The organism is Roseobacter fucihabitans (assembly GCF_014337925.2).
In the GTDB taxonomy this organism is placed as follows: Bacteria; Pseudomonadota; Alphaproteobacteria; order Rhodobacterales; family Rhodobacteraceae; genus Roseobacter; species Roseobacter fucihabitans.
In genome coordinates, this window is sequence record NZ_CP143423.1 from 3,355,727 (window position 1) to 3,411,240 (window position 55,514).

Consider the following 55,514-nt stretch of genomic DNA (forward strand, 5'->3'; position numbering starts at 1 on the left):
TGCTTGTCCATCACAGTCAGCGAGAACCGGGTCGAGGCCGCGCGCATCGCTTTTGGCGGCATGGCGGGCACGCCGAAACGCGCGAGCCAAACCGAGGCGGCATTGATCGGGTCCGAGTGGCGCGAAGCCACCATCCGCGCCGCAATGCAGATGATGCGGGCGGATTTTCAACCGCTTTCAGATATGCGTGCCAGCGCGGATTACCGCATGCAGACCGCGCAAAACATGCTGCTGCGCTATTGGCACGAGGATCAGGGGGCATCCGCGAATGTGCTTGAGGTACGCCCATGAGCGTTGCCAAACCCCTGCCTCATGACGCAGCACATCTGCACGTCACGGGTGCCGCGCGCTATGTCGATGACACCCCAGTGCCACAAAATGCGCTGCACCTCGCCTTTGGCACCTCTCCGGTTGCGGCAGGGCGTTTGAACGGGATGGATTTGGATGCCGTGCGGCATGCGCCCGGTGTGATTGCGGTGCTGACGGCTGATGACCTGCCGTTTGACAACGATGTATCGCCCTCAAACCACGATGAACCGCTGCTCGCCACGGACCGCGTGCATTATGTCGGACAGCCACTCTTTGTGGTCGCGGCGACATCGCATCTGGCGGCGCGCAAGGCGGCGCGTTTGGGCGATATCGACATCACCCCAACCGAAGCCATTCTGAGCATCGGCGCGGCTTTGGCCCAGAACAGCCGTTTCGAAGATGGACCCCGCATTTACGGGCGCGGTGACGTCAAGGCTGCGCTATCGGGCGCGCCAAACTCATTGAGCGGGCAGTTACACATCGGCGGGCAAGAACATTTCTACCTCGAAGGGCAAGCCGCCCTCGCATTGCCCCAGGAAGACGGCGATATGGTGGTGATGAGCTCCACCCAGCACCCCACCGAAATTCAGCATAAGGTCGCCGAGGCCATCGGCAAACCCATGCACGCCGTACGTGTGGAGACCCGCCGCATGGGGGGCGGATTTGGCGGCAAGGAGAGCCAGGGCAATGCGCTGGCTGTCTCCTGCGCCGTGCTGGCGCGCCACACCGGGCGGCCCTGTTGCATGCGATATGACCGGGATGATGACATGATCATCACCGGCAAGCGGCATGATTTCCGGATTGATTACAACGTTGGTTTTGACGCAAAGGGCGTGATCCGGGGTATTGACTTTACGCATTACGCGCGCTGTGGCTGGGCGCAGGACCTTTCCCTGCCCGTGGCGGATCGGGCCATGCTGCATGCCGATAACGCCTATTTTCTGCCCGCCGTGTGCATCACCAGTCACCGGCTGAAAACCAACACGCAAAGCGCGACCGCCTTTCGGGGTTTTGGCGGACCACAAGGGATGTTGGGCATCGAACGGGTGATGGATCATATCGCCGCCCATCTCGGCCTTGATCCCCTGGCTGTGCGCCGCGCCAATTATTACACAACAAACGGGGCGGTACAGAGCACGCCTTACGGTCAGGCCGTCGAGGATTTCATTCTCACCGACATGACCGATGCCTTGATCAAAAGCAGCGATTATCATGCCCGCCGCAAAGCCGTCGCGGCGTGGAACGCGGACAATCCGTTGTTGAAAAAGGGTATCGCTCTCACGGCGGTCAAGTTCGGCATTTCCTTTACGCTCACCCATCTCAATCAGGCAGGTGCCTTGGTGCATGTCTATCAGGATGGTTCCATCCACCTGAACCACGGCGGCACCGAGATGGGCCAAGGCCTGTTTCAGAAGGTGGCGCAGGTCGCAGCCGCGCGGTTTGGCGTCGATGTCGCGCAGATCAAGATCACCGCAACCGATACCGGCAAGGTGCCCAATACGTCGGCAACGGCGGCCTCTTCGGGCAGTGATCTCAATGGGATGGCGGTGCAGGCCGCCTGTAATACCATCCGGGAGCGTATGGTGGAACTGCTTGCTCAGCACCATCAGTGTGACAGCGCAGGGGTTACGTTTTCGAACGGACAGGTGACGGTCGCGGGCGAAACCTACACATTCGCCGAGGTCGCCCAGATGGCCTATCTCGCGCGCATCAGCCTGTCGGCCACCGGTTTCTACAAGACCCCGAAACTCGACTGGGACCGCATCAAGGGGCAGGGTCGCCCGTTCTTCTATTTCGCTTACGGTGCGGCGGTCACGGAGGTGGTGATCGACACGCTCACCGGGGAAAACCGAATTCTGCGCGCCGATATTCTGCATGACGCCGGTGCATCCTTGAACCCAGCCTTGGATATCGGCCAGATTGAAGGCGGTTACGTGCAGGGCGCAGGCTGGCTGACCACCGAGGAACTTATGTGGGACGATGATGGCAATCTGCGCACACATGCGCCCTCAACCTATAAAATCCCGGCTTGCCCGGATCGACCGGACATTTTCAATGTCGCGCTTTGGCAGAATGAAAACCGCGAGGACACCGTGTATCGCTCCAAGGCCGTCGGTGAACCGCCCCTTATGCTGGGCATCTCGGCCTATGCAGCACTTTGTGATGCGGTGCAGGCCTGTGGTTCGAGTTATGGCGATTTGCAGACGCCCGCCACGGCGGAGGCCGTTCTGGCCGCGGTAACCCGCGCGCGGGGAGAGGGCTGATGTCCTTTGATCGCGACGCCCTGATCGACGCGTGTCGCCGCCATGGCAAATTGGCGCGCATCGTCGTCGCCAGCGTCAAGGGCTCGGCACCCCGCGAGGTCGGCGCGTCGATGCTGGTCTGGTCGAACGGCCAATCCGGGACGATCGGCGGCGGTGCGCTGGAACATGCGCTGACGATGACCGCCCGCAACATGCTTGAGAAGGGCGCGGATCAGACCACACGCCACGCGCTGGGACCCGATATGGGGCAATGCTGCGGCGGTGCGGTCGAGATATTGACGGAAATCTATGATCTGGAACGCGCGCTGGCGCTGGCCTCGGATCTCATCGCGCGCGGTGCGGGACCCGAACCGCTGGCTGTGGCACGGCTGCGCACACAGTGGCGCAACAGCGGCCAGCGCCCAGCGGCGCAGCATCTCGAAGGCTGGATGATCGAGCCTGTCAGCCACCCGACCCAAATGGTCTGGATCTGGGGCGCGGGTCATGTGGGGCGTGCCCTTGTAGATGTGTTGCATCCGCTCCCGGATGTGCGGATCACATGGGTCGACACAGGCCCCGAGCGGTTCCCGGAGCGCATTCCAGAGCAGGTAACCCAGCTTTGCGCGACGCACCCCGCCGATGTCATGCGCTATGCGCCAACGGATGCCCAGCATCTGATCGTGACCTATTCCCATGCGCTGGATCTGGAACTGTGCCACCGGGTGCTGGATCATGGTTTCACAACTGCGGGGCTGATTGGATCGGCCACAAAATGGACGCGTTTTCGCAAGCGGCTCGCGGCTTTGGGTCACCGCCCGGATCACATTGCGCAGATCACCTGCCCCATTGGCCGTCCGGACCTGGGCAAGCACCCGCATGTGATTGCCCTCAGCGTCGCAACAGAGCTTGTTGCCAATTGTCAACGACCCTCCGTTGCCCGAAAGTCCCACGCATGACCCCCTTATTGTCCCTCGATAATCTGACCAAGGCCTACCCGGGCGTGGTGGCCAACGACAGTGTGTCGCTCAAAATCGCCCCCGGCGAAGTGCACGCTTTGCTAGGTGAAAACGGCGCGGGGAAATCAACGCTGGTCAAAATGATCTATGGTCTGGTGAAGCCCGATCACGGGGTCATGCAGATGCACGGTGCCCCCTATGCGCCCGCCGAACCCCGCGCTGCGCGTGCAGCGGGCGTCGGCATGGTGTTTCAGCATTTTTCTCTCTTTGATGCGCTGAGCGTGGCGGAAAACATCGCGCTGGGCATGGAAAACGCCCCGAAACTTGGCGCATTATCCGAGCAGATCAGGCAAGTGTCCGATACATACGGTTTGCCGCTTGGCCCGGATCGCATTGTCGGGGATCTCTCTGCCGGGGAACGCCAGCGGGTGGAAATCATCCGCTGCCTGCTGCAAGATCCCAAGCTGTTGATCATGGATGAACCCACCTCCGTCCTGACCCCCCAGGAGGTCGATATCCTGTTTGAAACGCTGCGCAAACTGAGCGCAGATGGCACCGCAATTCTCTATATTTCTCATAAGCTTGAAGAAATCCGCGCGCTCTGTGATGCGGCAACCGTTTTGCGGTTGGGCAAGGTTGTCGGCACCTGTATACCGCGCGACACCTCGGCGCGTGACATGGCCGAAATGATGGTCGGCAAGGTGCTTGGCACGCCCACGCGGGCAGGTGTGACCCTGGGGGATACAGTTCTGGAATTGAAGGGGTTGTCGCTGCCCTCTCCCTCCGCCTTTGGGATGCCATTGCGCAACATCACCTTCTCCCTGCGAGAAGGCGAGGTTCTGGGCATTGGCGGTGTTGCAGGTAACGGTCAGGACGAGCTTTTGACGGCCCTGTCGGGCGAAGTCCTGGCTCCGCGCGGCATGGTACATTTCAAAGGCATCGACATCGGCCCATCCGGACCCAATGCGCGACGCCTCAAAGGGCTGCTCACCGCCCCCGAAGAACGTCTGGGCCATGCCGCAGCCCCCGATATGTCGCTGACCGAAAACGCGATGTTGACGGGTGCCGCGCGCGAAGGGCTGGAGACGCGCGGTTTCCTGAATTGGCCTGCGGCACGCGGGTTTGCTGAAAAGATCATTGAGGTTTTTGACGTGCGCACGCCCGGACCAGACAATGCGGCGCGCTCGCTGTCGGGGGGTAATCTGCAAAAATTCGTGATCGGCCGCGAGGTCCTTCAACGCCCCGAGGTTTTGGTGGTGAATCAGCCGACATGGGGTGTGGATGCCTCTGCTGCGGCGGCAATTCGCCAGGCCTTACTGGATCTCGCCGAAGGCGGGGCGGCGGTTATTGTGATCAGCCAGGACCTTGATGAGCTGATGGAAATCTCGGACCGCTTTGCCGCCCTTAACGAGGGGTGCCTGTCCGAACCCTGCAGCACCAAAGGCCTCACGGTCGAGCAGATCGGATTAATGATGGGGGGTGCTCATGGCATGGAAGTTGCACATGTTTGACCCCGTTTACCACGCGCGCCGGGCCGGTTTAACGCCCCTTTTCTCAAGCTCCTACAAAGTCAGGCCCATCCCATGATCCGACTGGAAAAGCGCCCCGAGCCCAACCATCTTTTTGCCTATCTGACGCCGCTTCTGGCCGTGCTGGCGACGTTCTTCTTTGGCGGTCTGTTGTTCACCGTGTTGGGCAAGGACCCGGTGACATCCATACTGACCATTTTCTGGGAACCGCTGTTCGGGGAATTTGCCTTCTTTTATCGCCCACAACTTCTGATCAAGGGCGCACCGCTGGTACTCATCGCCATCGGCCTCAGCCTGGGGTTCAAGGCCGGCATCTGGAACATCGGGGCCGAAGGGCAATATATTATGGGCGCGCTGTTCGGGGCGGCGGTGGGATTGGCTTGCTACCCTGCGGAAAATATGCTGATCTTTCCTGCGATGGTGCTGGCGGGGGCCTTTGGCGGCTGGCTCTGGTCCATGATCCCCGCGCTCCTCAAGGTTAAATTCGGGACCAATGAAATTCTGGTTTCGCTCATGCTCGTCTATGTCGCCGAACAATTCCTTGCCTCCATGTCATTGGGACTGCTTAAAAATCCCGAAGGCTTCGGCTTTCCCGGCAGCCGCAACCTGCAACAATACGCTTCGGCCCATAACGGCGAAATCATCGCCGGATCGGGCATGCACTGGGGGGTTGTCGCGGCCATGATCGCCGTGATTTTTGCTTATGTGCTGCTTGCCCGCCACCGGCTGGGCTTTGCTGTGCGCGTCACCGGTGCGGCGCCGCGTGCCGCGCGCTTTGCCGGTGTCAATCCAAGCCGGCTGATCCTGTTCTGCCTTGGCACATCGGGGCTGCTGGCCGGTCTTGCGGGTCTGTTTGAGGTCGCAGGGCCCGCCGGTCAGGTCAGCATTGATTTCAACGTAGGCTATGGGTTCACGGCCATTATCGTGGCGTTTTTGGGCCGCCTGCACCCCATCGGTATCGTGCTGGCCGGTTTGTTGATGGCGCTGACCTATATCGGCGGGGACATCGCGCAAAGCCAATTGGGCCTGCCCGCCGCCGCCATCCAGGTATTTCAGGGGATGTTGCTATTCTTCCTCCTGGCACTTGATCTTTTGACCAATTACCGGCTGCGCATTGGCCGGACGGAGGCCGCGTAATGGACCTTTCAGCCATCAATCCCGTCCTGCTCATCGCCGCCTTGATGAGCGCGGCAACACCCGTCTTGCTGGCCGCAACGGGCGAATTGGTTGCCGAGCGCGCCGGTGTTTTGAACCTCGGGGTCGAAGGCATGATGATCATAGGGGCAATCTGCGGGTTTGCCATCGCTGTGGAAACCGGCTCGCCGCTGGTCGGTTTTATCGCCGCCGCCGCAGGGGGAGCCGCGCTCAGCCTGCTGTTTGCCTTCCTGACACAAATCACGCTGGCCAATCAGGTCGCCTCGGGTCTCGCACTCACGCTCTTTGGCCTCGGCCTGTCCGCGCTGCTGGGCCAGGGTTACGTTGGCATCAAGCCGCCCCGGATGCCGGATATCAATTTCGGGCCTCTGGCGGAGCTCCCGATTATCGGCCAAATCCTGTTCTCTCACGATCCGATCCTCTATTTCGGTATCCTCCTGGTGGCGGGCGTCTGGGCCGTACTGAAATTCACCCGCGTCGGTCTGATCCTGCGGGCGGTCGGCGAAAATCACGACGCCGCCCATGCGCTTGGGTATAAGGTCGTGCGCATCCGCACCTTTGCCATCATGTTCGGCGGGGCCTGCGCGGGGATGGGCGGGGCCTACATCAGCCTGATCCGCGTGCCGCAGTGGACAGAAGGCATGACCGCCGGGGTCGGCTGGATTGCTCTCGCACTGGTAGTATTTGCCAGTTGGAAGCCCTGGCGCGTCCTGCTGGGTGCCTATCTTTTTGGCGGAATAACTCAATTGCAACTGAATTTGCAGGGCGCCGGCGTTGCCATTCCGGTCGAATATCTGGCAATGTCGCCTTACGTGATCACCATCGTGGTGCTGGTCGTTCTTTCTGCGGACAAAAGCGCTGCACCCGGCTCTTTGGGCCGCATATTCCACGCCTCTCACTAGGGGCACATCAACGCCTCATACAAGGGGCGATTCAACATGGGGAAGACCTGAACATGAAATTCAAAACACTCCTGGCCAGTGCTGCAATAGCGCTTGGACTGGCCTCCGGCGCATTCGCGGACGGGCACGAAAAGACCAAAGTCGGCTTTGTCTATGTCGGCCCGGTTGGTGACGGTGGCTGGACCTTTACACATGATCAAGCCCGTCTGGCCGTTGAAGCCGAGTTCGGCGATGCTGTGGAAACCGTTTTTGTTGAAAGCGTCGCTGAGGGCCCGGATGCCGAGCGCGTTCTGACGCAGATGGCGCTGGATGGGGCCGACCTGATCTTTACAACGTCATTCGGCTATATGGATCCCACAAACAACATCGCCGCCAAATTCCCGGATGTGAAATTCGAGCACGCCACCGGCTACAAGCGCCTGCATCCAAATGTGTCCACCTACTCGGCGCGTTTCTATGAGGGGCGCGCTGTGCAGGGCCACATCGCGGGCAGCATGACCGAAAGCAACATCATCGGCTACATCGCATCCTACCCGATCCCCGAAGTAATCCGCGGTATCAACTCTGCCTATATCCATGCCAGGAAGGTGAACCCGGACGTCGAGTTCAAGATCATCTGGGCGTACACGTGGTTTGATCCGGCCAAAGAAGCAGACGCCGCCAAGGTGTTGATTGAACAGGGCGCGGATGTGATCCTGCAACATACCGATTCCACAGCCCCGCATGCGGCGGCACAGGAAGCGGGCAATGTGGTGACTTTCGGCCAGGCATCAGACATGTCAGCCTATGCGCCCTTCCCGCGCGTCAGTGCGCTCCTGGACGAATGGGGTGATTATTACATCGCGCGCACCAAGGCCGTCATGGACGGAACCTGGGAAAGCGTCGACACGTGGCATGGCATCGGAGACGGCATGGTCGGCATTGGTGAGATCACCGACGCGGTCCCTGCAAACGTCAAGGAAGAGGCGCTGGCCCTGAAGGCTGCGATTTCGGAGGGCTCATACCACCCGTTCACCGGCCCCATCAAGAAGCAAGACGGTAGCGATTGGCTTGCGGCCGGCGAAGTGGCTGATGACGGCACGCTTGCGGGCATGAACTTCTATGTCGAAGGCCTGACAGCAGAAATACCGCAATAAGCCAGGAAAAAAGGACGGATAAGCGCCACAAACCGCCATTAGATCGGTTGCAGCATCATTGTTGTCTAAAGGGCGCACCACGCACCTAGTAAGAACAGCCCCAACGCGTGGCAGACTGTTCGACAACGGTGACTGGCTCCGTTTTGCCTGGCAAGTCTTTGAGCACCATAGACTTGCCAGGCTTCACCTTGCTCACTTCGTAAAGTCTGAAGGGCGTATCGCGAAGTGCTGCAAAATATTCTCTATTGGCTGCTGCTTCATTCCAGCCCCGTGGTTTGAGATAGAGGTCAACGATGTTTTCGCCGCCGTACCACCGACCACGAAAGTCCTCGACCACCAGCAACATATGACGGCGGATTGGGACCAGATGAGGCACATGGCTTCAGGGCGGGAAGCCCGGAGGCCGCAGCAGCGCTATATCTGAATGCTTTGGTCAACCGTCCTAATTACGGGCACATTGCCAATGCAACGGTTGATAATCAAAAACGTGATATGCAACAACGCATAAGGTACTTCGGTGAGCACCTTGATGGAGTATCGGTCAAATCATAGCTAATTCTGGACGTAGAAGGGCGGTTTCAATGGGTCGCCGCAACACTTTAATCTTTAGGAAGAGATGGAGTGTTTACGATGAAGAACCGGACGCGAACGTTTTATACGGCCAAACAGAAGTCAGAGATGTGGGACCGCTGGCAGCGCGGCGAGTCCATGAGCTCGATCGGGCGACACTTCAATCGTGCCTCGTCTTCGATCTTCCCACATTTGGCGCAGTTTGGTGGGATATGACCAGCTGATCGCAGGCGGTCCCGATTTGCTTTGAGCTTCATTGAGCGGGAGGAGATTTCCCGTGGGCTCGTTGCGAAACGGCCCCTTCGGTCAATCGCTCAAAGCTTGAACAGGTCGCTATGACGACCTCAGACAGGCAGGAGGCAAGCGCTATTCCACCGTCGAACTGGTCAATGCATTGGAACAGGAAAAGGCCCTCGGAAAGGCCGGGAAACCTCTCGGGACATCGCGTCGCGATACCCTGCCGGTCAGTGAATGGCTGAGATGCTCACAAAAATCGACTTGGTCATCCTCCCCTCTCATGCATGTAAACATGCATTGCCGGGCAATGGACGAGCTTGGCTACCTGCCGTTCAGCCCGTCAGGCGGCGCACTGCTGTTCCACCTTATGAGCAAGCTCTATGAGCGCACCAGTGTCATCATCACAACCAACCTCAGCTTCAGTGAATGGGCCCAGGTCTTTGGCCCCTCTCATCGTTTTGCTGCACAAAACGACTGCCGGGCAATGGATGCAAAGATGACAACAGCGTTGCTCGACCGGCTTACCCACCGCTGCAACATCCTCGAAACAGGCAACGACAGCTACCGCTTCAAGACCAGCTCAGAGGCCGCAAAGAAAACCACAAAGGAGGCCACCACATTGACCAAAGCATAGCTACCGATACATAACTAACAGCGGGTCAAATCTCGGTGAAAATACCGGCTCAGTTCTCAATGACATTCAACAACGGGGCTTAAGACTTCAGATAGCGATTGTCGCGCTTTGGAAAGGATTAGGTCTGCCGAAACGCACATTGCAAGAGACCACAAGAAGCCAGCGCTTGAATAAAGAACTGTATGACTTGTGGTAAGGACGGGATAAAATTCCGACAGTCCAAGGCGATCTCGTCCGGTTAGAAGAAAAAAACGAGGCTTCGTCAAAGCGATGTTTCGCATTCTAACATGTGCACTAATCACATTTTACGGGCACTGAAGCATCTGATTCCAAACGGCTGATATTGAGTTAGGTAAACCTTTATTCAATCCGCACGTATTTCGCTCTGTGTTGTTAACCCAAGGGTCACGCATGCCCGCATAGGGTGATTTTGGCAGTGCTTTTGGCACGGATCGTAAAGGATGTATCATGGCAGGGGTCTTCGCGCAAAACGTGGCAAGTATTCGGGGCAAGGTCGCAAGTTTCCTGACCCGCCCCGCAGCATTTGCGCTCTTGCCCGCCGTCTCCCTTGGTATCTATTGGACCGGGGGCGATGCTGCCCTCGTGAGCGCTGCAGTTGTGACGCCGCTAATCTACTTTCTCGTCTGCGGATATCGGTCCTTCGATGTCATATTTGGGGGCACCCGCAAAGATAGTGGACTAGTTGATCGCAGTGACTTTGAGATGCTCACAAAAGCGGCCTTCGACAAAGCAAAAGAAACCGCCTTCACCAGTGCAGTTTTCAGAGTGGAAATAGATGATTTTGAGGATTTAACGGATCGCTACGGCCAAGCAGTCATTGAGGGCGTGGTAAAACGAGTAAGCGAGCGTTTGGTTGCAATCTTGCGAGAGGGCGATGCCATCACGCAATCTGGTGACAGCAAATTCTCAATCTGCCTGCAGCCGATCAGGCAGTTGGATCTGGAGCTCTGCATTCAGCTTGCTGGGCGCATGCAAGGGGCGTTGGAGGAGCCGATTTCCATCGACGGGACTGCCATTTATATCACTTCATCCGTCGGATTTTGTCAGCACAGCGGCATGCGCAACGGCTCTTCCGAGAAGTGGATTGTCGCTGCGAGCGCCGCACTGCGAGAAGCACAGAACCACGGGCCAAGTGCAATCCGAGCATACTCGGAGGAAATGCGGCAACGATCGGAGACCAAAGCAGAATTGCGCGAAGAAGTTGCTCACGCATTGGAAAGCGGTCAGATTGTGCCCTGGTTTCAACCTCAAATTTCAACCGACACCGGACGCGTGACGGGCTTTGAGGCCTTGGCAAGGTGGCATCACCCAGAGCGCGGCATGATTTCTCCTGCCGATTTTCTGCCCGCAATTGAACAAGCAGACATGTTGGAGCGTCTGGCGGAAGTGATGATGTACCGCGCTTTCAATGCGCTGAAGGAATGGGACAACGCCGGTGTGATCGTCCCGAAAGTCGGCGTTAACTTCGCCGGCCCCGAACTAAAAAACCCACGTCTAGTCGATAAGGTGAAATGGGAACTGGACCGCTTCGATCTCACGCCGGACAGGCTGACCGTCGAAGTTCTGGAAACCGTGGTAGCAGGCGCACCAGAGGACATCATAACGCGTAACATCAACGGTTTGGGCAAAATGGGTTGCAGTGTCGATCTGGATGATTTTGGGACAGGACATGCCTCCATAGCGTCGATTCGAAAGTTCTCCGTGAGCCGGATCAAAATTGATCGATCTTTTGTCATGAAAGCGGATCGCGACCCCGAGCAACAGCGTATGATCAGCGCAATACTAACGATGGCCGAAAGACTGAATGTCGAGACGCTTGCCGAAGGCGTGGAGACGGTCGGCGAGCATGCGCTTCTGGCCCAATTGGGATGCGACCACGTTCAGGGTTTCGGTATTGGGAAGCCCATGCCATTTGAGGAGACACTCAAATGGATCACTGCGCATAACTCAAAATTACAAGATGTTCCACGCATTATCGGAAACCGAACTGGGTAGCCCGGCCATTCCTTTTTTGCCTTTGCGATCAGCTCTGGCCTTTAGCATCACCAATCACATGCGGGATTGCGAACAAAAAGCCCCGATTCCGCTTGACCTTTGTCCCTGCACTCTGTTGAACCCACGCTGATATCAAACAGATCAGGTGGCTGTCCCTATGGACGATCAGAACAAGAACCTCATTCTTGCAACAGCGCTCAGTTTCATCGTGATTCTGGTATGGTTCGTTCTATTTCCTCCTCCGGAACCAGACGTGCCATTGGACGGCGCGCTGACAGAGCAGGTCACCGGTGCCACTGGCACGACAATTCCGGCAGCGCCCGACGCATCCGCGCCCGCGCCGCTCAATCCACAGACCCAAGCCAGTGATACAACACTACAAGATGCGCCGCGTGTCGCGATTGAAACAACGCGTCTGACCGGTTCGATCTCGCTTGTGGGTGGCCGCATTGATGATCTGAAACTCAAAGATTACCAGACCACGCTGGAAAGCGACGCGACCATCGTTACGATGCTGTCTCCACAGGGCACTAACGATGCCTATTACGCACTCCAAGGCTGGGCTGCCGGTGCCGGTATTGACCCAAGCGCGGTGCCTGGTCCGGAAACCGAATGGTCGCTGAGCGCAGGCGATACGCTCCGCGTCGGCAGCCCGATCACACTTACGTGGGACAATGGCGCGGGTCAGGTCTTCTCCCGTTCCATCGCGGTTGATGACAACTATATGTTTTCGTTGACGCAATCGGTGTCCAATGACGGCAATGGTGCAATCAGCGTCGCCCCCTATGGCATGATTGTGCAGCATACCCTACCCGACGATCTGGAAAACTTCTTTATCCTGCATGAAGGTGCCGTCGCCATGGCGGACGAAGAATTGGCGGAAACGGATTGGGATGAAATCGCCGAAGCGGAACTGGATCCGAAATGGGGACGTCAAGCGATCGTGAAAGAGGGCGTCAACTCGGGGTGGATCGGCTTCACCGATCACTTCTGGCAGGCGATCCTGATACCCCTTGCCGGTCAGACCTTCGACCAGGCGCTGACGTATGACGCGCGTACAGATATTTACCGCGCCGTCACGCGGATGCCCACGCAAACCATCGAGGCTGGTGCGAGCTATGAGCTTACGACCCAACTCTTCGCGGGTGCAAAGGAATGGGCGATGCTGCGCGAATACGAATCGACCGGCGTGCCGAAATTCATCGACAGTATCGACTGGGGTTGGTTTTTCTTTCTGACCAAACCGATCTTCTGGTTGCTGCATGAATTGAACAAACTGATCGGAAATATGGGTTGGGCGATCATTGGCCTCACGTTGATCATCAAGGCGATCCTCTTCCCGCTGGCCTATAAATCCTATGTCTCCATGGCGAAGATGAAAGAACTTCAGCCACAGATGGAAAAACTCAAGGAGGAAGCTGGCGACGACCGTCAAAAGATGCAGCAGGGCATGATGGAGCTCTACAAACGCGAGAAGGTGAACCCGGCCGCGGGTTGTTTGCCAATCCTGCTCCAGATTCCGATCTTTTTCTCGCTCTACAAGGTGATCTTTGTCACCATCGAATTGCGGCACGCGAATTTCTTTGGCCCATTCCAAGACCTCAGCGCACCCGACCCGACGTCTTTGATGAACTTCTTCGGATTGCTGCCTTTCGAGGGCCCGGAACCCGGTTCGATCATGGCGCTTGTCTTCATCGGCATCTTGCCGCTTCTGCTCGGCATCTCCATGTGGTTGCAACAAAAACTGAACCCGGCCCCCACCGATCCGACGCAACAAATGATCTTTGCCTGGATGCCTTGGGTCTTCATGTTCATGTTGGGCGGTTTTGCCAGCGGGTTGGTCGTATACTGGATCGCCAACAACACGATCACCTTCACGCAACAGTACCTGATTATGCGTAGCCAAGGCTACAAACCGGACGTCTTTGGCAACATTAAAGGCGGCTTCTCCAAGAAATCCAAACCGGACGCCGACGGATGAAGATCGCCCATATCCTGCGCCATCCGCTCAAAAGCCATGGTCGGGAAGCGCTTGAACAGGTGATGTTGAACGCTGGGCAATCCATGCCCTATGACCGGCTCTGGGCTGTCGCGCATGACGCCTCAAATGTCGACGGCAGCGGATGGGTGCCTTGCGCCAATTTCAGCCGCGGCTCCAAGGCCCCAAACCTGCTCGCGATATCCTCGCGCCTCGACGAGGCCACCGAAATCCTGCATCTCTCTCACCCCAATCGACCGGATCTCTCCTTTCACCCTGATACCGAAGGCCAAAAGCTGATCGATTGGGTCATGCCGCTCGTGCCGCAGGACCGCGCCCTGCCCGACCGGGTAATCCGCCTTGACGGGCGCGGTTTTACGGACAGCGACTTTCCCTCCGTCACCCTGTGCAATCTGGCCTCACACAAAGCCATGGAACAACAGGTTGGCCAGGACCTTTCGATCCATCGCTGGCGCGGAAATATCTGGTTTGACGGAGCCGATCCGTGGGTCGAATTTGATTGGATGGGCCGCGACATCCGTATCGGGGGCTGCGTGTTGCGTCCGCGCGAACGCACCGATCGCTGCCTTGCAACCACGGCTAATCCGGAGACTGGCGAACGCGATGCGGACACGCTGGGTGCCCTGAAGCACTGGGGTCATCAGGATTTCAGCGTCCGTGCCGAGGTCATCACCGGCGGTATGATCAAACGCGGCGACGTGCTGGAGGCCCTGTGACACAGCTACCCTTTCCCATCGCCGAAGAGCCTGATGCCTACACAGATGAAAAAGGCCGCCTGCTTTTTGCCGGGGAAACGGATTTTGTCAAAGGTGTCGTGGCTATGTCCGGCCTGCCGGATCCTGACCGGATGGAGGTTTGTTTCGCCGGGCGTTCGAACGTCGGTAAATCCTCTTTGATCAACGCCTTGACCGGGCGCAAGGGGCTGGCGCGGGCTTCCAACACGCCGGGCCGCACACAGGAAATCAACTTTTTCACCGCTGGAGAGGCGCATTATCTCGTGGATCTCCCCGGCTATGGCTATGCCAATGCACCGCTCGCCGTGGTAGAAAAATGGCAGCGTCTGCTGAAACAATATCTGTCGGGGCGCCAAACCCTGCGGCGTGCCTTTGTGCTGATTGATGCGCGTCATGGCGTCAAAAAGGTGGATAATGAAATCCTCAGCCTGCTTGATAGTGCCGCCGTCACCTTTCAAGTCGTGCTGACCAAGGCCGATAAAGTCAAGGAGGCCGAGCGCGCCAAAATACTCGATCAGGTGCGCAGCGCCCTGTCAAAACACCCCGCCGCCTTCCCCGAGATCATCATCACATCGAGCGAAAAGGGCTGGGGCATCCCAACCCTGCGCGCCATCATCGCCACGCTGGAATAGAGGCGGCTTGCACGCGTGCGCGTCTGCCCTCATAACCGCACCCACCAAGGCCCAAGAGATGAAGACCCAGGATATGAACCGCGATTGGATCGCCACCGCCAGCACCCTCAACAAGGCCCTGCCCTATCTGCAACGCTATGCGGATGCGACGGTCGTTATCAAACTTGGCGGGCACGCCATGGGCAGCGACGCGGCGATGGAGGAGTTTGCCCGCGATGTGGTGCTGATGCGCCAGGTCGGCGTGAACCCGGTGGTCGTTCATGGCGGCGGGCCGATGATCAACGCGATGCTGGCCAAGCTGGAGATTAAATCCGAGTTCGTGAACGGCAAGCGCGTCACCGATGGTACCACCATGGAGGTGGTCGAAATGGTGCTGAGCGGCCTTGTGAACAAGCGCATCGTGCAGGCGATCAACCGTCAGGGCGGGCGCGCCGTAGGTCTGTCGGGCAAGGACGGTGGCCTCATCACCTGCACGCAGACCGACCCCGATCTTGGCTTTGTCGGCACACCCGATGTGGTCAACCCGACGTTGCTGCGCGATCTGGCGGAAAAGGAATATATCCCCGTCATCGCGCCCTTGGGCATGGGTCGGGATGGTGAGACCTTCAACATCAACGGCGACACGGCCGCGGGGGCGATTGCGGCGGCGCTCAAGGCGGACCGGCTTTTGCTGCTGACGGATGTCGCGGGCGTCAAAAACGCCGCCGGAGAGGTCGTGACCGAGATTACCGCCACACAGATTCGCGATATGACGGCGGATGGCACAATCGCGGGTGGCATGATCCCCAAGACGGAAACCGCGCTTGATGCCATCATGGGGGGTGTGCGCGCGGCGGTGATCCTGGACGGGCGTGCGCCTAACGCCTGCCTGTTGGAGCTGTTCACCGAACACGGTGCGGGCTCGATCATCCGCGCGGGTTGACGCAGATGTGTCACACTGCCGCTTGGAGCGGGCGGCACTCTGCACTAGGTGTAGCGCATGGAAAACGAAACCGTCATTCGCCTGAGTATTTTTCTGGGTCTCTTCGCCTTGCTGGCGACACTTGAAACGCTTGCGCCGCGCCGGGTGCGCAGCCAGCCGCGTAGCAGCCGTTGGATGACGAACTGGGGCATCACCCTTGCCAACACCGTCACGCTGCGCCTGATCGCCTTTGCGCTGCCGCTGTTGGCCGTTGGGGCCGCACTGGATGCGCAGGCACAGGGCTGGGGGTTGTTCAACCTGCTCAATGGGCCGGTCTGGCTGGAATTCGCGCTTGCCGTCTTGATCCTCGATTTTGCCATCTGGTTACAGCATCTGATCACGCATAAAGTGCCGCTCCTGTGGCGGCTTCACCAAGTGCATCACGCCGATGTCGATATGGATGTGACCACAGCGATCCGGTTCCACCCCATCGAAATCGCGCTGTCGATGCTGTTGAAGGTGGGGCTGGTCTATCTGCTCGGCCCTGCGGCGCTGGCCGTGATCGTTTTCGAGATCCTGCTCAATGGCACCGCCATGTTCAACCATGCCAATATCCGCCTGCCGCTTGGGCTGGACCGCATCGTGCGGCGCGTGCTGGTGACGCCCGATATGCATAGGGTCCACCACTCCGCGCACCGCGCCGAGCATGACAGTAATTACGGCTTTGCCCTCTCCATCTGGGACCGGATGTTTGGCACCTATATCGCGCAGCCCGAGGCCGGTCATGACGCGATGCAGGTCGGTCTGGAATGGCAGGACGCGCGCCCCAGCCGGTTGGGCTGGTCCCTCACGCTCCCCTTCACGCGCAAATGACGCTGGAAAAAATCACGGCCCTTGCCGCCCCCTCGGGCCTGTTCGTCATGGGCGCGTTTCATGATGATGCGGGCACGCTTGTCTTGCTGGGCGCAGACCGGGGATGTTGGCCGATTTTCACGCAGGCGGCAGAATTTAGCGACGGGCAACCGGACCCGCTTGATCGCTGGTCCAAGCGGATCATCGGGGGCATTGCCGCCGATCTGGGAGCCCGTGATACATACCCCTCGGACGGCCCGCCCTATGCGCCTTTCATCGGTTGGGCGCTGCAAACGGGGCGGTTTTTTCAAAGCCCGACGGGTATGATGGTGCATGACACCGCCGGGCTGATGATCTCCATAAGGGGCGCATTGCATGTCCCGACTGTCCTGGCGCTCGAGGGGCGGGCAGCGTCGAACCCTTGTGAGAGCTGCGCCGACAAGCCTTGCGTTGCGGCCTGTCCCGTCGGAGCCTTGGCCGAAGATCATGCTTATGACGTTCCGGCCTGCAAAGCCTATCTAGACACGGAACCGGGGCGGGATTGCATGTCCAACGGGTGCAAGGTGCGGCGCGCCTGCCCTGTATCGGTCAAATTCGAACGCTCTGCTGAGCAATCCGCCTTTCACATGATCTCATTCAAAGGATGACCCCATGCGCCACCTGATCCTGATGCGCCACGCAAAATCTGACTGGAGTGCAGGTCTCGAAGATCACGAACGCCCGCTCAATAATCGGGGTGAAGCCGCCGCCTATGCCTTGGGTGAATGGCTGCGGGAGCGGGACTATCAGCCCGATCAAGTATTGTGTTCTTCGGCCAAGCGCACGGGCAAGACTTTATTGGGGCTGGGTTTTTCTCAGGCGACCCCCGTGGCCTTCACAAAACGTCTCTATCTCGCGGACTCCGAGGAGATGCTGTCAGTGCTGCGCTTTTCGGAGGCGGCGTGCATTTTGATGCTCGGGCATAACCCTGGCATCGGCGAGATGGCCGCCCGTCTGGTAGATGATCCGCCCAATCATCCGCAGTTCTACAACTATCCGACGGGTGCGACCTTCGTGATAGATTTCGATGTCGACAGCTGGAACGATATTGGCTGGCACACAGGCCAGCCAATTGATTTCACCGTGCCACGCGATTTTACGGGCAAGGTGGCCTGAAAGCCCACCCTACGGCACCATGGGATGACCCTCGAGGCGCGTTAGTGACCGAGGATCTGGCTCAGGAACAGCTGTGTGCGCGGGGATTGCGGGTTGCTGAAGAAGGCCTCTGGTTCGTTCTGTTCAACGATCTGGCCCGCATCCATGAAGATCACACGGTTCGCCACTTTGCGTGCAAAGCCCATCTCGTGGGTCACGCAAAGCATGGTCATGCCCTCTTCGGCAAGCTGGATCATCGTGTCCAGCACCTCTGCGATCATTTCGGGATCGAGCGCCGAGGTCGGCTCGTCAAAGAGCATGATCCGGGGGCGCATGCACAGTGAGCGCGCGATGGCGACACGCTGTTGCTGCCCCCCCGAAAGCTGGCCGGGGTATTTGTCGGCCTGTTCGGGGATTTTGACCTTTTCGAGGAAATGCATCGCCGTTTCCTCGGCCTCCTTCTTGGGCGTCTTGCGCACCCAGATCGGGGCCAGCGTGCAGTTTTCCAGGATGGTCAGATGTGGAAACAGGTTGAAGTGCTGAAAGCACATGCCGACCTCGGAGCGGATCTTGTCGATGTTCTTGAGATCAGAGGAGAGCAGCGTCCCATCCACTTCAATGGAACCCTGCTGGTGCTCTTCCAACGCGTTGATGCAGCGGATGAGCGTGGATTTGCCTGAGCCCGAAGGCCCACAGATCACGATCCGTTCGCCGCGATTGACCGTCAGATCGATGTCGCGCAGCACATGAAAGGTGCCGTACCATTTGTTCATGTTGGAGATGGTAATCGCGATCTCATCCGAGACCTGCATTTGTGTTGCTTGTTCAGCCATGCTTCTGGCCTTTCTCATTTTTAAACCCTATCGCTTTCGCTACTTGAGGGTGTGTGGTTTTAAACCCTGCCGCTTTGCTGCTTGAGGGCCTGAAAATTACGCCCCGCCGCCCTATGCGGCAGAAGGATGGGTCAGCGGTGATCGGTCGCGAGGCGGCGTTCCAGCCATTGTGAATATTGCGAGATGCCATAGCAGACGACAAAGAACAGCAGCGCCGCAAAGCCCAGCAGTTCCCAATAGACGCCATTCCATTCGGTCGATGCCAGAATAGGCCCCCGGATCATCCCCAGAATATCGAACATCGAAATAACCGACACCAGCGTCGTATCCTTGAACAGACCCACGGCGATGTTGACGATGCCCGGGATCGAAATCTTGAGCGCCTGGGGCAGGATGATCAGCCGCGTTGCTTGGGCGTAGTTCAGGCCCAGGCTGTCGGCCCCCTCATATTGCCCCTTGGGAAGGGCTGCGAGGCCACCCCGGATCACCTCGGCGATATAAGCCGCCGAGAACATTGTGATCATGATCACCACGCGCAGGAACAGATCCACCGTGGATTCAGGCGGAAAGAAATAGGCCAGCATCACCGAGGCGACAAAGAGCAGCGTGATCAGCGGTACACCGCGGATAAACTCGATGAAGACCACACAGATGATCTTTATCAGCGGCATCGACGACTGCCGCCCCAGTGCCAGCGCGATGCCGATGGGGATGGAGAGCGACACACAGGTCACGCCCAGCATCATGTTGAGCATGAAGCCCCCGAGATCGCGCGACGGCACGGCCTCCATCATGGCGTTGTCGGATGCGCCTTCGGGGATCAGGAAGCCGCCCAGCCACCAGATCACGAAGGCGGCGGCGATCCCCCCAAAGAAACCAGCGGCAAAGCTGCGTGCGACGTAGCGTTGGTAGATCAGAACGCCACCCGCAGCACCAACCAGAGCCAGGATTGGCACAAAGATCGTGCCGCCCCAGATCAGGTAGTAGGCGATGAACGGATACAGCGCCGTAAACGCCAACAACTTGCGCGGCAGGTCGAAAAACAGCACCGGCGCGATGGCCACAAAGAGCAGCAAGAAGGCCAGTCCGGGGCGCCAGTAGAGTTCGGAGGGGTATTTAAAGCCAAAGATCAGCTGCGGCCAGCGTTCCGCCAGCACCGCAAAACAGGCCCCGCGCGCGCCGTCAAGGATCTCGCGACACTCAGACAGGCTATTGGCATTCCAGACCCCGTTCAGGATCCACGGCACGGTTGGTGCCAGGGCGAGATAGATAACATAGGCCGCGACAATGGTCAGCAGCGCATTGGCCGGTGTCGCAAATAGGTTTTCACGCATCCATTTGACCGGACCCGTGGCCGCATAGGGCGGGGCCTGTTGCGGGATTTCCTCGGAGCGCACGAAGGCGACGGAATTTGCATGTATATCTGACATGGTTCAGCGCTCCTTCAGCTTAACGGAATTATTGTAGACGTTCATGATCGCGGAGATCGACAGCGAGATCGTGAGATAAAACAGCATCAGCAATAGCACGCATTCAATCGCGCGCCCCGTCTGGTTGAGCGTGATGCCCCCCAGCGTCGCAGTTATATCCGCATAGCCCACGGCAATCGCCAGCGAGGAGTTCTTGGTGATATTGAGATATTGCGAGATCAACGGCGGAATGATGACCCGCAGCGCCTGTGGCAGCACGACGAGGTTCATCACACGACCCGGACGCAGACCCAGAGCGGAGGCGGCCTCGGTCTGGCCTTTGCTCACGGCCTGAATGCCGGCCCGCACGTTTTCGGCGATGAAGGCCCCGGTGTAGATCGACAAGGCAAACCAGAGCGCAATCAGCGGCGCACCAATCTGGATGCCGCCGCTGAAGTTGAAGCCGCCCAGAACCGGGTAATCCAGCCCGATGGGACGTCCCATGACAACGAAAACCAACAGCGAGGGGACAAAAAGGATGGCAAGGCTCGGCCACCCTGTCGGCAGCAATTTACCCGTCGCATAGAGCAGGTTCGTCGCATAGCGGCGATAGGCAAAGACACCGATGATGGAGGCAAAAAACGTCGCAACGACCACCATGGAGCCCGGCCCCCAGATCGGCGCAGGCAGGTAAACACCTCGGTTGGTGAAAGCGATCGACCCCAGCAACATGGTCGCTTCGGGTTCGTCCCCGCGAAAGGCGCGCGGGGCGGGCATCACCGCCGTCATGATGGTGAAAATAATGATGATCCAGATCAGAACCGGAATATTGCGGAAAATCTCGACGTAAAAAGCCATCAGTTTGGAAACGAGCCAGTTGTTCGACAGCCTCAAAACCCCGGCCGTGACGCCAAAGACCGTCGCCGTGATACAGGCCAGAAAGGCGACCAGCAGCGTGTTCAGGATCCCCACAACAGCAGCGCGCGCGTTGCTGGATTGGCTGTCGTATTCGATCAACGTCTGGTTAATGTCATATCCCGCCGGCGAGCCCAGGAAATCATAGGCAATATTAAGGCCTGCAGCCGCGAGGTTGGTCAAAAGATTATTCGCCAGATAGGCAAAAGCGACAATCAGCACCAGCAGCGCAATTCCCTGAAATGTCAGCGAACGATACCGCGTATCGTTGATCAACATGGACAGGCGGAACGACTCCCGTGGCGGGTCGGTCAGTATCGTCATTAAAATTTTCCCCGTGGTTCCGACCTTGATTTTAACGGGCACTTTGCGCGCCTCGGTGGTCGGGTTGTCGTTTTATTGGTCTCTAAAAGCGAAGGGCGCAGGAGTTCCTGCGCCCTTGGCCGTGTCGTTTTTAGCGGAAGGGCGGCGAGTAGACCAGGCCACCGTTCGTCCACTGTGCGTTCAGCCCGCGTGCAAGACCGATGGGGGTTTCTTCACCGATGTTCTTGGCAAAGACCTCACCGTAATTACCCTCGGCCGCAATCGCGCGCTTGGACCATTCAGCGTCCAGACCGAGCATTTCGCCCAATGTGCCTTCGGTACCGAGCAAACGTGCAACTTCAGGGTTGGTGGTATTGGCCGCCATTTCGTTGACGTTGGCCGATGTCACGCCCAGCTCTTCTGCTGTGATCAACGCGTTCAGCGTCCAGCGCACGACATCTGCCCATTCGTCATCGCCGTGACGTACAAGCGGACCGAGCGGTTCCTTGGAAATGATTTCGGGCAGCAACACGTGATCAGTTGGATTCTCGAATGTGGCCCGAGTGGAGGCCAGACCGGACGCGTCCGTCGTGTAGGTGTCGCAGGCACCGGCAAGGTACTGCTGCTGGCCTTCGGCATTGGTTTCGATCGGCACCGGCTCATAGCTGATGTTGTTGGCGCGGAAGAAATCCGCAAGGTTCAGCTCAGTAGTTGTACCGGTCTGGATGCAAACTGTCGCGCCATCAAGTTCTTTGGCCGAGGATACACCCAGCGCCTTTGGCACCATGAAGCCCTGACCGTCATAGTAGTTCACGCCCACGAAGGTGAACTTCAGGTCCACGTCGCGGCTAAAGGTCCATGTTGTGTTGCGCGCCAGCATGTCGATTTCGCCGGAGGCCAGAGCCGTGAAGCGCGTCTTGCCCGTTGTCGGGACAAATTCGACCGCGGTCGGATCCCCCAGAACGGCCGCGGCAACAGCGCGGCATACCGCCACGTCAAAGCCCTTCCATTCGCCGTTTGCATCTGGTGCCGCGAAGCCCACAAGACCCGTGGTCACGCCACAGTTGAGTGTGCCACGTGCTTTGACGTCGTCCAACGTACCAGCGGCAGCCGCACCCGCAGCAAAGCCAGCAATGGTCAGCGCACCAAGTAATGTAGATTTGTTCATTTTTACCTCTTCCTGATTTTCCGCCGTTTCTGACGGGTCTCCCGGCGTATTTTTAACCGAAACTTGTATTGTTTTAAAGGGTCCAAGTGGGCGGCATATTGCTCGGATTCACGCAATAACGTCAAGGGTTACGCTGCTAAAATCGCAGCCTCCCCTACGTTAGATCCCATATTTCGGGCCAAAACAGTCAAGAATCAGCTGTGCAGAGGTCAAAAACCACTTTTGCGTGTTCAAAAGCCCGTTGTTTCAGAGCCGCGGCGGCCTCGGCCTCTTCATCGCGGCCCCATTGCTCGGCCTGCCACACTTCATCCAGCCGCGAGACCCTCCAGATGTCTGCTGCCGGTTGAACGTTCTGCGTGGCCGCAAAGCCCAGCACCAGAGAGCCCGTCAGGCTGACGAGATCGTGAAAGGCGGCCAGTTCAAACGCGTTGAGCGCATGAACATGGTGCGATAATTGCGCCAGGGCATCCGGGTCCTGGGCAATATGCATGACACCGGAACGCGCCTGCAACCGCGCACCCAATGCCCCCTCAACCCAGGTGAGAAACGGATCCCACTGCGCTGCCTGCCGGGCCACCAGTTCAACGGGTTGCTCCGCGCGATAACACAGCAGATCGCTGTCCCCATAGGCGGCGAGCATATCCGCGACCTCGCCGTGTTGCACCGCGACCTTGTCAATCGCTGCATTGGCGGTCTGCGTAAAGGGCATCTTTGACGGGTTTATCTTGTCTTCCTGCGCGTCCCATTCTGCGGCAATGGCCTCGGCAAACCCGCGACTGGGCACCAAAAGCGCCTGTTTCGCGGGCGTTTTCACAGCCCGCCCGTCCAATGCGATCCCGTATCCGTCCTCGACCGACACCACTGATGCCGTTTCCCAGAATCGCTTGGCCTTCCATTCGCTCATGCCGTTGCCTTCCACGCCTCATCCAGCGCCGTCTCCAGCTGCCCGAAATCGCTTAGAATCGCGCGCGCCGCACCCAATGCGGCAACCGGGTGGTATCCCCAATCCACGCCGAGCCCGTAAACGCCCGCCGCCGCAGCCATATCCATATCAAAACTGGTATCGCCAATCATGACCGTCCGGTCGGGCGAAACCCCCGCCTCTGACATGGCTTGATGGATCATCGAGGGGTGGGGTTTGGAGGGGTGGAAATCGGCGACTTGCTGGGTCATGAACACACCCTCCAGCCCATGCCCTTCGATCAACTTATCCAGCCCACGCTTGGATTTACCGGTCGCGACGCCCAAAATCACATCCTCGCGCGCACTCAGACGCTCCAACGCGGCGCGCGCGCCCGGATAAAGCGGGGAGGATTGCGCCGCACCGCTCTGCGCGCGCAGGTCCATATAAGCATCCTTATAGGCCTGCACCATGCGGGCATGATCCGCATCCGGGGCCAGCCGCGCCATCGCCACGTCCAGCGAGAGGCCAACGATGCCTAAAATTCGGGCGCGTTCAGGTGCAGCCAGGCGCACAGCCTCGAAGGCACGCCCCATCGCCGCGAGGATATCCGCCTGGCTATCCACCAGCGTGCCGTCCACGTCAAAGATCACCAGCCTCATTCGAGCGCCTCGAACGGGTCCTCGGCCGCCAGATCTTCGCTCCAGCCAAAGGTGTCCCAGCTTTGCGCCATGTGATCCGGCATCGGGGCCGTGACTGTGATCATTTTGCGCGTTTCGGGGTGCTCGAACCGCATCATCCGTGCGTGCAGGTGCAGTTTCTTGGAAATGATCCCGCCTAGTTGGGCGCCCCAGCCATCACCCATGTTCTCCTGACCCGACCCGCCATATTTACCATCCCCGATGATCGGATGCCCGATTTCGGCCATATGCGCGCGCAATTGATGGGTGCGCCCGGTCACAGGTTCCATCGCGATCCACGCCGCGCGCGAGGCCACCCTGTAGAGCGTGGCGTAAAGCGTATGCGCACGTTTGGCCCCATAGGTGCTCTCGATCTCGCGCGGATGCACGGCGATCATTTTCTCGCCCTCGCCACCACCGCCACGTCCGGGGGCCTTGACCAGCCCGTATTTGATCTCGCCCAGATACGGCGTCGGCACACCCGCCACCAATGCCCAGTAAATCTTGCGAGTTTCGCGGTGCCGCATCGCCGCCGTCAGCGCCTTGGCCGCCATCCGCGTGCGCGCCAGCAGCAAAACCCCCGATGTGTCCTTGTCCAACCGGTGCACAAGACGCGGTTTTTCCTCGAACCCGAATTTCAACGCCTCGCCCATACCATCCACATGGCGCAGCTGTTTGGAGCCGCCCTGCGTCGGAAGTCCGGGGGGTTTATTGAGCGCAATCACATGATCGTCCCGGTAAATAACGCAGGACTGGATGAGTTTCACATCCGCATCGGACACTTTGGAACGCGGTTCAGGCGCGGGGGCGGCCTCGCTAGGCAGGGGCGGGATACGCACCTGCTGGCCGACCTCCACGCGGGTCGAGCCCTTAACGCGGCCCCCATCCACGCGGATTTCGCCTTTGCGACACATCTTGTCGATGCGGCCCTGGCTGATCTGCGGGAACTGCTTGCGAAACCATCGGTCCAGCCGCTGATCTCCGTCGTCCTCCTGAATGGTCAGGGTCTGTACCCGGCTCATAATAATATCCCTCGCATCACCCAAAGGCCCAAAAAGAGGCCTGCAATCGACAACCCCACCGATAGCGCCACATAGGCACCCGCCATCCCGAAATGCCCCCGTTCCAGCAGCGTCACGGTTTCCAGCGAAAACGCCGAAAACGTCGTGAATCCACCCAAAAGCCCGGTCATCACCAAGGGGCTCAGATGGGTCAACCCGCGCTGCGCAGCCAACACGACGAAGGCCCCCATCAGGAACGATCCCAACACATTTGCTGCCATGATCGCCACAGGAAATTCCGTCGGCCCCGTTATACGCAGCGCGCCCACACCCCATAAAAAGCGCAAAGACGCGCCAATCGCGCCGCCAAAGGCCACCATGATCAGAGTTTTCATCATCCGCGGTCTGTCACGCACCCTCACGCCATTGTCAAGTTTCACAAGCGGTTGAGGCAGCGATGGATCATGCCCCTATGCCAAGTATGCCCCAAAGGAGTGCATCTGTTCTATTAAGTGTAGTGGGTCAGATGTGATCCGGCAAAACCCTGTGGGAGGATTTTGTGAAGACGCGCGCAGTTGCCATTTGTCTGAAGTGACTTCGCCTTGATTTTGGTGTGATCGATATCGTTGATTGCCGGGAAGTGCTGGAAGTCGTGCTTGTCAGCACGGGCGCAATAATCCGTGCCACAATCGTCAAAATACGGATTGCTGGCTGGTCATGTTCCTCGTGGAATAGCAGCCCGTGATCGTTCAGCCAGCCCGCTGCCATGATCGGCAGCTTGGGAATGTAGAGTGTGGCATGCGCGACCTTGGAACAGACCCAAACATGCCGTCATTTTCATCACATCAAAGACCTCTGCTGCCAAAACCAAACAATGCCCAATTTCCAATCCTGCAATACTGGAATAGAACATCCGCCATGAGTGATCTTTTCGACGATCTCGCGAATACCTCCGAACCGGCCGCAGCAGAGGCCGGTGACAGGCCGTTGGCGGATCGCATGCGCCCTGCAAGGCTTGACGATGTCATCGGACAGGATCACCTGCTGGCTGCTGACGCACCCCTTGGTGCGATGCTCGCGGCCAACACCCTGTCCTCACTAATTTTCTGGGGGCCGCCCGGCGTTGGAAAAACCACCATCGCGCGGCTTTTAGCGGATGCTTCTGAGCGCGCCTTCGTGCAGATCAGCGCGATTTTTTCGGGCGTCTCCGAGTTGCGCAAGGTGTTTGATGCAGCCAAGACCCGGCGGCGCATTGGTCAAGGCACGTTGCTCTTCGTGGACGAAATCCATCGTTTCAACAAGGCGCAACAAGATGGGTTCCTGCCCCATATGGAGGACGGCACCATCGTGCTGGTGGGCGCGACGACGGAAAATCCGTCCTTTGAATTGAATTCAGCGCTCTTGTCGCGGGCGCAGGTTTTGGTGTTACGCCGGCTCGAAACACCGGCGCTTGAAAAGCTCATGAGTCGCGCAGAGCAGATGCTGGGCAAGCAGCTACCGTTGACGCCGGACGCCCGCACGGCCCTGGTGAACATGGCGGATGGTGACGGGCGCGCAGTGTTGAACCTGATCGAACAAACCGCGACCATCACCAATGACGCCCCGCTGGGGCCAGCGGAACTGGCCAAGCGGCTTCAACGGCGCGCCGCGCAATATGACAAATCGGGTGACGGTCATTACAACCTCATCTCTGCGCTGCATAAATCAGTGCGCGGGTCGGACCCGGATGCCGCGCTTTATTGGCTGGCACGGATGCTGACCGCAGGCGAGGACCCACGTTTTCTGGCCAGGCGCATCACCCGTATGGCCGTCGAGGACATTGGTCTGGCCGATCCGCAGGCCAACCGGCTTTGTCTGGACGCTTGGGCCACATATGAGCGGCTCGGCTCCCCCGAGGGGGAATTAGCGCTGGCGCAAGCGGTGATTTACCTGGCCCTCGCGCCGAAATCCAACGCCGCCTATGTGGCTTACAAACAGGCGATGAAATTGGCCAAACAGACTGGCTCCGAACCACCGCCGAAACATATCCTGAACGCGCCCACGGGCCTGATGAAGGAGGAAGGCTATGGTCAGGGGTACGCCTATGATCACGATGCCGAAGATGGATTTTCGGGCCAGCACTACTTCCCGGACGATATGGAGCGCGTCGCGCTCTATGCCCCGCCCGAACGCGGTTATGAGCGGGAGATGAAAAAGCGCGTGGCCTATTTCGAAAAGCTGCGCCAAAAGCGACAGAATAAATAGACAACCGCGAGACATGTAAGGACCGGCGAGTTCATACCTGTACAGGCGCGTCAAATGAGGTACGCCCCCCTCGTCGAGAGGCCTTGCCGCGACAGCCTGATCCGCTTTGCAGGCTCAACTGTTTGACAACTCATTTATCCCACGAAAAAGCCCCTGTGTCACCGGGACTCAGGGGCTTTGATCATTTTCTTCGCAGCCGAGGTTTACGCTTCGCTGACGTCATCCTCAGCAGCAATTCGGGCCTTGTCAGCAGCACCCTTGGCGTCGCGATCCCGGTCCACGAACTCGATGATCGCCATCGGTGCCATGTCACCATAACGGAAACCAGCTTTGAGAACACGGACGTATCCACCTTGGCGATCCTTGTAGCGCGGGCCCAGGATGTCGAAGAGTTTCGTAACATACTGGTCCTGCTTGAGCTTGCTGGCAGCTTGACGACGCGCATGCAAGTCGCCGCGTTTCGCCAGTGTAATCATCTTTTCGATGATCGGGCGCAGTTCCTTTGCCTTAGGTAAAGTTGTTTTGATCTGCTCATGTTCGATGAGCGAGCCTGCCATATTAGCCCAGAGCGCCTTGCGGTGCTCATGTGTACGGTTAAGGCGGCGATATCCACGTGCGTGACGCATATTTTTTCTCCTAGATGTGCCCTCTACGGGCTATTTTACTTTGTCTGGCCAGCGATGCGTGTCACCGGCTCTCCTTGGGGCAAAACGCCCGGGTCGTAATGGTGGCCCAAAGGCCCACCCTACGGCATGTCACCGTAAGGTGGGCCTTTGGGCCACCGCCTGCTTAAAATGAATCCTCGAATTTCTTGGCGAGGTCCTCGATGTTGTCTGGCGGCCAGTCCTCGACGTCCATGCCCAGGTGAAGCCCCATGCCCGACAGCACTTCCTTGATCTCGTTCAGGGACTTACGGCCGAAGTTAGGCGTGCGTAGCATTTCCGCTTCGGTCTTCTGGATCAGATCGCCAATATACACAATATTGTCGTTCTTGAGGCAGTTCGCAGAGCGCACCGACAGTTCCAACTCGTCCACTTTCTTCAGCAGCAGCGGGTTGAACTCAAGACCATCATCTTCATCCGCGCGGGATGCGGACTCTGGCTCGTCGAAGTTGACGAAGATGCCCAGTTGGTCCTGAAGAATACGCGCGGCAAACGCTACCGCATCATCCGGCGTCAGCGACCCGTCGGTTTCCACCTTCATGGTCAGTTTATCATAATCGAGCACCTGACCTTCACGGGTCGGCTGCACATCGTAGCTGACCTTCTTGACCGGCGAATAGATCGCATCAATCGGGATCAGACCAATCGGCGCGTCCTCAGGCTTGTTCTTCTCTGCGGAGACATAGCCCTTGCCCTGATTGACCGTCAGCTCCATGTAGACGTCCGCCCCATCATCAAGGTGGCAAATCACATGCTCGCGGTTTAACACTTCAATGCCCGCGGACTCCGAAATGTCACCCGCTGTTACGACGCCCGGCCCCTTGGCGGAAATCGACAGGCGCTTGGGCCCTTCGACTTCCATACGGATACTGACGCCTTTGAGGTTCAAAATGATATCGGTGACGTCTTCACGTACACCTGCCACGGATGAAAACTCGTGCAAGACGTTGTCGATCTGCACCGATGTGATCGCGGCACCTTGCAGCGACGACATCAACACACGGCGCAGCGCGTTGCCCATCGTCAAACCGAAACCACGCTCCAGCGGCTCGGCAGTGACAACCGCTTGGCGCGCCGGATCGTTACCCGGTTTGACGTCCAGTTGTTGCGGCTTAATCAATTCAGCCCAATTCTTGTGGATCATGCGTCCCTCCATTCTTGTCTACGCCCCATGTCCCTAAGGCGACGACTCTCGAGGTTTCAAAAAAGCGAAATGGGGCCGTGCGAAATCACACGGTCCCACATGGTAAATTTATCCTTAAACGCGGCGACGCTTGGGGGGGCGGCAGCCGTTGTGTGCCATCGGCGTCACGTCACGGATCGACGTGATGTTGAACCCGGCCGCTGCAAGCGCGCGCAATGCGCTCTCACGACCCGACCCCGGTCCCTGCACTTCGACTTCCAACGTTTTCACGCCGTGCTCCTGTGCTTTGCGTCCGGCATCCTCAGCGGCCATCTGAGCCGCATAGGGTGTCGATTTACGCGAGCCCTTGAAGCCCATCGTGCCCGCAGAGGACCATGCAATCGCATTGCCTTGCACATCAGAAATCAGGATTTTTGTGTTGTTAAAGGAGCTATTCACATGCGCCACACCAGCGGCGATGTTCTTGCTGGCCTTCTTCTTAACGCGGGTTTTTTCACGTGCCATGGATCAGACCCTCCCTTATTTCTTCTTACCAGCAATGGCCTTTGCGGGGCCTTTGCGGGTGCGAGCGTTGGTGTGGGTGCGCTGACCGCGAACCGGCAGGTTACGACGATGACGCAGGCCGCGATAGCACCCAAGGTCCATCAGGCGCTTGATGTTCATCTGTGTGTCACGACGCAGATCACCCTCAACGGAGTAATTCGCATCAATGTGCTCACGCACGGACAGAACTTCGGCATCCGACAACTCGTTGATGCGGCGCGACGGGTCGATACCGACAGCTTCGCAAATTGCTTTTGCGGAGGTGTTTCCGATACCGGTGATATAGGTGAGGGCGATTGGAACCCGCTTTGCAGTCGGGATGTTTACGCCGGCAATACGTGCCACGTGTTATCTTCCTTTTCGTTGCGGGTCCGTGATACCAGACCCTTTTTTCACAAACGAAACCCGGAGCGTCGAAAGCACCGGGTATCAGCTGATCAGGTGATCCCGCAGAGGCAAAAACGACACGCCTTACGGATTGATTCTCATTAGAGATAGCGCGTGGTAGGGGCTTTTTAAGATGGCGTCAACCCGTGGGGACGATAACCACTGATCAGGGTCAAACGGCAAGCGGACACACAGACACTGGATCGAAAAATCAACTCATAGTAGCATAGCCATATTCATCCGAAACGGAAAGCCGCAGCTGTGAGAGACCGCAAAAATCATCGCCCGTCCCAGGGCAATCGCCCGCCTGTTCAGAGCCGGAATGCCGCCGGGCGCGTGGCGCGCAATGACATGCTCACCGCGGTCCAGCAACAGGCCGACCAATGCCCCACAACCGGCGCGCTCAATGCGCTTCAACGTCAGGCAACCGGCGTGATTCAGCGCGACGTGGTAAAGTCGGATGCGCCAGACTGGGCGAAAGAGGATTTCATCGACGGCGTCGGACGCGACACCGCCAAAAGCAACCCCGTGGACCGAAGCCCCCTCACCCACAACGGCAGCTATGATGCGCGGGGCAATTTAGCAGGTGATGGCAGCGCAGGTCCCGCCGCCTGGGCAAGCGAGCATTACGAGCGTATGAATGAGGGACCCGCAGGCGTCGATGACAGGGCGATTACCCACAATGCAGGCTATGACGCAAAAGGCGATCTGGCCATAGATCGCAGCAATGCGCTGGCACGAGAGGCCTATCTCAACGAGCCGATGACCTTGATGTGCAGCATGGTCGATGGCAAAATCGGCAGCATCTATTTTGAAGGCGGGCGCGTGCGCACGACCCATACCGGCGGTCCCACAAAATCGGAACACAACAAAAATCGGCTGTTTCAGTTTAATATCGACCGCAACGCCGCACATGATCACTACACGCGCACCGGCGACAAGAAGCGCTGGGAAAAACACTTTCGCGACGCCCACCCAACAAGTATTTTCAACGAGTGGCTCGCGCAAGCGCTCAAGGGCGAGGGTGTCACGGCCACACCCGCTTGGGCCACACCGGTTCTGAGCGCGGATGATGCCTTGCCCGATGACGGCAATCAGGACGCCGCCGGGTTGAAGCTTTTTGAGGTCATGGTCAAACGGAACGGCAGGCTGGGCAAACACCCCTCCCGCGGGGCGTTGGTCAAGATGACCGCCACCCTGACGCGCGCAGAACTAACGATGCTCAAAAAGGTTGGCGAGACGATTAGCGATCGGGACAATCCCCACATCGGCAACGTGATGTTTTACAATTTCGTCAAAACATCATTGCCGCAACTGCTGCCCTATATCCGCACGCCGGAAGAGATCAAGGCAGAAGATGCCGAATGGGAGCGCACACATCGGCCGAAGCGGAAAAAGAAAAGGAGGTTGTCGTTCTAGAAATGTGGGCCGCAACACGCTCACTTTGCCCAAAGCGCCCTGCCCCGTGGCCATCGATGACCGCAAAGCGGACAGGCTCAGGCGTCAAGCGCCGCCTTGATCTCACCCTGCACCGCGTCAATCGCGCCCAAACCATCCACGCGCGACAGCATGCCCTTGGCGTAATAATACCCGATCAGCGGCGAGGTCTGTTTGTAATATTCCATCAGGCGCGTCTTGAGGCTCTCCTCATTGTCATCCGCGCGGCGCTTGAATTCCTTGGCCTGCCCGCAATTTGTGCAAACGCCATCCGCCGGGATCGGTTTGGAGGCGTCGTTATAGACCTCACCACAGCCTGCACAGGTCGAACGCGCCGTGATCCGCGCCACAAGGGCGGCATCATCCACACGCATTTCGATCACCGCATCCAGCGTCTCGTTTTCTGCGGCCAGCAGCTCGCCCAAAGCATCCGCCTGCGCCAAGGTGCGCGGGAAGCCATCGAAAATGAACCCATTCGCCTTAACCGTTTCAAGCTTTTCGCGGATCAGCCCGATGACGATCTCGTCGGTGACAAGGGCACCGCGCGCCATCACATCAGCCACGATCTTGCCCATCTCCGTACCGGAGTCCTTGGCCTCGCGCAGCATATCACCCGTGCTCAATTGCACCATGCCGCGTGTCTCAACAAGGTGACGCGCTTGCGTCCCCTTACCGGCCCCGGGAGGCCCCAGCAGTATTATATTCATCGCCGAACTGGGCTCCGTTTCTTACGTGGTTTACCGCCCGTCTTGCCGCGCAGCTGCGACTTTTCAAGCAAGCCTTCATATTGATGGGCCAGAAGGTGGCTTTGTACCTGTTGGATCGTGTCCATCGTAACCGACACGACGATCAGAACGGAAGTACCACCAAAGTAGAAGGGGATCGCAAACTGTCCGCGCAGGATTTCAGGCAGAAGGCACACGGCCGCAAGATATCCAGAGCCCAAGACCAACACGCGGTTGACCACATATTCCAGGTATTCGGAGGTTTTCTTGCCCGGACGGATGCCCGGCACAAAGCCGTTCTGGTTTTTCAAGTTGTCGGCGACGTCATCCGGTTTGAAGCTTACGTTGAACGTATAGAAATAGGCAAAGAACACGATCATCACGACAAAGAACGTCAAATAAAGCGGCTGACCAGGTCCGAAATTCGCCAAGAGCCAGGACATCACCGGATTGGTGGAATTTCCCGAAAAAGTGCTGATCGTGACGGGCAGCAACAACAGCGAGGAGGCAAAGATCGCCGGGATGACGCCCGCTGGGTTGACCTTGACCGGAAGGTGGCTGGAGCCCCCGTCATACACCTTCATGCCCACCTGACGGCGCGGATATTGTATGTGGATCTTGCGCAGCGCCCTCTCCATGAACACCACGAACATGATCGTGGCGACCACCATGACGAGCACGCCGACGATCACTGCCGGGCTAATTGCGCCGGAGCGGCCAGAAGCAAAGAACTGCGCCATGGCGGCGGGAACCTCGGCGATGATGCCGACGAAAATGATCAGCGAAATACCATTACCGATGCCGCGTGCGGTGATCTGCTCCCCCAGCCACATCAGGAACATCGTGCCCCCGACCAGCGTAATCACGCAAGAAGCGCGGAAGAACATGCCCGGATCGGTAACGATATCGCCGGCTTCCAGGCTGACCGCGAGGCCGTATGCCTGGAGCGTGGCCAAAAATACCGTACCAAATCGCGTATATTGGTTGATTTTCTTGCGGCCCTGCTCGCCCTCTTTCTTCAACTGTTCCAGCTTGGGCACCATCGAGGTCAAAAGCTGCACAATGATCGAGGCCGAAATATAGGGCATGATCCCAAGGGCAAAAATGCCCATCCGCCCCAGCGCACCACCGGTGAACATGGACACCATGCCGCCGATGCCCTGCCCCGCCTGCTCCATAAATTCGCGTAACGCGACACCATCGATACCCGGCACGGGGATGAACGTCCCCAGGCGGTAAACGATCAGCAGACCAAGCGTGAATAGGATACGGTTGCGAAGGTCGGTTGCTTTACCCAAGCTCGACCAGCTGGTGTTTGCAGCCATGCTTTCAACGGCAGATACCATTTAGGGCTCTCTTTCGATACGGATACGCCGCCCGGGCCGTTTTCCGGCGGGGCGGCGTAAAGGAAAACTAGAATGTATATGTAAGCGGCACGGACGCCGCCCACAAGCCTAATCCTCGTGCTTAAGCGTCCGCCTTCTCCGCGACGGGGGCCGTTGTGGTCAGCGACCCGCCTGCTTTGGCCACTGCGTCGATGGCGGATTTGGAGGCACCCGTGACTTCGATCGTCAATTTGCCGGTCACATCGCCCTTCGCCAACACGCGGATTCCATCGAGTTTGCGGCGGATAAGGCCGGATTCGATCAATACATCCTCGGTGATCGTTGCGGAGGCGTCGATCTTTTTGGCGTCAATGAATTTCTGGATCAGACCGAGGTTCACAACTGCGTATGATTTGCGGTTTGGCTTGGTGAAGCCACGCTTTGGCAGGCGTTGGTAGAGCGGCATCTGCCCGCCTTCATACCCGTTGATCGACACACCCGAGCGGGATTTTTGACCCTTGATACCACGGCCACCCATCTTACCGGTGCCGGAACCGGGACCACGACCAACGCGCTTGCGTTTCTTGGTGGCACCTGGATTGTCGGAAAGTTCGTTTAATTTCATTGTCGCTTCTCCTTTTGCCGGATGTACCCCCCAGCGACGGGAGCGGGCAAACGCGGCGTTTCGATTCTATGATCACGTTTAGGGGTGATCTTGGGCGTATAGACGGGGTTGCAGGGTGGATCAAGAGCCAGTTTAAATCCAGCGGAGTGGCAAAGGTCATTGTCACCGAACCAATGGCTAAAAATGATCTTCAATGCGGACACCATAAGCTTTCACTGAAATCGTATCAAGATCGGCTTGGTTGAATTGGTTCAACAAATGGCTATTTTGGCAAACTTGACCGAACACGGCGAGCGACTGGCTTGCGAACGTATTGACCATAACAATTTGGTGTGTTGGCTATGAACTTGTAGGGATTTTTTGATCTGGAGTAATACGCATGCCGTTTTCTAAAATGATTTTGGTTACTTCTATGCTGGCCATAGCCGGATGTGCGCCGAATATGGACTTTGGCGCTAATCCGACGACTTTTGACTACACAGAGGCGAGTGCTTCGGGGTTGTCTGCGGTGCGACCCTATCCAAATCCTGATGACGTTTGCCAAGTGATCCGAGAAAACGAGGCAATTCGTGAACCAGTGACTGATGGTACATTTCTTATTGCATGCCCAAAGCACGAACGAGGCGCGATAAATGATCGGATCAATGAAGGTGCTGAGGTTGTTGGTCACGCCAGAAACTGGACAGTCATGGCTGCTACACCAATCGCTCCATAACGCAGGACTGGCAACATAGCTGGTGTCAAATTTCAGTCGACTTTGCTGGCATTGCCTATCTCAGCGGAAGTTGTGAAACCCTCGTTTTTGGACTTTCAGCAAATCCCCAGCTTTCGACCACCACATACCCCATTCAGTACCATAGAAGATTTTGAAGGTTTCTGCGTCGATCGGGGCAGCCGCTCTCTTTTGATCAAGCAACGTCAGTAGGTCTGGTCTCGCAACCGACATTCATCCACACAAAAAACGCCTCGCAGTTTCCTGCGAGGCGTTTTCATCACTTAAAGGCAAAACCCGGGGCTCCGCCCGTGAATTCCTCAAAGGCTCCACCGGAGCCTTTGCCAGCCCCAAGGCGCCGGACCGGAATTCACCCCTTTTCTTCGATGATCTCAACCATGTGAGAGATCGAGTTCACCATACCACGCACGGAAGGTGTGTCTTCCAACTCGCGGGTGCGATTCATTTTGTTCAGGCCCAGGCCGATCAGCGTCGCACGCTGTTTGGCGGGGCGGCGGATCGGGGAACCGACCTGTTTTACAACGATAGTCTTGGCCATGTTTATGCCTCCTCAGCCACTTGTGCGGAAGAATCCACAGAATCTTCGCGCTTGGGCAGAATATCAGCCACTTTCTTGCCACGACGCTGCGCAACAGACCGCGGGCTCGACTCTTTGCGCAATCCGTCCATGGTGGCGCGGATCATGTTGTAAGGGTTTTGCGACCCGATGGATTTAGACACAACGTCTTTCACACCCAGCATCTCAAAAACGGCACGCATTGGACCACCAGCGATGATCCCGGTCCCCTCAGGGGCGGTGCGCATCACGACCTTACCGGCACCGTGGCGGCCGTGCATGTCATGGTGTAGCGTACGACCTTCGCGCAATTGTACGCGAATCATTTGGCGCTTGGCCTGCTCAGTAGCTTTGCGAATGGCCTCGGGGACCTCTTTCGCCTTACCTTTACCAAAACCGACGCGGCCTTTTTGATCGCCCACAACCACGAGGGCTGCAAAACCAAAGCGCTTACCACCTTTTACGGTTTTGGACACGCGGTTTATCGCGACCAGACGGTCGGCGAATTCCGGTGTTTCGTCACGGTCACGGCGGGGGCCGCGACGGTTTTCACGTTCTGCCATTGAGAACATCCCTTATTTCTGGGCAAGCGCCCGTTTAATTCAATCCCAGTGGTACAAAAGCCCCCGGATCATCGAGGCGGCCAACCCTAGCCGCCTGCGCGTTCTATCCAACGAAGGTGGCCTGAAAGCCCACCTTACGGTGCACGTCGTAAGGTGGGCTTTCAGGCCACCTTCCTTTTAGATCTTCAAACCACCTTCACGGGCGGCATCGGCAACTGCCTTGACCTTGCCGTGAAATAGGAAACCACCGCGATCAAAATACGCCTCCGATACGCCGGCTTTCTTCGCGCGCTCGGCAATTGCCGCACCCACTTTGGTTGCCGCATCGACGTTGTTCTTGCCCACAACACCCAGATCTTTTTCGAGCGTCGAAGCGGAGGCGATCGTTGTGCCAGCCACATCGTCGATCAATTGAACCGAGATATTCTTGTTGGAGCGGTGAACCGACAGGCGCACGCGCCCTGCGTTGACCTTGCGGAGTTTGTTCCGAACGCGCAGGCGGCGTTTCAGGAACAGTTGTCTTTTGCTGTTTGCCATCTGTGTGTTCCTTACTTCTTCTTGCCTTCTTTGCGGAAGACGAACTCGCCCTTGTAACGGATGCCCTTGCCCTTATAGGGCTCGGGTTTACGCCACTGGCGGATGTTCGCGGCGACCTGACCAACAAGCTGTTCGTCAATGCCTTCCACAATCACTTCGGTTTGCTTGGGTGCGGTTACGGTGACGCCAGCAGGCGGCACGTAATCCACATCGTGGGACAGGCCCAGGTTCAAGCGCAGCGTGTTGCCGTTCATCGTTGCACGGTACCCAACACCCTGGATTTCAAGCTCTTTCTTGAACCCATCAGTGACGCCAGTGACAAGGTTTTCGACCATCGTGCGGGACATGCCCCACTGTTGACGCGCGCGCTTGGATTTGCCGCGTGGCGTGATGGTCACAACATTGTCCTCGACCGTTAGGGTCACATCATCCGTTGCATTGAACGTCCGTGTGCCCTTGGGGCCTTTGACTTCGATGGTCTGACCGCTGACTGATGCGCTGACACCGACAGGCAGATCGACCGGCTTTTTACCAATACGAGACATCTTGCTCTCCTTAGAAGACGGTGCAGAGCACTTCGCCGCCGACGTTGGCGCTGCGTGCTGCTTGATCCGACATCACACCCTTGGGGGTGGAGACAATCGACACGCCCAGGCCCTGACGGACAACGGGGATGTCATTGACGCCCATGTAAACGCGACGACCGGGCTTGGAGACCCGCTTCAACTCGCGAATGACAGGTTCGCCCTCATAATACTTCAGGCTGATCTCGATGGCCGGGTGACCGTCTTCGCCGGTCATTTTTTCATAGCCCCGGATGTAACCCTCATCCGCCAGCACATCCAACACCCAGGCGCGCAGCTTGGAGCCGGGCGTCATGACGGTGGATTTGCCGCGCAATTGCGAGTTACGGATGCGTGTCAGCATATCTGCGATAGGATCGTTCATGTGATGCGCTCCTTACCAGCTCGACTTGACCATGCCGGGGATTTGGCCTGCTGAGCCAAGATCCCGCAACGCGATCCGCGAAATTTTCAGTTTTCGATAGTAAGCGTGAGGACGGCCCGTCAGCTGGCAACGGTTGTGCAAACGCACGGCCGAAGAGTTGCGGGGCAGTTTCGCCAGCTTCAGTGAAGCGCGAAAACGCTCTTCCATCGGCTTGCTTTCATCATTCACGATTGCTTTCAGTTCCGCACGTTTGGCAGCATATTTTGCGACCAGACGTTCGCGCTTCTTCTCGCGCTCGATCATTGCTTTTTTAGCCATATCTAAATCCCTCCCGCGCTTATGAATTGAAAGGCATGTTGAACGCTTTCAACAGGCTTTTCGCTTCTGCGTCGGTATGCGCCGTTGTGGCGATCACGATGTCCATTCCCCAGTTTTCATCAATTGTGTCGAAATTGATCTCGGGGAAAACCAGATGCTCTTTGAGGCCCATGGCATAGTTGCCACGCCCATCAAAAGACTTGCCCGATACGCCGCGGAAATCGCGGATACGAGGCATTGCAATCGTGGTCAAACGGTCGAGGAATTCATACATTCGATCCCCGCGCAGGGTCACTTTCGCACCCATCGGCATATCTTCACGCACCCGGAAACCCGCGATGGATTTCTTGGCCGTTGTGGTCAAAGCCTTCTGGCCCGCTATCAACGTCAGATCAGCTTGCGCAGATTTGGCTTTCTTGCTGTCGCGTACGGCGGCGGCACCACATCCGATGTTCAGGACAATCTTGTCCAGACGCGGGATCTGCATGTCGTTTTTGTAACCGAACTCTTCCTTCATCGCAGCACGGATCGTGCTGTGATACAGCGCTTCCAGGCGGGGTGTATATGTTGCAGTATCAAGCATCGATCACATCCCCTGTTGTCTTGGCGAAACGCACTTTCTTGTCGCCGTCCATCTTGAACCCGACGCGTGTGGCTTTGCCCTTGGCATCCACAATGGCCAGATTGGACAAATCAATCGGCATCGCCTTGGGGATGCGGCCCCCTTGGCTTTCCTGGGACTGGCGTGTGGCGCGGATCGAAATGTTGATCCCATCCACAATCGCCTTGCCGGATTTCGGATCAACAGAGGTAATCGACCCCGTCTTGCCCTTATCCTTGCCGGTCAACACGATGACCTTGTCACCCTTGCGAAGTTTAGCAGCCATTACAGCACCTCCGGCGCAAGCGAGATGATTTTCATGAAGTTCTTGCCACGCAGCTCACGCACAACCGGGCCAAAGATACGTGTACCTACGGGCTCATTGTTGTTGTTGAGGATAACAGCAGCATTGCGATCAAAACGGATCGCCGTGCCATCGTCGCGGCGGACTTCCTTGGCGGTGCGAACAACGACGGCCTTGCGGACGTCGCCTTTTTTCACACGACCGCGGGGGATGGCTTCCTTGACCGACACGACAATGATGTCGCCGACGGATGCGTATTTACGCTTGGAACCACCCAGGACCTTGATGCACTGTACACGGCGCGCGCCGCTATTGTCAGCAACATCCAGGTTGGTCTGCATCTGGATCATTTGGTTTCTCCCGACCTTTGGGGGGCCGACGCGTGGCCTTCTCCCCCAGGGTTTCGATTAAGCAGGAGTGCTTCAGGCCTCAGCGGCTTCAAGCACTTCCCAACGTTTGGTTTTGGATCGTGGTGCACATTCGACAATGCGGACTGAATCGCCGACCTTGAATGTGTTCTTTTCATCGTGCGCCCGATATTTTTTGGACTTACGGATTGTTTTCTTCAGAACCGGATGCGTGAAACGACGTTCCACGGATACGGTGACTGTTTGCTCGTTCGCGTCGGAGGTCACGACGCCGGACAGAATACGCTTTGGCATGGGGGCTCTCCTTATTCAGACGCTGCGGCAGACGCCGCTTTTTGGTTCAGCACAGTCTTTACACGCGCCGCATCCCGGCGGGCCTTGCGGATTTGTGCGGCGTTCTCCAACTGGCCTGTCGCTTGCTGGAAGCGCAGGTTGAAGGAGGCTTTTTTCAGATTGGCCAGCTCTTCACGCAGCTGGTCTGGCGTTTTGTCGTGCAATTCCTTGGCGTCCATCGCCCTATTCCTTTCAACATCACGCGCAGGCCGCATCAAATGCGTCACCCTGATTCCCGTGGAGTCCCTGATGAAGGGGCCGTATAGGCCTATGTCGCGCGCATCGCAACCCCTTTCGACGCTGGACTCCAAAGGCGGCAATAGCTCAGGAAGACTGGCGGCGCGGCGCGCCCATCACGTCCAAATCCGCTTCCTTATAACAGGCGGGCATGTCGATGTATTCGACCAGCTGTACTTCCGGCACCCCCATGATGCTATCACGGCAAATATAGCGGGCGTTGGTTGCGCTCAATAACTCTCCGCCCGCATCGAAATGCTGCCACACCACCCAGACCGAATAGTTATTGGTGCGCGACAGGCTCTGGGCCACCACGCGGTTCTGCACCCTGCGCACGCCCATCTGGTAATTTCTGGCGCAATGGTTCTCCATGAAGGCCACAAAAGCCGCCGCACTCTCCAGGACGATCACCTCATCTTCAAGGTAAATAGCACCGGGATAAACGCGCGTGCGCGCTACGGATCTGTGATCCCCATCCTGAAAACACTGCGCCATCGCAGTAAAAAAGGACTCGATAGTCACTATTGTCACACGTCACTCCCGCGTTCTGCGAAGCAAGCCCTGGCAGCGGGCAGCGTTTGAAAGTTGATTAACATTAGGCGAACTATGTACCATAAGGCACAGAGTTTGTAGCCCCCACCTACGCCTCCAGCGCAGAATAGATGGCCCATTTGCGGCACTTCATTGCCTGGAACAGTCGCTTCCTGCGGATGACGCAACGGCACCTTTCCGCAATCCACCTCGCGCGATCTGTTTTCGCTTTTAGGTTGAAAGCCTGTGAGGCAATGGCTCTGATAGCCTCCGCATGCGGCGGCATTGCCAAGCTCGGCCACAGGCCAAGGCCGCAAAACTGCTGGCCGGTGGAAGGCAATGGCTGGATCTGCTCTTCACGGCACAGATTGGCCATAAAGAACCAGGATCATACGTCTAGCCGCGCAATCGGGTTCTGGGCACTTATTGGCGCCACCCTGGTCAAGAAAACAGGCATTCGCCTTCCTGCAAGCGCCCGCTGTGGCCCGACCAGGGTCGGGCCACCTTCGGATCAAAAACCTCAGCAGTTGCCGTCCAGCAGCATCCGATCAAGTTCATTGATCCGTCCCTTGGCAACAGCGACTACGGCTTCTTTATCGTTGCCCGACATGCTCGATAACGGCAACCCGAGCAGAAACACGCCCCAGGCATCACCGTTTGCCGCTCTTTTTTGAGCCGCAGAAGTTGCCGCAAGGTCCTGCGTTACTTTCAAATGCTCGGCATCCAGCTGTTTGCACGAAAAGCCCCGATAGGGCATGCCAGCCACATCGATTGCGGCAATACGTTCAGGCTGCTGTGCACATCCAGCGACCAAAACGGCCAGTCCAAAATGCAAAATCACTTTCATCATGTAAGTCTCACTAAATTTTTTTCTTAGAAGCTCTTTCAATCGAATCTTCCGCGCTCCAGCGACACGTTACGCATTCAAAAACCGCGCCTCATAATCTCGCCAGAAATACAGTAAATTCTGATCGCGAGAGACGTGCATTAAGAAAGAGTTAACGGCAATAATAAATTCTAAAATCGGTTAAATTATTATCAGAATGCACTTTTTGCGGTATATTTTCACCTTAAGCGGAAGTCCGAAGCCCTAAAGCAATTTTTGGTTGCGCCGTGACATCTCACTTCCATTATTGTTTGGCTTGGGAGGAACAATCGCCCCGCAGATTTATGGAATCCGCATGGCGGTCATTGCCTAAGGCGCGGGCTGAAGGTATCAAGGTCAGTATGAAAATAGTCCCCAAAGAAACCACCGATGATGCCCTTATTCAGGAATACCTCAATAAGGGCGGCAAGGTCAGCGTTGGTAAAACCAAACCTCTTCCCGCTGATCTGGGTCTGAGTAAAAACACCTGGAACCAGAAGCTGACCCGCGAAGAGAAAGCCGCGCGCGATAAAAAGTGACCGCCCAAAGGGTCACGAGGCATTTCTGAGCGAAACACGCGCTATGAATTCAGGTAACCACCCAGAATTGCGATCAACGCGCCGACATGCACCACCATGATCGCGCGATCTTTCCACAACACCCCGACCAGAAACCACAGAATGATCCCGATAACAAAGGCCAGGACGTTCCACGGCACGATGTTGAGCCCGGTAAGCGCATAGCCCACCAGCTGAACAACCGTCGCAACCCATTTGATAATATCGACCCGTTTCATCATCCGAACTCCCACAGAGGTTGTCGCAAGATTTCGGACCAGTCGTTAAGGTGGATTAATTTGTGAAAGAAGTGATCCCAAATGACGAAACGAAAGAATTATTCGCCCGATTTCAAAGCTAAGGTTGCGCTTGAAGCAATTCGCGAGGAGATGACGTTGGCGGAGCTGTCCAAGAAATATGGCATTCACCCGACGCAGATTGGGACATGGAAATGCGCGGCGATAGAGAACCTGGCGACGGCCTTTACGCGCCGAGGGTCCGTCGCTGAGCAGGTGCAGCCCCAGAACAGGTGAGCATTGCGGACGTCGACAAGTTGCATTCTGTCAACCGGCAGGTGATTGCCTGCAATCACTGAGAGGGGAAGATCGGCCAGCTGGTGGTGGAGCGGGATTTTTTGGCCCCCTCCCGGCAGCATGCTGCGCATGCGCCTGTCGGGCAGTGGATGCCTCGCATCAGTTGCTCGGGACGCGAGGCAAAAATGGTGAGTAAGGAGCACAAGCTGAGTGTACGCCGTCAATGCAAGCTGCTGACGCTGACCCGATCCCACTTGTACTATGAACCGAAGGGGGAGAGCGCTGAGAACCTACGGTTCATGGAAATCATTCACTGCCCGGCAGGGTTATGCGAAGCATGATCCCGAGAGGGGATAAGCAATTCCTCGAAACGCCATGGTAGGGGTCACGTCAAATGGCGCGGTGCATGCAACGCAACAACCACAAATGCGGTCGCCATTGCGTGCGCCCTCTCATGCGGCTCATGCGTTTGGTCCCGATCTATCAGGAACCCAACACGAGCAAGAAACATCCCCAGCATAAGATCTGGCCGTATTTGCTTAGGAAAGCCGTGATCGACCGCCCGAACCAGGTATGGTGTGCTGACATTACCTACATCCCGATGCGGCGTGGCTTTCTGTATCTGGTGGCAATCATGGATTGGTACAGTCGCAAAGCCCTTGCTTGGCGGTTGTCCAACAGCATGGACGCGGACTTCTGCGTTGAAGCCTTGAAAGAGGCACTGGCAAAGCACGGCAGGCCAGAGATATTTAATACGGACCAAGGCAGCCAATTTACCAGTGGTGCTTGGATCGACGTGCTCACGGATGCAAAGATCAAGATCAGCATGCCTCTCGTGACATTGCTACGCAATGCACTGACGGTAATAGATGGCAAAGCTGCCTGGCGGGACAATCGCATGATTGAAAGGCTTTGGCGATCACTGAAATACGAATGCGTCTACCTGAACGCCTTTGAGGCGGGTTCAGAAATGCGGGCGGGGATCAGCAAATGGCTGACCTATTACAACTCTGAGCGCCCACATTCGACCCGCGGCATATTGACCCCCAATGAGGCCTATGTCAGCAAAACAGAACCAATGAGATTGGCAGCCTAAATGAAACCCTGATCCATCTTAACAAGGCTGCAAACTGGTCGGAAAAGTAAGACCAACTCTTAACGATGCCACTTGGAACAGCGCTCGCTGGTAGCGCGCAGGTTTCTTTAAAAACCCGCTGTAGCGCCCTGTTTCAATCCTGCATTCTGCGATATTGGACGCGCATGAGCCAAATATCATCCCTCTTCGTGACCCGCCTTTATCAAGCCGCCCTCTCTGAGCACGGCAAACCCATTGATGCCGCCGAGTTGGAGGCCTCCTGCTGGTCCATCGCCCAGGACGATGAAGCCGGACAAGAGTGGTGTGACGAAAACGGCTTTCCGGGCTATACCAGTTACGCCTCTTTGACCGACTTGCCTTATCGCTTTCCGATCTTCAAAGATCTGGTCAAGGTGTTGAACAAGCACGTCAAAGCCTTCGCCCAGGACCTCAACTTCAATCTTGATGGGCGCAAGCTGAAGCTTGAGGACATCTGGATCAACATCCTCCCCCCCGGTGGCATCCATACCGGCCACATCCACCCCCATTCCGTGATCAGCGGCACCACCTATCTGGCCGTGCCCAAAGGTGCCAGCGCGATCAAATTCGAAGATCCACGCTTGGCGATGATGATGGCCGCCCCCGCGCGCACCAAGGACGCGCGCGCAGAAATGCGCACCTTCCACTATGTCACGCCCGAACCCGGCGAGGTTTTGCTCTGGGAAAGCTGGCTGCGTCATGAGGTTCCGCTGAACATGGCGGAAGCGGAAAGAATATCCGTTTCATTTAATTACAACTGGGGCTGAAGGGTCTCAGTTCATTGATTTTAAATCAAAGACTTTTATACGCCTAGTTCATTGACCCGCGCGCAGCTGATCGCTCGACTTGGCCAAGTCAGCAGAAAACCGAGGGTGCGGGCTGAAAAGCACAATGTACCCCTCGCACACAAACAACCCGGCGAAGCGCGGCAGAACGTCTATATCGAGGGCGGCAACCGTCTGGCTCACGGCGAACGGATGGGGCACACGCCCTTTGAAACCATCCGCCAGGCACAGGAGCAGAAACCCGAATGGCTCTGGACTAACAACAAACGGCCACCCAATGGGTATCGCCAGCATAGTCGCTCAGTTTTCAGAACGAACGACCCTGAGCGAAGGATTGAATATCAGCCCGCAGATATGCACGTTAAAAAGAAATTTTTAATACAAATAGTTACTCAAAATAAACCTTGGCTTCCTAGTGTGATCCTACTGTTGAAAACAGTGCTCACCAAGGTGCAGAATGCCAATGAATGTAAATTTGAGCCGAAGATCATCCGTTTCCTGGGCGTTCTTAATTTGTGCTTTTGCCGTTTGCGGTTCCACAACCAGTGCGCTGACTAGGAACGTTTGCGATCGGGCCGCGATCTTAGCGTCCAATGAAACAAGCGTACCAATCTCTGTACTGCTTGCCGTGACGCGGACCGAAACCGGACGAACAAGCGCCGGCACTTTGGAACCATGGCCTTGGGCCGTCAATGTTGCCGGAGAGGGGTCGTGGTTGCCAAACCGCTCTGACGCCGAAGACCTTGCAAATCAGATCATCGGCACTGGAAAACGAAACATTGATATCGGTTGTTTCCAGTTGAACTATCGGTGGCATGGGCATGCTTTTTCTTCGGTTTCGGAAATGTTCGATCCGGTTTCCAATGCCAGATACGCGGCAGAATTCTTATCCCGCCTTTTCGCCGAAAAGGGCGATTGGACCAATGCTGTGGGTGCGTTTCATTCAAGGACGCATGAGTTTTCCGAACGATATAAGAAGAAATATAAGGCAATCTATGCCGATCTCAAAACCCAAGGCTCTGGCCTGCGCCACACGCCACCGGTTTCATCCGAACAGAATCAATTTCCTCTCTTGAAACCCTCCACCGTACGGCCGCTGCGCGGATCACTGGTGCCGCTTGGAAATAGCGGAAATAGACGAAGCCTGGTTTTTCACGGAGGGGAGATATAGTCATGCAAAACCTGAGCATAAAGGCTTTGTTCAACCCGACGATCATGCTCGCTGTCGCCTTGATGGCGGTGATCGTGATGATGATTCTGCCCATGCCGTCCTGGGTGCTGGACATCGGATTGGCCGCATCATTCGCCTTGGCTATCCTGATCTTCACGATCACTTTGTTTATCGAACGCCCTCTGGATTTTTCGGCGTTTCCCACCATCTTGCTGGCATCCCTGATGTTGAGGCTGTCTCTTAACGTTTCTTCGACGAAGCTCATCATTGGCGAGGGGCACACCGGTACGGACGCCGCAGGCGGCGTCATCGAAGGCTTTGCGCAATTCGTCATGGGGGGCAGCGTTTTCCTGGGTCTGGTTGTATTCTGTGTCCTGTTGATCGTGAATTTCATGGTCATTACCAAGGGTGCGACGCGTATGGCCGAAGTCGGGGCGCGATTTGCCCTGGATGGCATGCCCGGCAAGCAACTTGCGATTGACAGCGATATGTCTGCGGGTGCCATCACGCATGCGGAGGCCAAGGAACGTCGCGAAAGAGAGCAACAGGAAACCACATTCTTCGGCTCGCTTGACGGTGCCTCCAAATTCGTAAAAGGCGACGCGGTTGCTGGATTGTTAATCACCCTGCTGAATTTGGTCGCGGGCCTCATCATGGGTATCGTGGTTCATGACATGCCCCTCGGGCAAGCTTTTGAAACCTATGCAATGCTGACGGTCGGCGATGGTTTGGTTTCACAAATCCCTGCCGTCGTGATTTCCATAGCATCCGCGTTGCTTCTGGCGCGGGGCGGTGCACAGGGTGCAACCGATCTGGCGGTTTTCAGTCAGTTAGGAAAACACCCCTCTGCGCTTGCAACAGTCGCAGGACTCATGGTGCTGTTTGCGCTGTTTCCAGGGCTTCCCTTTGGCCCTTTCATTTTTGGCGGAGCAGTCCTCGGTTTCGTCGCGTACGTGATGTATCGCAAGGCGAAAACGGCCGGTGACAAAACAGATCAGGAAGAAGCGGTTGCGATTTTACCAAAAGAAAAATCACTTGGCGACATCCTGGAGTTGGATGACATTCACGTCGAGTTCGCGCCCGACCTCGTGAATATGGTTCTGGACCCTGGAACCGGCCTTGATGCACGCATTTCCAACATGCGCACACATGTCGCTTCGGTATTCGGGCTTATCCTTCCTGAAATCAGATTGACCGACAATGCGATCCTGCCCGTCGGAACATATGTGTTGCGTATTCAGGGGGTTGAGCAGGCACGCGCCAAGCTCAATCCCGATCAAATCCTGGCTCTCGTGCCCGAAGAAGCGTCCTCGCTCCCAAGCGGTACGGACACAACCGAACCGGTTTACGGGGCCCCAGCGAGGTGGATCAACCATCGCCACCAGGAACAGGCTGCCTTGGACGGGCTGACCCTAGTCACCCCCGCCGAGGTTCTGGCCACACATCTTCTTGAAACGGTCAAGCGGAACTTCAGCCGCTTGCTGTCTCTCAAGTCGCTCCGGCGCCTGCTGGCAGAAATGGTCAATGTTTCCGAGCCCACGCGCGCTGAAGCGAACCGCAAATTGCTTGATGAAATGATCCCCGATAAGGTCCCGATTGATGTTTTGCATGCAGTGTTGCGCCTGCTTTTGGACGAACAGGTTTCGATCAGAAATCTGCCTCTGATTTTGGAGGCTACGGCCGAAGCACGCACCCACAACACACAACCAGAAGCAATATGCGAACACGTGAGACAGCGCCTTGGGTTCCAGTTGATCGCCGAAATGAAACGAGACGACGGTACATTGCCGCTCATCCAACTGGCACCGGAATGGGAGGATACATTCAACACCTACCAGGTTGAAGCAGACCGAGGGTTGGATATCGCATTGCCCCCCGATCTCTTCAATATGCTGGCCGAAAACATGTCGGAAAAACTGCAATCGGCCAGCCAGAACGGGATCAATGCTGCCATCGTGACGAACACCCGTCGCCGTCGCTTTCTGCGCACCGTCATGCGTGCAAAGGGTATGTCAAATCCGGTTCTCTCTTTTGAGGAGATCGGGCTTGATGCACGTCCTTCACTTGTAGGGGTCGTTGCTGCGTGACAGCTTTGGCGGATCTCGCACCCATGATGAACAGCGCCCTGTGGCATGGTTTCATGGTGTTTTTACGGGTTGCCGCGATGGCCGCCATGTTACCCGCCTTCGGAGAGGAATCCGTACCTGCCCGCATCAAGCTGGTCATCGCCTTTGCCTTCACGATCATTGTCAGCCCTGCGGTTACCAGTATCGCGATCCCGCAGGGCACAGGAGACTTGCTCATTTTGATCCTAACGGAAACGCTTTCCGGTTTGGTGCTGGGGATTGGCATAAGGCTCTTTGTTCTGGCGCTCCAGACAGCCGGCACAATTGCGGCTCATTCCACCTCATTATCACAGGTTTTTGGCGGGTCCGGCGTCGATCCAATGCCCGCTATGGGGTATATCCTGATTGTTGGCGGCCTGGCTTTGGCGGTCATGACAGGGCTGCATATAAAAGCGGCGCAGCTGGTGATCCTATCTTATGATTTCCTGCCCATGGGGCGGTTTACCGAAGCGTCCATCATTTCAGACTGGGGGGTGTCGCAGGTCGCGCGCGCCTTTACGCTCGCTTTCACCCTAGCCGCACCGTTCATCATTTTGTCTGTGCTCTATAATGTTGCGCTTGGGGCGATCAATAAAGCCATGCCGCAACTCATGGTCGCTTTCGTCGGCGCACCCGTCATAACCGCCGGCGGTCTATTTTTGCTACTCATGTCTGCGCCATTGATCTTGTCGGTCTGGGTCGAAGCCATGGATGGATTTTTGATCAATCCCTTTGGATCGATCCCATGAGCCAGGGAGATGATCAAAGCGACAAGACCTATGACGCGACGCCGCAAAAACTCTTAGAGGCGCGCAAGAAAGGGGAGATTGCCCGATCGACCGAACTGCTGACGGCCTGTGCTTATGCGGGGTTGTTACTTGCTTTCGTCGCCGTGGGCGGCAGCAGTTTGACCCATCTGGGAACAACGATGATGGTGATGATTGACCAACCGGCGCAGTTGGCACCATTGTTTTTTGGAGGCGCGTCCGGAGCACCGACGCAGGGGATCATGCGCGCCGTTGCTTGGGCCGTTTCGCCCTTTTTCCTAGTACCGGCGCTTGCCGTTTTACTTTGCCTTTTTGCGGTCCGTGGGATTGTTTTCGCCCCGACGAAAGTGGCACCGAAGATCTCAAAAATATCCATAATCGCGAACGCCAAGAACAAGTTTGGACGTACAGGTCTATTCCAATTCGCGGTCAGCTTTTCCAAGCTCCTGATCTATTCCGCCTGTCTTGCGCTCTTCATTGACTGGCGGTTGGAGGAGATGGTGGCCGTTCTGCAAACGAACCCTCGTATTGTGGTATCCCTCCTTGCCGAAATCTGTTTGAAATTTCTGCTGGTCGTTGTGATCGTTTCTGGAGCGATTGGTGCAATTGATGCCATTTGGCAGCATTTTGAACACCTTAGAAAAAACATGATGTCGCGCAAGGAGATCATGGATGAGAGTAAAAACAACGAAGGTGATCCCCATATGAAGCAGGAGCGCCGCCAGCGGGCACATGCAATTGCAAGTTCGCAGATGATGGCAGATGTGCCCGGAGCGGACGTTATTGTGGTTAACCCAACCCATTATGCCGTCGCTTTGAAATGGGAGCGCAAACCTGGCCAGGCGCCCGTGTGTGTCGCCAAAGGGGTCGATGAAATTGCCCTGCGTATCCGGGAAATCGCTGCAGAAAACAATATTCCGATCCATAGTGACCCCCCCACGGCACGCGCTCTGCATGCGACAACGCAAATCGGCGATGAGATTTCGCCAGATCATTATCGCGCTGTAGCGGCGGCTATTCGTTTTGCTGAAGCAATGCGCCAAAAGGCGAGGCGCAAATTTCAGTGAACCTTGATAACTTGAAAGAAATCCATGCGTTGGTCGAGGCTAGGTACGAAACCAGACGCCAGGCGTTCCAGCGTCTTGTGAAAAAAGAAAACGACTTGCGTCAGGAACTTCGCCGCCTTGATGATCAGGCGCGGTCCGCGAACCTCCAGGGTGATACAGACATGCAGACCATCGGTGCCGACGTCATCTGGAAAGCATGGGTCGGGAAGGCAAAAACTTCTCTCAATATCAAACTGGCTTTGATTTTAGCCGAAAAAGAACAACATATCCGACAAGTCAAACAGGCGTATGGCAAAGTCATCGCCGCTGAAAAGCTGATCGGCGACCTGTCACGTGAACAAATTAAACGCGTGGAAAAGAAATCACTGGATGATGCCATGATTGCAGCAATTTTTGGATCTTCTTCCAGTCAAACCTCTTCCGATTGAGGTTCACTCCTCCGAGAGGCTCGATCATAGCCTTTGACCGGTCGATCTGCCTGCAATCTTTGCCCTTATGATTGCGGTTAAATTCGACAGACCGATTGAGAGGAAATAGAGGGGCGGCGCTCCATGGCTGAGCGATCAATTTCCCGCAAGGCGCGGTGAATTGATGAGAGGTGAACGGATACGCCGTATGCGTCTTCCAGCGCGCCCGATAGTGCATGCAATGTTATGTCTGGTTCGGCACGGATAATCCCGATTAAGAAATCCTTATACGGTGCCAGCTGGCCAAATCCGGCCCACCGGCCCGCCCTGTGGTCTGGGCGTGACGTCGCGCCGCTCTCGTTTGTCCGCAGCATAACGCACCGCCGTTTTCGCGGGTTCTTAACCACCATTCTAAAGTCGCCAAAAATAAGTTGTTGTTCTTACTTGTCTAATAGAGTTCTTCCGAGATAACTTCATCCTGATTTTCAAAAACCAGTATTTCGAGAGAGAGCCGTCGCTTCGGGCGTGGTTTTGCAGCCAAGGATCCACGCCTAATATGCGGAGTGCTCGGCTCAGAGGGCGATCGCGCGTCAAGTTTCCCTTTCAACAGCGCCGTGGGACGACGGAGAAACCTTTGAACCTCGGTTGCGTATGAGTGTCGGACGCTCCTAACCATTTATATCTTTCTTGAACGTTCGGGGTGCTGCAAACTGCCCATTCCAAAATTCGATCTGACGGCAAAACCTTGGGCTTTGATCTCCCGAAACCGGATGCTTAAGGAAGGCTTGGTACGCGCCGGGTTCTCATATGGAAAAAGGACTTATCGCACGGGAACGTAATCGGCCTGCGCTGCGCAGGGCAAGGCGGGGGTGAATCAACCACCGCCAGCCGCGCATGCGCCAGGAGCCACACAGACTGGTCTTTATTGCTTCTGGGGACATTGCTGCGCAATACCCTGCCAGCCAGCGGATGAGACAGCCGTAAAAACCAATGTCACGCGGCTGTGCGGACGGGCACCTATAGGCGAGCGCCTCCTTGGCACCGCGGCCTTTGGAAAACGGGGTACGCAGACTTTCATTGCCGGGCTGCGCTGATCGCGCCGTGGGTGATCACGGGTGCACTGGACGGGCGCGCCTTCGACACCTGCGTTGGAACCCGGAACGGTGGTCATTCTCTCCTCTCCTTGATTGCTCTGCAATCAACTGCCGGGCAAGGGACAATCTTTCCACCCACAAAAGCCCCCGCGCAGCGCAGGCGTTAAGAATGCTGGTTCCTGTTCTTGCCGCCCTACTCCCGCGACCTCAACCCCACCTCTCGGGACATTGCTGCACAATACCCTGAAGGCCAATGATCGAGATGGCTTTCTCAAAGCTCAAAGCCCATCTGAGACGGATCGGGCCAAAAACGTTTGATACAAACTTCCAGGCCCTCGGCGACATTTGTGATCTGTTTGATCCAAACGAATGCTGAAACCTCCTCAAAGCTGCCGGATACGCCTCAGATTAAATGCAAAATGCCTTAAAATCCGAATGGCCGCTACATATGGATTCAAAACGAAATTCGCGGAATCTTTGTCCCGATTTCGAGACAACTTTACCCCGATTTACAGTTTTTTAATGCGTCCAAGCGCCACGACGCCCTGTTGCAAAATTCTCGCCGTACCCGCCGGGACGAATGTTAGCACGACGTTTCTTGGGCTCCTGAACATCGGCGGTGATGTTATTTTCTCTGGCGTATTCGATCGCCGCTTCTTTCGTTTCAAACCGCAAGCGCACCTGACTTTGCATATCCGAGGAAGAGGTCCATCCCATCAACGGATCAACTTCGCGCGCGGAAGCCGGCGCAAACTCAAGCACCCAGGAATGCGTCTTTGCGGTGCCCGACTGCATGGCCGTCTTGGTGGGCTGATAGATGCGTGCACGCATGAAGCTGCTCCTGAATTACAATACTATCAATTATCGAGGATTTGGTTGCGTGGAGCAAGTCACCTTTTACGCCCCACTCCGGTAATCTCTTCGCATTCGCCAAAAATCAGTCATAAATTGAGGGCGGTTAAGACTTCGCTAACTGTAATTCAGCAAAATCCGACTCGCACCGACCCAACGAGATAGATTCGCTTTATCATGACACATGGATTTTCCGAAGCAGCCCTGCGCGGGCTCGAAGAACTTGACCGTCGTATCCCCAGTGGGGTTGATACAAAACCTTTGGACAGGAACGAATATTCAGGGCACGGAGGCGGACCATCACCGCATTACGTCGGGCATCGCGAACGGCTTCGGACCCGGTTCTTGACTGGCGGCCATGGGGCCATGCCTGAATACGAACTTCTCGAATTACTCCTGTTCAATGCGATAGAACGCATAGACGTCAAGCCACTGGCCAAGCGGCTCCTGTCCACTTTCGGGGATTTGAACGGGGTCATTGCCGCTTCTGAACACCGGCTATTGCAGGTACGGGGCACAACCAAAAAGGTCTACATCCAACTGAAACTGATCGAGGCATTTGCGCATCGCATGGCGCAGGCAAAAGTGTTGGAGCATTGCGCGTTATCGTGTTGGGACGATTTGATCGATTATTGCCGCACGGCCATGGCGTACCGTGATACCGAACAGTTTCGCATCCTGTTTCTGGACAATAAGAACGTCGTCATCGCTGATGAAGAACAGGCGCGCGGCACGGTCAACCACGTACCCGTCTACCCGCGCGAAGTCGTAAAACGTGCGCTGGAACTTAACGCCTCGGCGCTCATTCTGGTGCATAACCACCCCTCCGGTGACCCCTCTCCAAGTCAGGCGGACATCACAATGACCGACAGTATCGTATTGGCCAGCCAAGCCATCGACGTGCGTGTGCATGATCATGTGATCATCGGGAAAACCTCTGAAAGCTCCTTCCGCAGCCTTGGATTGCTGTAACGGGAAGCTCCGTCTTTCCTGACAGTTTTTGGCAAGAGGCCCTTGTCGCCCCTTGAACCTGGCTGGAATCATGACACTTTGGGGGTAACCTCCAAGGATAGAGCATGCCCTACGCCCAGACAGATTCCTCTGACGCCCCCGTTGTCATGGCAAACCCGGCCCCAGACGTGCGCAATCGCGAAAAACTGGAAGGGGGAAAAGCATTCGTGCTGTCCACGGATTTCGAGCCTGCAGGAGACCAGCCGACGGCGATTAAGGAGTTAAGCGAAGGGGTCACTTCGGGCGAGCGCAATCAGGTCCTGCTCGGCGCGACCGGCACGGGCAAGACCTTCACCATCGCCAAAGTCATTGAACAAACCCAGCGCCCCGCGATCATCCTGGCTCCAAATAAGACGCTCGCTGCGCAGCTATACGGTGAATTCAAGGGGTTTTTCCCGGATAATGCGGTCGAGTATTTCGTCAGCTTTTATGACTATTACCAGCCTGAAGCCTATGTGGCGCGCTCCGACACCTACATCGAGAAAGAAAGCCAGATCAACGAGCAGATCGACCGGATGCGGCACTCCGCCACCCGCGCCCTGTTGGAGCGCGATGATGTGATCATCGTGGCTTCGGTCTCCTGTATTTACGGGATCGGGTCGGTTGAAACCTATGGGGCCATGACGCAGGACCTGAAGGTCGGGTCATCCTATGATCAACGTCAGGTCATGGCCGACCTCGTCGCACAGCAGTACAAGCGCAATGATCAAGCGTTTCAACGCGGGTCATTCCGCGTGCGCGGCGATTCACTGGAAATCTTCCCTGCTCACCTCGAAGACCGCGCCTGGCGTTTGTCTTTTTTCGGCGAAGAACTGGAGTCTATCACCGAATTTGACCCCCTTACCGGTGAAAAAACCGACAATTTCGACCAAATTCGGGTTTATGCCAACAGCCACTACGTTACGCCGAAACCAACCATGCAGCAGGCCATCATTGGCATCAAGAAAGAGCTGAAAATCCGGCTTGACCAACTGGTGAATGATGGCAAGCTACTGGAAGCGCAGCGGTTAGAGCAGCGCACGAACTTTGACCTTGAAATGCTTGAAGCCACGGGTGTTTGCAACGGCATTGAGAATTACTCCCGCTATCTGACGGGTCGCGCTCCGGGCGAGCCGCCCCCCACGCTTTTTGAATTCATCCCCGATCATGCCATTGTTTTTGCAGATGAATCTCACGTCTCCGTACCCCAGATCGGCGGGATGTATAAGGGGGACTATCGGCGCAAATTCACGCTGGCCGAACATGGCTTCCGCCTGCCCTCCTGCATGGACAACCGGCCGCTCAAATTCGAGGAATGGGACGCGATGCGCCCGCAATCCGTCTTTGTGTCGGCCACACCGGCCAATTGGGAAATCGAACAGACCGGCGGTGTCTTCACGGAACAGATCATCCGTCCCACGGGGTTGATTGACCCGCAAATTGAAATCCGCCCCGTAGAGATGCAGGTCGATGACTTGCTGGATGAGGTGCGCAAAGTCGCGGCAAACGGATATCGCACGCTTTGCACCACGCTGACCAAACGCATGGCCGAGGACCTCACGGAATACATGCACGAACAGGGCATCCGCGTGCGCTACATGCACAGCGACATCGATACGATCGAACGCATTGAAATCTTGCGCGATCTGCGGCTCGGGGCCTTTGACGTGCTGATCGGGATCAACCTTCTGCGCGAAGGCCTGGACATCCCTGAATGCGGTTTGGTCGCCATTCTGGATGCCGATAAAGAAGGGTTTTTGCGGTCTGAAACCTCGCTGATCCAAACCATCGGCCGCGCCGCACGCAATGCGGACGGGCGCGTGATCATGTATGCCGACCGCATCACCGGGTCGATGGAACGCGCCATGGGCGAAACGGACCGGCGACGCGCCAAACAAATGGCTTACAACGAAAAACACGGGATCACACCGACGACGGTCAAAAAGAACGTAGAGGATGTTCTGGCCGGTCTTTACAAGGGGGACACCGATCAATCCCGCGTCACCGCGAAGATCGCCAACCCGCTGGCCGGTGGAAATTTACAGGCCGTTCTGGATGGGCTGCGCACGGATATGCGCAAGGCCGCAGAGAACCTCGAATTCGAAGAAGCCGCCCGCCTGCGCGATGAGGTAAAGCGCCTGGAGGCCGTCGATCTGGCCATCGCGGATGACCCAATGGCACGGCAATATGCTGTCGAAAAAGCTGTGGATGACGCACAAAAGGCCTCAGGGCGCAGCACGATGGGGCGCGGCGGAATGCGCGGCGGCGTGAAACGCAAGCGGGGGCGGTGATAGAAATTCAGGATTCCCCAACCTGATTTTTATGTGTATCCCAGAAAAGGGAGGCGAACTTGGTTCTTGATCGTGAAATAATTGGCCGTGGCGTATACACCCCAAGACAAGCCGCACGGCTTATTGGGAGTAGTCCACAGCATGTATTGAGATGGACGCGTGGGAGCGGTCCAAACGAACCCCTGTGGCACGCGCATTACCAGTTTATCGACGATTCTACAGAGATAAGTTTTAATGATCTCATCGAGCTCAGAGTAGTGGAGGCCATGCGCCGGGCCGGAATATCTCTGCAGTCCATTCGCTATGCGATAGAAATTGCGCAAGATAAATTCGACATAAAGAAACCACTTGCATCCAAACGCTTCAAGACAGATGGCGGCGAAATATTAATGGAAGCAGTGGAAGACGATGGCGAATACGTAAGCTTGTCCAGGAAAAGACCAGGCCAGAAGGTATTTAGAGAAATTATCAGCCAGTCGTTGCGTGACTTGGAGTATGAAGGGGACACTGTTGCCCGTTGGCGCCCCGGGGGGCATGAAGCGGTGATTATTGATCCAAAAAGATCGTTCGGGGATCCACTTCTTGACGAGTTTGGCATATCCACTTCCATACTATTGAAGGAATTCACTCATTTTGGTGACATAAG

Annotated in this window: 62 protein-coding genes and 2 pseudogenes (2 of these 64 running past the window's edge); 33 read left to right on the forward strand and 31 right to left on the reverse strand. The window is 56.8% G+C overall.

All coding sequences use genetic code 11. The annotated features are described in order from the left end of the window. The 7 genes from xdhA to ROLI_RS16510 all read left to right on the forward strand — a co-directional run. Nucleotides 1-291, forward strand: the end of a protein-coding gene (xdhA, locus tag ROLI_RS16480) for a xanthine dehydrogenase small subunit (protein WP_187431805.1). The gene continues 1,083 nt to the left of window position 1, outside the view; 291 of the gene's 1,374 nt are visible here — the last part of the coding sequence; its start codon lies beyond the left edge, outside the window; the stop codon is at nt 289-291. Further along, on the forward strand, nt 288-2,573 hold the full coding sequence (gene xdhB, locus ROLI_RS16485) for a xanthine dehydrogenase molybdopterin binding subunit (RefSeq protein WP_187431806.1): 2,286 nt from the start codon (nt 288-290) through the stop codon (nt 2,571-2,573). Before xdhA ends, xdhB begins: the two co-directional genes overlap by 4 nt. Beyond that, nucleotides 2,573-3,508: a xanthine dehydrogenase accessory protein XdhC gene (gene xdhC, locus ROLI_RS16490; protein WP_187431807.1), complete on the forward strand. Its 936-nt coding sequence runs from the start codon at nt 2,573-2,575 to the stop codon at nt 3,506-3,508. The genes xdhB and xdhC overlap by 1 nt, the downstream gene beginning before the upstream one ends. After that, nucleotides 3,505-5,019 carry an ABC transporter ATP-binding protein gene (locus ROLI_RS16495; protein WP_187431808.1) on the forward strand — a complete coding sequence of 505 codons (1,515 nt, stop codon included), beginning with the start codon at nt 3,505-3,507 and terminating at the stop codon, nt 5,017-5,019. The genes xdhC and ROLI_RS16495 overlap by 4 nt, the downstream gene beginning before the upstream one ends. A gap of 72 nt (nt 5,020-5,091) precedes the next feature. Then, a complete protein-coding gene (locus tag ROLI_RS16500) occupies nt 5,092-6,174 on the forward strand; it encodes an ABC transporter permease (protein ID WP_187431809.1) in 1,083 nt (360 codons plus the stop codon). Beyond that, complete coding sequence (locus ROLI_RS16505; RefSeq protein WP_187431810.1) at nt 6,174-7,094, forward strand: ABC transporter permease; 921 nt, start codon at nt 6,174-6,176, stop codon at nt 7,092-7,094. The genes ROLI_RS16500 and ROLI_RS16505 overlap by 1 nt, the downstream gene beginning before the upstream one ends. Nucleotides 7,095-7,147: 53 nt before the next feature. Continuing rightward, nucleotides 7,148-8,230 carry a BMP family ABC transporter substrate-binding protein gene (locus ROLI_RS16510; protein ID WP_187431811.1) on the forward strand — a complete coding sequence of 361 codons (1,083 nt, stop codon included), beginning with the start codon at nt 7,148-7,150 and terminating at the stop codon, nt 8,228-8,230. A gap of 85 nt (nt 8,231-8,315) precedes the next feature. On the opposite strand, the gene ROLI_RS16515 is transcribed toward ROLI_RS16510, so the two are convergent. After that, complete coding sequence (locus tag ROLI_RS16515) at nt 8,316-8,576, reverse strand: hypothetical protein (RefSeq protein WP_187431812.1); 261 nt, start codon at nt 8,574-8,576, stop codon at nt 8,316-8,318. 470 nt (nt 8,577-9,046) lie between these two features. Here ROLI_RS16515 and ROLI_RS16520 point away from each other — a divergent pair, with 470 nt between their 5' ends. From ROLI_RS16520 to ROLI_RS16565, 10 genes and pseudogenes are all read left to right on the forward strand, one after another. Beyond that, nucleotides 9,047-9,139, forward strand: coding sequence for a helix-turn-helix domain-containing protein (locus tag ROLI_RS16520; protein WP_262386654.1), 93 nt, complete (start codon nt 9,047-9,049; stop codon nt 9,137-9,139). Between the two features lie 19 nt (nt 9,140-9,158). Continuing rightward, nucleotides 9,159-9,671, forward strand: a pseudogene (locus ROLI_RS16525) (ATP-binding protein); the annotation flags it as partial. A gap of 468 nt (nt 9,672-10,139) precedes the next feature. Continuing rightward, entirely contained in the window at nt 10,140-11,687 is a 1,548-nt protein-coding gene (locus tag ROLI_RS16530; protein WP_187431585.1) for a bifunctional diguanylate cyclase/phosphodiesterase, read from the forward strand. A 157-nt stretch (nt 11,688-11,844) separates the two neighbouring features. Then, nucleotides 11,845-13,668: a membrane protein insertase YidC gene (gene yidC, locus ROLI_RS16535; protein ID WP_187431584.1), complete on the forward strand. Its 1,824-nt coding sequence runs from the start codon at nt 11,845-11,847 to the stop codon at nt 13,666-13,668. Then, entirely contained in the window at nt 13,665-14,402 is a 738-nt protein-coding gene (locus ROLI_RS16540) for an MOSC domain-containing protein (RefSeq protein WP_187431583.1), read from the forward strand. The genes yidC and ROLI_RS16540 overlap by 4 nt, the downstream gene beginning before the upstream one ends. Beyond that, nucleotides 14,399-15,052: a ribosome biogenesis GTP-binding protein YihA/YsxC gene (gene yihA / locus ROLI_RS16545; protein WP_187431582.1), complete on the forward strand. Its 654-nt coding sequence runs from the start codon at nt 14,399-14,401 to the stop codon at nt 15,050-15,052. The genes ROLI_RS16540 and yihA overlap by 4 nt, the downstream gene beginning before the upstream one ends. A gap of 58 nt (nt 15,053-15,110) precedes the next feature. Further along, nucleotides 15,111-15,974: an acetylglutamate kinase gene (gene argB / locus ROLI_RS16550; RefSeq protein WP_187431581.1), complete on the forward strand. Its 864-nt coding sequence runs from the start codon at nt 15,111-15,113 to the stop codon at nt 15,972-15,974. Between the two features lie 57 nt (nt 15,975-16,031). Beyond that, nucleotides 16,032-16,826 carry a sterol desaturase family protein gene (locus ROLI_RS16555; RefSeq protein ID WP_187431580.1) on the forward strand — a complete coding sequence of 265 codons (795 nt, stop codon included), beginning with the start codon at nt 16,032-16,034 and terminating at the stop codon, nt 16,824-16,826. Continuing rightward, nucleotides 16,823-17,452 carry a ferredoxin gene (locus tag ROLI_RS16560; protein WP_187431579.1) on the forward strand — a complete coding sequence of 210 codons (630 nt, stop codon included), beginning with the start codon at nt 16,823-16,825 and terminating at the stop codon, nt 17,450-17,452. The genes ROLI_RS16555 and ROLI_RS16560 overlap by 4 nt, the downstream gene beginning before the upstream one ends. 4 nt (nt 17,453-17,456) lie before the next feature. Beyond that, the gene (locus ROLI_RS16565) at nt 17,457-17,960 is read left to right on the forward strand and encodes a histidine phosphatase family protein (RefSeq protein WP_187431578.1); all 504 of its coding nucleotides are present in this window, start codon (nt 17,457-17,459) and stop codon (nt 17,958-17,960) included. A 41-nt stretch (nt 17,961-18,001) separates the two neighbouring features. On the opposite strand, the gene ROLI_RS16570 is transcribed toward ROLI_RS16565, so the two are convergent. The 8 genes from ROLI_RS16570 to crcB all read right to left on the reverse strand — a co-directional run bounded on the left by ROLI_RS16570 (nt 18,002) and on the right by crcB (nt 25,547). Continuing rightward, the gene (locus ROLI_RS16570; RefSeq protein ID WP_187431577.1) at nt 18,002-18,772 is read right to left on the reverse strand and encodes an amino acid ABC transporter ATP-binding protein; all 771 of its coding nucleotides are present in this window, start codon (nt 18,770-18,772) and stop codon (nt 18,002-18,004) included. A 131-nt stretch (nt 18,773-18,903) separates the two neighbouring features. Then, nucleotides 18,904-20,202 carry an amino acid ABC transporter permease gene (locus tag ROLI_RS16575; RefSeq protein WP_187431576.1) on the reverse strand — a complete coding sequence of 433 codons (1,299 nt, stop codon included), beginning with the start codon at nt 20,200-20,202 and terminating at the stop codon, nt 18,904-18,906. Between the two features lie 3 nt (nt 20,203-20,205). Continuing rightward, entirely contained in the window at nt 20,206-21,420 is a 1,215-nt protein-coding gene (locus ROLI_RS16580) for an amino acid ABC transporter permease (protein ID WP_187431575.1), read from the reverse strand. Between the two features lie 130 nt (nt 21,421-21,550). After that, nucleotides 21,551-22,567: an amino acid ABC transporter substrate-binding protein gene (locus tag ROLI_RS16585; RefSeq protein ID WP_187431574.1), complete on the reverse strand. Its 1,017-nt coding sequence runs from the start codon at nt 22,565-22,567 to the stop codon at nt 21,551-21,553. 187 nt (nt 22,568-22,754) lie between these two features. Then, entirely contained in the window at nt 22,755-23,471 is a 717-nt protein-coding gene (locus tag ROLI_RS16590) for an ATP12 family chaperone protein (RefSeq protein WP_187431573.1), read from the reverse strand. Further along, on the reverse strand, nt 23,468-24,130 hold the full coding sequence (locus tag ROLI_RS16595; protein ID WP_187431572.1) for an HAD-IA family hydrolase: 663 nt from the start codon (nt 24,128-24,130) through the stop codon (nt 23,468-23,470). The genes ROLI_RS16590 and ROLI_RS16595 overlap by 4 nt, the downstream gene beginning before the upstream one ends. Further along, the gene (locus ROLI_RS16600; protein ID WP_187431571.1) at nt 24,127-25,170 is read right to left on the reverse strand and encodes an RluA family pseudouridine synthase; all 1,044 of its coding nucleotides are present in this window, start codon (nt 25,168-25,170) and stop codon (nt 24,127-24,129) included. The genes ROLI_RS16595 and ROLI_RS16600 overlap by 4 nt, the downstream gene beginning before the upstream one ends. Further along, entirely contained in the window at nt 25,167-25,547 is a 381-nt protein-coding gene (gene crcB / locus ROLI_RS16605) for a fluoride efflux transporter CrcB (protein WP_187431570.1), read from the reverse strand. The genes ROLI_RS16600 and crcB overlap by 4 nt, the downstream gene beginning before the upstream one ends. A gap of 520 nt (nt 25,548-26,067) precedes the next feature. Here crcB and ROLI_RS16610 point away from each other — a divergent pair. Continuing rightward, on the forward strand, nt 26,068-27,393 hold the full coding sequence (locus tag ROLI_RS16610) for a replication-associated recombination protein A (RefSeq protein WP_187431569.1): 1,326 nt from the start codon (nt 26,068-26,070) through the stop codon (nt 27,391-27,393). Nucleotides 27,394-27,596: 203 nt separating this feature from the next. On the opposite strand, the gene rplQ is transcribed toward ROLI_RS16610, so the two are convergent. The 4 genes from rplQ to rpsM form a co-directional block, all read right to left on the reverse strand. Then, entirely contained in the window at nt 27,597-28,019 is a 423-nt protein-coding gene (gene rplQ / locus ROLI_RS16615) for a 50S ribosomal protein L17 (protein ID WP_187431568.1), read from the reverse strand. 163 nt (nt 28,020-28,182) lie between these two features. After that, nucleotides 28,183-29,199, reverse strand: coding sequence for a DNA-directed RNA polymerase subunit alpha (locus ROLI_RS16620; protein WP_187431567.1), 1,017 nt, complete (start codon nt 29,197-29,199; stop codon nt 28,183-28,185). Nucleotides 29,200-29,313: 114 nt separating this feature from the next. After that, nucleotides 29,314-29,703 (reverse strand): 30S ribosomal protein S11, encoded by a 390-nt coding sequence (rpsK, locus tag ROLI_RS16625; RefSeq protein WP_187431566.1) that lies wholly within the window; start codon nt 29,701-29,703, stop codon nt 29,314-29,316. Between the two features lie 15 nt (nt 29,704-29,718). Next, nucleotides 29,719-30,087 carry a 30S ribosomal protein S13 gene (gene rpsM / locus ROLI_RS16630; protein ID WP_187431565.1) on the reverse strand — a complete coding sequence of 123 codons (369 nt, stop codon included), beginning with the start codon at nt 30,085-30,087 and terminating at the stop codon, nt 29,719-29,721. Nucleotides 30,088-30,390: 303 nt separating this feature from the next. On the opposite strand from rpsM, the gene ROLI_RS16635 reads away from it, so the two are divergent. After that, nucleotides 30,391-31,548 (forward strand): hypothetical protein, encoded by a 1,158-nt coding sequence (locus ROLI_RS16635; protein ID WP_187431564.1) that lies wholly within the window; start codon nt 30,391-30,393, stop codon nt 31,546-31,548. Between the two features lie 77 nt (nt 31,549-31,625). On the opposite strand, the gene ROLI_RS16640 is transcribed toward ROLI_RS16635, so the two are convergent. The 3 genes from ROLI_RS16640 to rplO form a co-directional block, all read right to left on the reverse strand. Continuing rightward, nucleotides 31,626-32,273, reverse strand: coding sequence for an adenylate kinase (locus tag ROLI_RS16640; RefSeq protein ID WP_187431563.1), 648 nt, complete (start codon nt 32,271-32,273; stop codon nt 31,626-31,628). Continuing rightward, nucleotides 32,270-33,637: a preprotein translocase subunit SecY gene (gene secY / locus ROLI_RS16645; protein ID WP_187431562.1), complete on the reverse strand. Its 1,368-nt coding sequence runs from the start codon at nt 33,635-33,637 to the stop codon at nt 32,270-32,272. Before secY ends, ROLI_RS16640 begins: the two co-directional genes overlap by 4 nt. Before the next feature lie 121 nt (nt 33,638-33,758). Then, nucleotides 33,759-34,241 carry a 50S ribosomal protein L15 gene (gene rplO, locus ROLI_RS16650; RefSeq protein WP_187431561.1) on the reverse strand — a complete coding sequence of 161 codons (483 nt, stop codon included), beginning with the start codon at nt 34,239-34,241 and terminating at the stop codon, nt 33,759-33,761. A gap of 379 nt (nt 34,242-34,620) precedes the next feature. Here rplO and ROLI_RS16655 point away from each other — a divergent pair, with 379 nt between their 5' ends. Beyond that, entirely contained in the window at nt 34,621-34,956 is a 336-nt protein-coding gene (locus tag ROLI_RS16655) for a hypothetical protein (RefSeq protein ID WP_187431560.1), read from the forward strand. A 367-nt stretch (nt 34,957-35,323) separates the two neighbouring features. Here the strand turns inward: ROLI_RS16655 and rpmD are convergent, their stop codons facing one another. The 13 genes from rpmD to ROLI_RS16720 all read right to left on the reverse strand — a co-directional run bounded on the left by rpmD (nt 35,324) and on the right by ROLI_RS16720 (nt 41,159). After that, nucleotides 35,324-35,512 (reverse strand): 50S ribosomal protein L30, encoded by a 189-nt coding sequence (gene rpmD, locus ROLI_RS16660; RefSeq protein ID WP_045997893.1) that lies wholly within the window; start codon nt 35,510-35,512, stop codon nt 35,324-35,326. A 2-nt stretch (nt 35,513-35,514) separates the two neighbouring features. Continuing rightward, a complete protein-coding gene (rpsE, locus tag ROLI_RS16665; RefSeq protein ID WP_187431559.1) occupies nt 35,515-36,093 on the reverse strand; it encodes a 30S ribosomal protein S5 in 579 nt (192 codons plus the stop codon). 177 nt (nt 36,094-36,270) lie between these two features. Beyond that, the gene (gene rplR, locus ROLI_RS16670; RefSeq protein ID WP_187431558.1) at nt 36,271-36,630 is read right to left on the reverse strand and encodes a 50S ribosomal protein L18; all 360 of its coding nucleotides are present in this window, start codon (nt 36,628-36,630) and stop codon (nt 36,271-36,273) included. Nucleotides 36,631-36,641: 11 nt separating this feature from the next. Beyond that, nucleotides 36,642-37,175 (reverse strand): 50S ribosomal protein L6, encoded by a 534-nt coding sequence (gene rplF / locus ROLI_RS16675; protein ID WP_187431557.1) that lies wholly within the window; start codon nt 37,173-37,175, stop codon nt 36,642-36,644. Between the two features lie 10 nt (nt 37,176-37,185). Continuing rightward, nucleotides 37,186-37,578: a 30S ribosomal protein S8 gene (gene rpsH / locus ROLI_RS16680; protein WP_187431556.1), complete on the reverse strand. Its 393-nt coding sequence runs from the start codon at nt 37,576-37,578 to the stop codon at nt 37,186-37,188. A gap of 12 nt (nt 37,579-37,590) precedes the next feature. Beyond that, a complete protein-coding gene (gene rpsN / locus ROLI_RS16685) occupies nt 37,591-37,896 on the reverse strand; it encodes a 30S ribosomal protein S14 (protein WP_187431555.1) in 306 nt (101 codons plus the stop codon). A gap of 19 nt (nt 37,897-37,915) precedes the next feature. Beyond that, nucleotides 37,916-38,479 (reverse strand): 50S ribosomal protein L5, encoded by a 564-nt coding sequence (rplE, locus tag ROLI_RS16690; RefSeq protein WP_187431554.1) that lies wholly within the window; start codon nt 38,477-38,479, stop codon nt 37,916-37,918. Next, nucleotides 38,472-38,783, reverse strand: a complete 312-nt coding sequence (gene rplX, locus ROLI_RS16695; protein WP_187431553.1) for a 50S ribosomal protein L24 — start codon at nt 38,781-38,783, stop codon at nt 38,472-38,474. The genes rplE and rplX overlap by 8 nt, the downstream gene beginning before the upstream one ends. Further along, nucleotides 38,783-39,151 carry a 50S ribosomal protein L14 gene (rplN, locus tag ROLI_RS16700; RefSeq protein ID WP_025045929.1) on the reverse strand — a complete coding sequence of 123 codons (369 nt, stop codon included), beginning with the start codon at nt 39,149-39,151 and terminating at the stop codon, nt 38,783-38,785. Before rplN ends, rplX begins: the two co-directional genes overlap by 1 nt. Nucleotides 39,152-39,223: 72 nt before the next feature. After that, nucleotides 39,224-39,463 carry a 30S ribosomal protein S17 gene (rpsQ, locus tag ROLI_RS16705; RefSeq protein WP_187431552.1) on the reverse strand — a complete coding sequence of 80 codons (240 nt, stop codon included), beginning with the start codon at nt 39,461-39,463 and terminating at the stop codon, nt 39,224-39,226. Nucleotides 39,464-39,474: 11 nt separating this feature from the next. Beyond that, the gene (gene rpmC, locus ROLI_RS16710; RefSeq protein WP_187431551.1) at nt 39,475-39,681 is read right to left on the reverse strand and encodes a 50S ribosomal protein L29; all 207 of its coding nucleotides are present in this window, start codon (nt 39,679-39,681) and stop codon (nt 39,475-39,477) included. A gap of 145 nt (nt 39,682-39,826) precedes the next feature. Then, nucleotides 39,827-40,270, reverse strand: coding sequence for a hypothetical protein (locus tag ROLI_RS16715; RefSeq protein WP_187431550.1), 444 nt, complete (start codon nt 40,268-40,270; stop codon nt 39,827-39,829). Between the two features lie 520 nt (nt 40,271-40,790). Next, nucleotides 40,791-41,159: a hypothetical protein gene (locus tag ROLI_RS16720; RefSeq protein WP_262386637.1), complete on the reverse strand. Its 369-nt coding sequence runs from the start codon at nt 41,157-41,159 to the stop codon at nt 40,791-40,793. Between the two features lie 338 nt (nt 41,160-41,497). Here ROLI_RS16720 and ROLI_RS16725 point away from each other — a divergent pair, with 338 nt between their 5' ends. Further along, nucleotides 41,498-41,674 (forward strand): hypothetical protein, encoded by a 177-nt coding sequence (locus ROLI_RS16725; protein WP_187431549.1) that lies wholly within the window; start codon nt 41,498-41,500, stop codon nt 41,672-41,674. Nucleotides 41,675-41,715: 41 nt separating this feature from the next. Here the strand turns inward: ROLI_RS16725 and ROLI_RS16730 are convergent, their stop codons facing one another. Then, entirely contained in the window at nt 41,716-41,931 is a 216-nt protein-coding gene (locus ROLI_RS16730) for a DUF6552 family protein (protein ID WP_187431587.1), read from the reverse strand. Nucleotides 41,932-42,012: 81 nt separating this feature from the next. On the opposite strand from ROLI_RS16730, the gene ROLI_RS23985 reads away from it, so the two are divergent. From ROLI_RS23985 to ROLI_RS16770, 9 genes and pseudogenes are all read left to right on the forward strand, one after another. Beyond that, a complete protein-coding gene (locus tag ROLI_RS23985; protein WP_187431548.1) occupies nt 42,013-42,225 on the forward strand; it encodes a transposase in 213 nt (70 codons plus the stop codon). A 170-nt stretch (nt 42,226-42,395) separates the two neighbouring features. After that, a pseudogene (locus ROLI_RS16735) lies at nt 42,396-43,321 on the forward strand (IS3 family transposase); the annotation flags it as partial. A gap of 164 nt (nt 43,322-43,485) precedes the next feature. Next, the gene (locus ROLI_RS16740) at nt 43,486-44,106 is read left to right on the forward strand and encodes a TIGR02466 family protein (RefSeq protein ID WP_187432301.1); all 621 of its coding nucleotides are present in this window, start codon (nt 43,486-43,488) and stop codon (nt 44,104-44,106) included. A 51-nt stretch (nt 44,107-44,157) separates the two neighbouring features. Further along, entirely contained in the window at nt 44,158-44,682 is a 525-nt protein-coding gene (locus tag ROLI_RS16745; RefSeq protein WP_187432302.1) for a hypothetical protein, read from the forward strand. A 157-nt stretch (nt 44,683-44,839) separates the two neighbouring features. Next, nucleotides 44,840-45,295, forward strand: coding sequence for a transglycosylase SLT domain-containing protein (locus ROLI_RS16750; RefSeq protein WP_187432303.1), 456 nt, complete (start codon nt 44,840-44,842; stop codon nt 45,293-45,295). 2 nt (nt 45,296-45,297) lie between these two features. Further along, complete coding sequence (flhA, locus tag ROLI_RS16755; RefSeq protein ID WP_187432304.1) at nt 45,298-47,382, forward strand: flagellar biosynthesis protein FlhA; 2,085 nt, start codon at nt 45,298-45,300, stop codon at nt 47,380-47,382. Between the two features lie 23 nt (nt 47,383-47,405). Beyond that, nucleotides 47,406-48,149, forward strand: coding sequence for a flagellar biosynthetic protein FliR (locus ROLI_RS16760; RefSeq protein ID WP_187432307.1), 744 nt, complete (start codon nt 47,406-47,408; stop codon nt 48,147-48,149). Continuing rightward, on the forward strand, nt 48,146-49,234 hold the full coding sequence (gene flhB / locus ROLI_RS16765; RefSeq protein ID WP_187432305.1) for a flagellar type III secretion system protein FlhB: 1,089 nt from the start codon (nt 48,146-48,148) through the stop codon (nt 49,232-49,234). Before ROLI_RS16760 ends, flhB begins: the two co-directional genes overlap by 4 nt. Continuing rightward, on the forward strand, nt 49,231-49,662 hold the full coding sequence (locus ROLI_RS16770) for a hypothetical protein (protein ID WP_187432306.1): 432 nt from the start codon (nt 49,231-49,233) through the stop codon (nt 49,660-49,662). Before flhB ends, ROLI_RS16770 begins: the two co-directional genes overlap by 4 nt. Nucleotides 49,663-51,254: 1,592 nt before the next feature. On the opposite strand, the gene ROLI_RS16775 is transcribed toward ROLI_RS16770, so the two are convergent. Continuing rightward, the gene (locus ROLI_RS16775) at nt 51,255-51,566 is read right to left on the reverse strand and encodes an ETC complex I subunit (RefSeq protein WP_187431018.1); all 312 of its coding nucleotides are present in this window, start codon (nt 51,564-51,566) and stop codon (nt 51,255-51,257) included. 198 nt (nt 51,567-51,764) lie between these two features. Between ROLI_RS16775 and radC the strand changes: the two genes are divergently transcribed. The 3 genes from radC to ROLI_RS16790 form a co-directional block, all read left to right on the forward strand. Next, nucleotides 51,765-52,559, forward strand: a complete 795-nt coding sequence (gene radC, locus ROLI_RS16780) for a DNA repair protein RadC (protein WP_187431019.1) — start codon at nt 51,765-51,767, stop codon at nt 52,557-52,559. 104 nt (nt 52,560-52,663) lie between these two features. Beyond that, a complete protein-coding gene (uvrB, locus tag ROLI_RS16785; RefSeq protein ID WP_316247466.1) occupies nt 52,664-54,868 on the forward strand; it encodes an excinuclease ABC subunit UvrB in 2,205 nt (734 codons plus the stop codon). 59 nt (nt 54,869-54,927) lie between these two features. Beyond that, nucleotides 54,928-55,514, forward strand: partial view of a hypothetical protein gene (locus tag ROLI_RS16790; protein ID WP_187431020.1) — the 5' portion only. Its footprint extends 85 nt past the window's final position; only the first 587 of its 672 coding nucleotides appear in the window; the start codon lies at nt 54,928-54,930; the stop codon falls past the right edge of the window.

Bases quoted from the DNA above. Each gene is read 5' to 3' on its own strand.
- xdhB (WP_187431806.1), top strand. From the start codon at position 288: ATGAGCGTTGCCAAACCCCTGCCTCATGACGCAGCACATCTGCACGTC.
- xdhC (WP_187431807.1), top strand. From the start codon at position 2,573: ATGTCCTTTGATCGCGACGCCCTGATCGACGCGTGTCGCCGCCATGGC.
- ROLI_RS16495 (WP_187431808.1), top strand. From the start codon at position 3,505: ATGACCCCCTTATTGTCCCTCGATAATCTGACCAAGGCCTACCCGGGC.
- ROLI_RS16500 (WP_187431809.1), top strand. From the start codon at position 5,092: ATGATCCGACTGGAAAAGCGCCCCGAGCCCAACCATCTTTTTGCCTAT.
- ROLI_RS16505 (WP_187431810.1), top strand. From the start codon at position 6,174: ATGGACCTTTCAGCCATCAATCCCGTCCTGCTCATCGCCGCCTTGATG.
- ROLI_RS16510 (WP_187431811.1), top strand. From the start codon at position 7,148: ATGAAATTCAAAACACTCCTGGCCAGTGCTGCAATAGCGCTTGGACTG.
- ROLI_RS16515 (WP_187431812.1), bottom strand. From the start codon at position 8,576: ATGTTGCTGGTGGTCGAGGACTTTCGTGGTCGGTGGTACGGCGGCGAA.
- ROLI_RS16530 (WP_187431585.1), top strand. From the start codon at position 10,140: ATGGCAGGGGTCTTCGCGCAAAACGTGGCAAGTATTCGGGGCAAGGTC.
- yidC (WP_187431584.1), top strand. From the start codon at position 11,845: ATGGACGATCAGAACAAGAACCTCATTCTTGCAACAGCGCTCAGTTTC.
- ROLI_RS16540 (WP_187431583.1), top strand. From the start codon at position 13,665: ATGAAGATCGCCCATATCCTGCGCCATCCGCTCAAAAGCCATGGTCGG.
- argB (WP_187431581.1), top strand. From the start codon at position 15,111: ATGAAGACCCAGGATATGAACCGCGATTGGATCGCCACCGCCAGCACC.
- ROLI_RS16555 (WP_187431580.1), top strand. From the start codon at position 16,032: ATGGAAAACGAAACCGTCATTCGCCTGAGTATTTTTCTGGGTCTCTTC.
- ROLI_RS16560 (WP_187431579.1), top strand. From the start codon at position 16,823: ATGACGCTGGAAAAAATCACGGCCCTTGCCGCCCCCTCGGGCCTGTTC.
- ROLI_RS16565 (WP_187431578.1), top strand. From the start codon at position 17,457: ATGCGCCACCTGATCCTGATGCGCCACGCAAAATCTGACTGGAGTGCA.
- ROLI_RS16570 (WP_187431577.1), bottom strand. From the start codon at position 18,772: ATGGCTGAACAAGCAACACAAATGCAGGTCTCGGATGAGATCGCGATT.
- ROLI_RS16575 (WP_187431576.1), bottom strand. From the start codon at position 20,202: ATGTCAGATATACATGCAAATTCCGTCGCCTTCGTGCGCTCCGAGGAA.
- ROLI_RS16580 (WP_187431575.1), bottom strand. From the start codon at position 21,420: ATGACGATACTGACCGACCCGCCACGGGAGTCGTTCCGCCTGTCCATG.
- ROLI_RS16585 (WP_187431574.1), bottom strand. From the start codon at position 22,567: ATGAACAAATCTACATTACTTGGTGCGCTGACCATTGCTGGCTTTGCT.
- ROLI_RS16590 (WP_187431573.1), bottom strand. From the start codon at position 23,471: ATGAGCGAATGGAAGGCCAAGCGATTCTGGGAAACGGCATCAGTGGTG.
- ROLI_RS16595 (WP_187431572.1), bottom strand. From the start codon at position 24,130: ATGAGGCTGGTGATCTTTGACGTGGACGGCACGCTGGTGGATAGCCAG.
- ROLI_RS16600 (WP_187431571.1), bottom strand. From the start codon at position 25,170: ATGAGCCGGGTACAGACCCTGACCATTCAGGAGGACGACGGAGATCAG.
- crcB (WP_187431570.1), bottom strand. From the start codon at position 25,547: ATGATGAAAACTCTGATCATGGTGGCCTTTGGCGGCGCGATTGGCGCG.
- ROLI_RS16610 (WP_187431569.1), top strand. From the start codon at position 26,068: ATGAGTGATCTTTTCGACGATCTCGCGAATACCTCCGAACCGGCCGCA.
- rplQ (WP_187431568.1), bottom strand. From the start codon at position 28,019: ATGCGTCACGCACGTGGATATCGCCGCCTTAACCGTACACATGAGCAC.
- ROLI_RS16620 (WP_187431567.1), bottom strand. From the start codon at position 29,199: ATGATCCACAAGAATTGGGCTGAATTGATTAAGCCGCAACAACTGGAC.
- rpsK (WP_187431566.1), bottom strand. From the start codon at position 29,703: ATGGCACGTGAAAAAACCCGCGTTAAGAAGAAGGCCAGCAAGAACATC.
- ROLI_RS16640 (WP_187431563.1), bottom strand. From the start codon at position 32,273: ATGAATATAATACTGCTGGGGCCTCCCGGGGCCGGTAAGGGGACGCAA.
- secY (WP_187431562.1), bottom strand. From the start codon at position 33,637: ATGGTATCTGCCGTTGAAAGCATGGCTGCAAACACCAGCTGGTCGAGC.
- rplO (WP_187431561.1), bottom strand. From the start codon at position 34,241: ATGAAATTAAACGAACTTTCCGACAATCCAGGTGCCACCAAGAAACGC.
- ROLI_RS16655 (WP_187431560.1), top strand. From the start codon at position 34,621: ATGCCGTTTTCTAAAATGATTTTGGTTACTTCTATGCTGGCCATAGCC.
- rpmD (WP_045997893.1), bottom strand. From the start codon at position 35,512: ATGGCCAAGACTATCGTTGTAAAACAGGTCGGTTCCCCGATCCGCCGC.
- rpsE (WP_187431559.1), bottom strand. From the start codon at position 36,093: ATGGCAGAACGTGAAAACCGTCGCGGCCCCCGCCGTGACCGTGACGAA.
- rplR (WP_187431558.1), bottom strand. From the start codon at position 36,630: ATGGCAAACAGCAAAAGACAACTGTTCCTGAAACGCCGCCTGCGCGTT.
- rplF (WP_187431557.1), bottom strand. From the start codon at position 37,175: ATGTCTCGTATTGGTAAAAAGCCGGTCGATCTGCCTGTCGGTGTCAGC.
- rpsH (WP_187431556.1), bottom strand. From the start codon at position 37,578: ATGAACGATCCTATCGCAGATATGCTGACACGCATCCGTAACTCGCAA.
- rpsN (WP_187431555.1), bottom strand. From the start codon at position 37,896: ATGGCTAAAAAAGCAATGATCGAGCGCGAGAAGAAGCGCGAACGTCTG.
- rplE (WP_187431554.1), bottom strand. From the start codon at position 38,479: ATGCTTGATACTGCAACATATACACCCCGCCTGGAAGCGCTGTATCAC.
- rplX (WP_187431553.1), bottom strand. From the start codon at position 38,783: ATGGCTGCTAAACTTCGCAAGGGTGACAAGGTCATCGTGTTGACCGGC.
- rplN (WP_025045929.1), bottom strand. From the start codon at position 39,151: ATGATCCAGATGCAGACCAACCTGGATGTTGCTGACAATAGCGGCGCG.
- rpsQ (WP_187431552.1), bottom strand. From the start codon at position 39,463: ATGCCAAAGCGTATTCTGTCCGGCGTCGTGACCTCCGACGCGAACGAG.
- rpmC (WP_187431551.1), bottom strand. From the start codon at position 39,681: ATGGACGCCAAGGAATTGCACGACAAAACGCCAGACCAGCTGCGTGAA.
- ROLI_RS16725 (WP_187431549.1), top strand. From the start codon at position 41,498: ATGAAAATAGTCCCCAAAGAAACCACCGATGATGCCCTTATTCAGGAA.
- ROLI_RS16730 (WP_187431587.1), bottom strand. From the start codon at position 41,931: ATGAAACGGGTCGATATTATCAAATGGGTTGCGACGGTTGTTCAGCTG.
- ROLI_RS23985 (WP_187431548.1), top strand. From the start codon at position 42,013: ATGACGAAACGAAAGAATTATTCGCCCGATTTCAAAGCTAAGGTTGCG.
- ROLI_RS16740 (WP_187432301.1), top strand. From the start codon at position 43,486: ATGAGCCAAATATCATCCCTCTTCGTGACCCGCCTTTATCAAGCCGCC.
- flhA (WP_187432304.1), top strand. From the start codon at position 45,298: ATGCAAAACCTGAGCATAAAGGCTTTGTTCAACCCGACGATCATGCTC.
- ROLI_RS16760 (WP_187432307.1), top strand. From the start codon at position 47,406: ATGATGAACAGCGCCCTGTGGCATGGTTTCATGGTGTTTTTACGGGTT.
- flhB (WP_187432305.1), top strand. From the start codon at position 48,146: ATGAGCCAGGGAGATGATCAAAGCGACAAGACCTATGACGCGACGCCG.
- ROLI_RS16775 (WP_187431018.1), bottom strand. From the start codon at position 51,566: ATGCGTGCACGCATCTATCAGCCCACCAAGACGGCCATGCAGTCGGGC.
- radC (WP_187431019.1), top strand. From the start codon at position 51,765: ATGACACATGGATTTTCCGAAGCAGCCCTGCGCGGGCTCGAAGAACTT.
- uvrB (WP_316247466.1), top strand. From the start codon at position 52,664: ATGCCCTACGCCCAGACAGATTCCTCTGACGCCCCCGTTGTCATGGCA.